Source organism: uncultured Dokdonia sp. (assembly GCF_947492815.1).
Lineage (GTDB): Bacteria > Bacteroidota > Bacteroidia > Flavobacteriales > Flavobacteriaceae > Dokdonia.
In genome coordinates this window covers 1-57,671 of record NZ_CANLOB010000001.1, presented here as the reverse complement: position 1 = coordinate 57,671, position 57,671 = coordinate 1, and the positions used below count along the sequence as shown (strand labels likewise).

Here is a 57,671-nt window from a genome sequence, read left to right as displayed (position 1 = left end):
TAAGAATAACTATTCTATAGCGATAACAATATACGAAGAGGGATTACAAATATGTAAGACTTCATCCATTGAAAACTCTGAAAGTGCTATTTTAATGTTAGCGAATTTAGCTAATGTATATTGGAGGATAGAAAATCGTTACTTAGCTTTAAAGAGTTATGAAAAAGCATTAAAAATTAATAAAAAACTAACTAAAGATAACCCTAGTATATATCTGTCTGATCTTAAATCTTCTATACTAAATAATATAGGGCTTTTATATGCAGAAAAAAATGAATATTCTTTAGGATTAAAAAAATGCTTAAAAGCATTGAAAATACGTAGAGAATTAGTAGAAGAAAATCCAAATAGATATTTACCCTATTTAGCTAGGCAATTGAAGAGATTAGCTGATCTATATTTTAATAATGATAATTATTCTTCAGCATTAATTTTATATTTAGAGATTTTAGAGATATACAGAGGTTTAGCTAAAAAAAACCCTCGCAGATATTTAGGATTTGTCGCATATTCATTAAGCGATTTAGCTACCATATATAAAAATAATGAACAGCAACTTGCAATAGATAAATATGAGAAAGCATTAGATATACTGAGAGGTTTAGTTAATCAAGGATTTAGAATTTATCTACCTAAAATCGCTGATGTTGTGTTTGAACTAGCTGTTTTATATTCAGAGAAAAATGAAAATTATTTGACATTAGAGTATTATAAAGAATCATTAGGTATATATAGAAAGTTATCTATTGAAAACACTCAAAAGTATAGATATAGTATTGCTATGATATTACACAATATGATTTATATATATGATAGTATAGATGAATCTGGATTAGCTATAGAAAAATATGAAGAATCTGTAATAGTATTCAAAAATCTAGCTCAAGAATCTTCAGAGACTTATGATGTTACATACAGTAAAATTTTAATAATTGGCGCATATTTATCTGAAAAAAATAATAAGAATTTAAATATAGCTAAAGAACTCTTACTAAAATATCCTGATGTGCCTCAAGCGCAGCAATTTTTACAATGGATAGATGATCTTGAGAAAGATAAATCCCCCTAACCCCCGAAGAGTGACTTCGATACAATTTCTCATACTTCGAAATCACTCAGTCATCTTGCTGTAGTATTTCTATTCTTAGGTCATTGAGTGATTCGCTGGAAGCGAATTGTATCGAAATGACCGGCTCTATCATTTTCAAATAGAGTAACACTCTAACGTTACAATAGTATTCTATTTCTAGTGCGCAAATTATGTGATTTCTCCCCTCCGTCTGTCTCTCGTGCCTCGATACATCCACCTCCCCTCGCCGAGGGGAGGAGCTTTTTATTTTTTAAAATTAAAGCCTTTCTCCCTCTGGGAGAAACGGGAATGAGGGCTCATAAAACGTATACGATTTTTCAAAAACTGTAACACTTTTCATTAGAGAGACTCTTTAGTGAAAACAAATCAACATGCGTCTATTTTTAATTTTCCTTTTTACAGTTACCACATTTCAAATACAAGCACAGTCTAAACCCGCTTATTTAAAAACACATCGTTATGATGTACGAGATACTTCATTTTCATTCCCAGAGACAGACTTTAAAATTATAGGTTTTGGTGCCTACCATGGAAGTGTAAAAACTGAAGAAGTTTCTTTAAACTTACTGAAAGCTTTAACCAAAGAAGGAAAGATAGAATATTACTTCCCAGAAACAGATTATAGCACGGCACACTATTTCAATACCTATCTTAAAACAGGTGATGAAACCTTGTTGAAAGATCTTGTCTATCATTCAGGTGTGACCGTTCCGCAAGAACGTACCATAGAAGTCTATAAAATGTGGAAGGAATTAAAAGTATTGAATGATGCACTACCTAAAGAAAATCAAATTACGGTTATAGGCATTGATATTATTATGACGTATGGTTATTCTGTAAAACATATCCTATCCTTATTGAAAGAAGAAGGGCATGCATTTCCTGCTGTTAAAGCATTAAAAAAAGTAATGGAAAACCCTGATACTGATTTTGTATCCTATTACGATAGTCCTGGTAAACTAGCAGTAAAAGCATTTGTTACTGACGTAGATGCACAACCAGAAGTCTATCATAAGGTTATTAAAGATCACAAAGTTTTTAATCATATCCTTAGCAATATCCGAACTACATTAGGTGTATTTACAGGAAAACGAGAAGCAACTATTTTTAATAATTACATAGCATTAAATGAGGTATATGATTTTAAAGAAAACCCTCAATATATGCGTATCGGTTTTGCACATCTAGAAAAAGAAAGAGAAGGGAAAAACGCTTCATTTTTTACACAGTTGATAGAGAAAAATATATATAAAAGAGAAGAAGTTATTGCGGTGATAGGCTATTTAACCCAAAGTGAAGTGCTGTGGGATCAGCTATATGATGAAAAAGGAAACTATACAGGATACACTAAAGAAGCTGGATTTGGGATAGGTGATTATGAAGATGAATATTTTAGAGGGATCCAACATTTGAAGGATGCAAAGATTTCTGATATGACCTTATTTCAACTCAACGATATAGGGACACCATATAGTAATAATGAACCTGATTTGATTGAGGTCATTATGAAATCAGAACCATCTAATGGGAACCTGGTTGCTGGAAAATCAACAACAGCTTTTTTAGACTATGCGATTCTGATTTCTGATTCAGAAGCGAGTGTGCCTATAGAAGAAATGGAATAATGATGTATGTGATTTAACGCTTCTTGCTCTCTACGGTTGTGAACCTGCCTACCGGTCTTACAAGTTCGCTTTCGCGAAAGCTATGATAGCCTTTCTCTCTCTGGGAGAAACGGGAATAAGGGAAATGGGTTAGGAGGCTTCCTCTACTCAAAAAACGAAGCCAATTCTTCTTCGCATTGTACAGTAGAAGGTTTTTTAGCGTTGGCATTTACAATATTTCCATCGGGGTCAATAATGATAAATCGTGGGATAGAGGTGATAGCAAAAGCTTCAATAAAGTCAGATTCAAAGGAGTTGTCTGCGTATAACTGTACGCCGCCCAATTCTTTTTTCTTGACAACGTCTTTCCATTTGTTATAGGCATTTTCTCGATCTACAGAAATACTTACAAACGTAATATTCTTGTCTTTAAAAGTTTCTTCCAGTTCTTTAATGGCGGGTATTTGTTGTATACAAGGCGCACACCAAGTCGCCCAAACATCTATAAATACATAATCACCTTTAAAATCGGATAGGGAATATGTTTTACCGTCTATACCTTCATAACTAAAACTCGGAGCGGGTTTTCCTTTTGCCGTTTTATTAATGGCAATGAGTTTTTCTTTGGCAGCATTTATAAATCCTTCACTGGTGGTATTAGATCGAATCATTGCAAAATAATCCTTAGCCTTTTTGGGATAGGTAGACATGCTATAGTAAAAACCCTGTAGCAATTCTATTTTAATAGGGATGGTTTGTACTTCATTAAAAATGGCTTGCATGGCTGCTTGATCCTCTGCTTTTTGAATATCATTCTTCCATTTTGAAGAGACTAAATAGCGATAATAAGGTTGAGTGTTAAACAGGGTTTCATTATCATAATCTACGTTGGCTAAATCAGTGTAATAAGAAGCATCTAGCGTTACTTTTTTGCCAAAGTAAAACTCTTGCATTCTAGGGTAATTATAGACCGCATATAATTGTTCGTAATGTAAAGCAGTGGTTTCATCTTCTAAGAAAAAGGGTTCTAGCGTTTCTTCTTTTTGTAAAGATTTAATTTGGGTTTGTAATGCATTTTGTCTTTTGAAAAACGCTTCTGGGGTACCGTCATAAAAAGCAGCAATGTCTTTACGAGCCGTATCGTCAAGTCTGTTCTTATTGGCGAGGTAATTATTTCTTTTGGCGCCTGTTCCTGTAAATTGTATAGACGTTTGATATTGCTCTCCATCAAAACTCACGGCAAGTTTATCATTGGTATCTAGGTAGATATCTGTTACCTCACTACCATGTCTTAAGAGGTAAAAACCTCTTGTGATTTTAGCTTTGATTTTAAAGGTGCCTTTCTCAATAGTAGCCTTAGAAATGGGGCGATCATCAAGATTATTTAGTGTTACCGTTTCACTAGTTGGATTGACAACATTCCCTGTGATATAGATTGTTTTTGTTTGTGCTTGCAGAGTGATAGAAATCAGTGATATAAAGAGAACTACAAATCGTAACATAGTGTATTTTATTTTAAAAATGAAGATACACATACATACGCTTTCGCGAAAGCGAATTCAGAAAAGAATCATAAAATCAAGGGTTGATATTTAAAATGATAAAAAAAGATATTTTACACGCAACCAAAATAGCATCTCTGTATCTACATAATAAACCCACCTTATGAAATATATCATATATATACCTATATATTTATTTCTCTGTTTGTGTTTTATTGTCCTTCAGATGATGACAACACCTTCTCGATAGATCATCTCTATGAGAATATCCATTATAGTTGTGAAGAACTATATATATACAGAAAGTAAAAATAACTGCATATACAGCGTACATAATTTGATGTTGTATTTAGTGTTATGGTCGCTTTTTACGCAACCAAAACCTGAAAAAGTAGTCTTGAAAATTAACTTTTTATGAAACGGTTCTCTCTTTTTATAATAGTGTCTATATTGTTATTCTCTTGCAATAGTGATGATTCAGAAACAATATGTAATCCTACACTAGTCATAGAAAGCATCTTATTTATAGAATTAGTAAATACAGAAGGTGAAAATCTTATTGAAAATGGTATTTATAATCCAGATGATATTACAATAGGTTTTAATGGAAATATATTTACAGGTGTTGTGTTTACTGGAGTTCAAGGAGTTGAAAACGTAATCGTTTTAAATGTTTTTGGAGAAGAGGGCGATAATACTTTTGACATCAATCTTTCCGATACGGAGACAGATACGTTGATACTAAATATTTCAAAAGAAGAGATTAGTGATCCATGTATTCAATTAGTTATTACAGTAAATGAGGTGATTTATAATGGTGAATCTAAAGAACTTCAGGATTTTGAAGGAGGTTTTTTGATTACAGTTGTAAAAGAATAACAAGACTAGATGAAGTAACAATTGTAGAAATCTGTTATTACAAAACAATGATTATATTTATAGAGTAATCAATCATAGGTCTCGTGAAAAATAGAATTCATATATCCTGTCTGTTATTTATTTTTTCATTTTCAATTACCAGTGCACAAGTTTTTTTTAATGAGCAGAGTCAGACATTGGGTCTTACAGGTAGTTCTTGGGGTGAAGATGGAAATGAGAATTTCGGAGGTGGGATTTCTTTTTTTGATTTTGACGATGATGGTTGGGATGATTTGACAGTATCTTCTAATGAAGGATTACCCATACGCTTTTATAAAAATAATAACGGAACCTTTGAGCTTTTGAATATACCAGGTATTAATGATGACCTTTTTGAAACCAAATCAGTACAATGGGTAGATATTGATAATGATGGGGATTATGATTTTTTTGCAAGTAGTAATCAAGTTACTGGAGATAGTAGACTCTATGAAAATCAAGGGGATCTTACCTTTGTAAATATTACAGTCGCTGCAGGGTTATCTAATCCAGGGCACCAATCTTTTGGAGCATCATGGGGAGATTATAACAAAGATGGTTTTTTAGATCTGTTTTTGGTATCGCGATTTTTTGATACTGATACGCAGTTTAACAAGCTCTATAAAAATAACGGAGATAATACTTTTACAGATGTTTCTGTAGAGGCGCAACTTATCCAAGAAAACAGCCTGTCGTTTTGTAGTGCATGGATAGATTATGATAAAGACGGTTGGCAAGATATTTATATCTCTAACGATAAAATTCAGAATGAAAATATATTGTATCATAACAATCAGGACGGTACGTTTACTAATGTTGCAGAAGCTGCCAACGCCAATGTTGCTATAGATGCGATGTCTACCACAATTGGAGATTATAATAACGATGGCTGGTTAGATATTTATATCGCCAATACACAAACAGGAAATGCCTTTTTGAAAAATAATGGTGACGGAACTTTTACAGATGTTGCTCCTAATAATGGAACTTTATTTGAATCTGTAGCGTGGAGTTCTGTGTTCTTAGATGCAGATCATGATAAAGATCTAGATTTATATGTAAGCGCGAGTGTTACCAATGTAGACTCAGTACAATTAAGCGCTGCGTTCTATCAAAATAATGGAGATGGATTATATACCATACCAAACAATGCTGGTTTTGATGATGATATTGCGATTAGTTATGGAAATGCGATTGGTGATGTAGATAATGATGGGAAGTATGATATTGCTGTGTTGAATTGTTTGCCAGAAGATGTTTTTTTATGGAAAAACGAATCTGAAAATGATCATAATTGGATTAAGGTTAAATTGGAGGGTACAGAAAGTAATCGACAGGGGATAGGAGCTCTTATTGAACTATCTTATAATGATGAAAAGCAATATAATTACGTGCTTTGTGGGGAAGGATATTTAAGTCAAAATTCATCATATGAGTTTTTTGGAATAGGGGATGATACAGCAATAGATTTTATAACAATCTATTGGCCGAGTGGGATTGAAGATGTGGTTACAAATCCGCAAATTAATACGACACTTACTGTCATAGAAGGAGATCCTCAACTTGGACTTGAAGAGATACATCAAGAAAAAGTTGCTGTGTTTCCTAACCCAAGTACTTCAATACTACACATTTCAGGTATGAACAACTACGTAAATGGCGCTTTACAAATCATAGATATGTCGGGTAGGGTTGTGCAAACCATTCTAATTACTGATGCAAATATGATATTAGATATTGCCTCACTTACTAAAGGGATGTATATGCTGCAAATGCGTTATGGAGAAGTAACAACACACAAGAAAATACTTAAGATGTAATCTTTTCTTGTAATCGATCATAAAGCATTTTTTCATCAATATCTAATAGGTGTATATTCTTTTTTACAAACGCACTGTATTTTTTTGATTTCTTATATTCCCCTAGTTTTAAAAATGCAACTTCTAAATACATGGCTGCAGAAAGTGTATGATTATTAGGGTATTTAAAATCTACTTCTTCTATAAGAAACTCTTTTCCTTTTTTAAAATTACCTTTTTCTATAAGTACAGATCCTCTAGTTGCTTTTATATTTTTTTCTTGGTAATTAGATTTATGTGCGATATCTGAATATGTGTCAGCTTCTTCTATTTTACTAAGAAGCAGGTAATTCCAAGCAAGACCATTATAAATATAGCTTTTATAATGACTAGATGCATTCTCATCTATAGGAAGAAATGTTTCCATAAGGGATGTTGACTTTTCAAAATCACCTAACTTGAGATATGCGATACTTAGATTAATATTTATGAGATCTATATCATCTACTTTATGTTTATAATTTTCATAAAGAGTGATCGCTTTTTTATATTCTTTTTCTTCCATGCAGTCATATGCATCTAAAAGTTCATTAATATAAATAAGATTGAGTAAGTCTTCTTTTTTATAAGATGGAATTTTTAGTATTGAAAGACCATCTGAAGTTATTTTTAATCCATTGTATGTAGATCTGTATGGGATAAGTGCTATAACTCCTACAAAAAGATTAGCAATTCCAAATGCAGATATAGGATAGATAGCGCTTGATAGATCAATATGAAAACCAAATAAGAAATAGAGACAACCAGCTATAATAAAATTTACTATGAATCCTCCTGAATAAAAGAGCAGTAATTTTAAACGAATATGCTTAAGGTTGTCAAAAGCAGTATAGGCAAGTCCAGAATTAAAGTCTGAGTGTAACACTATTTTGATTCCTGCGATTGTAGTCTGGACTATTTTATGTTTTTTACCAAGGACCATTCTTCTAGGTGTACCTCCAACGAGTTTGGCGAAAAGTAAATGTCCTATTTCATGTAAAAGAATAGCAAACTTTACACTAATGATTATTAGTAAAACATTTCCTATGATTTTTGCAAGATGAATATATTCTCCTCCTACACTTATTAATATGATAGCAAAAATTAATGCAATCCAATATCTAATGGGAATAAATGCTAAGAGTACCTGTCTAATCATTTTCTTATTTTTAAAACAACAACGGTACGATCCAATAGGCAATCGCAAAAAGTAATCCTACAGAAATTAAATTGAGTACAATTCCTATACGTGCCATTTGACTTACTCGTACATGACCACTAGCAAAAACAATGGCATTAGGAGGTGTTGCCATAGGAAGCATAAAGGCACAACTTGAGGCTAGGGTTACAGGAATGACCATTTGTAAAATAGGGACATCCATACCAAGAGCAATTCCAACAACCAGAGGAATGAGAATGGTAACCAAGGCAACATTACTCATCAATTCTGTCATAAATAACATTAAAAAGATCAGTACAGCAGTAACGACCCACATACTCCAGTCGGTTTGACCAGAAATATAATCACCTATCATCGCAATAAATCCAGCATCTTTTAGACCAGATGCTAGGGCAAGACCACCACCAAATAAAATTAGAATTCCCCAAGGCAAACGAGAAGTGTCCTTCCAATCTAAAGGAAATGTTCCTTTTGTAATATCTAGAGGTACAATAAACATAGCAAGTGCAGCAATCACGCTTATGGTGGTGTCGGTAAGTGTGATATTGGGTAATAAGGTGTTGAGATAACTACGGAGCATCCATGCAATGGCAGTACATAAGAAAATGATTAATACAATCTTTTCTCCACGGCTCATAGGGCCTAATTTTTTGAGTTCGTTTTGAATAATAGCACCTGAACCACCTATATTCCCAAGTCGGTTAGGAAAGAAAATACGCGTGATACAGAAATAGGTAATGGCTAACATCAAAATAGCAAAAGGAACACCCATTTTCATCCATTGAAAAAAGCCTATATCAATATTGTAACTATCATTTAAAAAAGCAAGCATCACCGAGTTGGGAGGTGTCCCAATTAAGGTAGACATTCCTCCAATATTTGCAGCAAAAGCTATTCCTAACATAATAGAAAGTGCAAAATTCTTATCGTTTTTGGTAAAGCCATCAGCATCATTCATCAGTAATTGAATCACAGAAACTGCAATAGGAAGCATGACCACCGTACTGGCAGTATTAGAAATCCACATGCTCATTAGGGCTGTGGCAATCATAAACCCTAAGACAATTCCATTGGCCTTGGTGCCAGTAATCTTAAGAATAGAAAGCGCAATGCGTTTATGTAATTGTACTTTTTCTAAGGCGAGAGCAATCACAAAACCTCCAAAAAATAAATACACAATAGGATTTGCATAGTTGCTCGCAACACTTTTAATATCACCTATTCCTAATAAGGGAAATAAAGCAAGAGGGATTAGCGCCGTTACAGAAATAGAAACAGCCTCAGTGATCCACCATACAATCATCCAAGCGGCAATAGCTATGACCCGATCTATCGCGGGGTCTATAATATCAAAGGGTATTACTAAAATTAGAATACACAATATAGGCCCCGATAAAAACCCTATTTTTTTAGAAATTGGAAATGTGCTCATTGGGATTAAAGCTACGGAAAAAGATTCCGCTTGTCAACTATTCTATACAACAGTTCTTATCCAAAATAGCCTCCAAAAAGTAAATGACATAATAGAAAGGCAATTACAGAAAGAATAATTCCTATTAGGAAGATCGTAAAAGAAGATCGTAAGAGTTTAAATTTTCTATTGATGGTTTTTCCTAAGTAATACGTGTCTTTGGCAATCGTCTTATAGAGCTCGTCACCTTGATTCATTAAATCCGAAATCTGATTGACATATGCTTCTTCTTCCATATCATGGAAGTTACCATAAAACATAAGATTATTTGTGCTTCTACTTCCGTGTTTTTTTTCTGGTCGTGTTGCAATGACAGCATATCCTATCGATATAAGATTGGTCATCAAAATTAAGATAGCTGGATAAATCAAATGTGGATCTTTATCTAATTGGTCTAATACAGTTCCTAAAACAATAGATAAAATAAGCGCATTGATAGAGATCAAAATGTTTGATTTCCGATCAATCATAGCATTCAATGTATATTGATTTTTTGATAGTAATCTAAATAATGTTTCGACCCCTTTTTCAGGTCGAGGTTCAATTTTAGAGAGTTTCTTCTTAAGAGATTTTAGTTCGTCTTTATTGATATTTAGATCTGACATTAAGATTTTGTCTTTTTCTTTTTCAATTTCTTTTTTTGATGCTTTCATGAGACTATAGCTTAAATCGGATACCCGTTTTTAAATAAAAAATATTGTCTTCAGGTAATTCTAAGAGGGTATTTCTACTACGATCTCTAAACTCTAAAGAATTATCAATTACATAACTCACATTCATATAATATTCTAGATTTTTTGTAAACTTATATTCATAACGAAGTCCTCCTAAAACTAATCGTTGTCTTAAAAAATCTACTTTTTGTGGTCCACTTTCTCCCTCTACAAAAACATCTCTTTGTAAATTAGTTCTAAAACCATCAAGTCTCACTACAAATTTTAATCTATTTTTTGTAGATATATGGTATTGAATATTCATTTTTGGAACCCCTACCTTATAAGACCATTTTGGATGAAACTTACGATAGTAACTTATAAATGGTAACACTGGAAAACCTCCAGTACCAGAAACTGAAATTCCTAAAATGAGTTGGTGAGGTATTTTTTCTTTTTTCTTATCATTTAAAAAAAATAGACCTCCAGAGATAAGTCCATTATCTCTCAATGATAGCTCTTTTACGGTTGCATTGGTGCTAAAACCAGGTTGTATCTGAACTGCAATACGCCAATCCTTATTAATTTTGGTTGTATATCCTAAGTTAATGTTTAATAATTGAAACCTATCTAATCTGTCCGAATTAAATCCAACAAGATCTTGATCTACATTAAAATCTATATAACTATAATCAGCTCCAATAACAAAATAGGTATCCTCTTTAAGTTTTATAGGGTAATTTGCAGCTCCTCTAAACCTATTGAAAGAGGTGCCGGTATTTTCTGCTCTTTCAGGTAGCCCTACGTATTCTAAACGTGCTAATTCTGAAATTTGAGCTTGTGAGACACCTGTAATTATAAGGAGTAAGCATGTTATTATTCTTATTTTTTTTAGCATATGCATCTAACTATATAATTTTTTTGCAAGTGTACCAATACTCAATCCTTGACCAATAATAGAGAATAAAACAACTACATAGGTGATGTATACAATTAATTCACTAGATAAAGACTCATGAAGGCTTAATGCAAGTGCAATTGAAATGCCACCTCGTAAACCACCCCATGTTAAAATAGCTATTGTCTTTATCGGTTTTTCTTCTTCGTGTTTTAATAAAGAATACGGGACAAATACAGAAATAAATCTCGATAATAATACGATAATAATTGTAATAATACCAAGGATTAAATAATCTATATTAAATGCTAACAAATGAATAGCTAGTCCTATCAAAACAAACAAAATCCCGTTAAAGACATCATCTAGAATTTCCCAAAACTCATTAAGAGACATCTGTAGTTTGTTTTTATTTTCATTGATGTGTACTTTATTTCCAATAAATAATCCTGCTACCACCATCGCTAATGGTCCTGAGACATGAATCATAGAAGCGATCGTATAACCTCCCATTACCACCGCAAGACTAATCATAACGGCGAGGTTAGAATTATCTTTCAGGCTCTTTATAAGCTGTAAACCTAAAAAGCCGATGAGTAGTCCAAATAAAAGACCGCCTACAGCTTCTTCTAGAAATAAAGTGCCTATCTCTGCTCCAATTTCAGTTTGACTATGCTCGCCTGTTGCTGTAGCAATTAATAAAATTCCAGAAAATACAACCACTCCAATACCATCATTAAATAATGATTCGCCTTCTATTTTGATCCCTAAGCTTTCTGCAATATTTGCCTTTTTTAAGATAGCCATCACTGCAATAGGATCTGTAGGAGATATTAAAGCTCCAAATAATAATGCATGAATAAATGGAAGCTCTAATCCTATTAACATAGCAACTCCAAAAACAAGACCTCCAACAATAAACGTAGAGATAAGGACACCAATAGTTGCAAATAAGAGTACTGATTTTTTTTGCTCAGCAAGTGCGCCAAAATCAACATGTAAAGCCCCAGCAAATAACATAAAACTTAAAATCCCATCTAGCAGTAGTGTTTTGAAATCTGCATTGACAATAATATCACAGAAAAACTTATAAAAAGCAGGCGCAATAGATTCACTTATAGTGATAATAATTACTAAACCTAAACTCAATAGTAATAACCCTATAGTAGAGGGAAGCTTTATCCATTTACTGTTGATATAATTAAATAAAACGGCAATGGTAAAGATGATACTAAATGATTCGAACATGGCGTTGCTGTTTTTGTGCCGTAGTACGCTTTCGCGAAAGCGTACCAAGCATTAATATATTTTTGAAGGTAAATCGAGATCTTGTATATCTTCTGTTTTAATACGCAATTGATACCAATCTTGTATCTTAACTACATTTCCTGTGAGTATAGATGGCTTGCCTATGTAAGGTAATATTTGCTCATTTATAGGATTACCTTCCGTATCTGTGAGTAAGTAATATTCAGCAATATTGTTTTTGTCTGTAGTTGCCAATACAGGTGGAATTCCTCCTGAAATACATAAGGTAGCACAACTTCTATGAATTTTACCTTTACCGGGTTTCATTACGCCAAAGTAGCATTTAGGATCAATAATCTCTCCCTTTAATTCCATTCCTGAAACTAAGGGTTCTGTTTTTGGAAGTCTGCTTGGATTTGCTTCCTCAATCAGTGAGATTTTTTCATCACTTGTAATTTGAATAAGTGTCTTCCCATTGTAGTAGATGAGGTTTCCTTCTATACGTAATACACTCCCTGATAATGGACCTGCTTCATTTCTTATTTTTTGTAAAAATGGATTGGCGCTTGATTTTCCAAAGCCTAATAATAGGATGTTTTTGTATACATTTTTGTCAGTTTGAACACGTAACATGGGATATGGCATCTCATGATAAACCCCTGTTATTTTTGTATTTGTTGTTAGCTCAAATGTGCTGTTTTTGAACGTGTTTTGAGTAAGGGCAAATAGGAGAGCACCACCTACTAATAATAGTATTCCAAAGAGTACAAATGATTTGATTCCTTTTTTTGTTTTGGGAGATACCGTATCTAGATACCCAATGTAAAAATCGTCTTCTTCTTTCATAACTTTTTGATTAAAATGTAACGGGTTCTATTTCGGTTCCTTCTGCCATAGCTTCAGGAAGTATATAGATGCGATTATTTTTATTTTTAATACGGTAGGTAGCTACTTTTTCTGTAAATGGTGGTGGCGATTGTCCATTATGAGGTAAGTATTGGTGTCCATGCCAAGGGCACGTAATACAACCATCTACAATTTTACCTTCACCTAAAGGACCTCCTTGATGTTTACATACATTTGAAATAGCTGAGAGCTTGTTGTCATATTTGAAAATAGCAACACGCTCATTTCCTACTACAAAAATTTTTGCTCTGTCTTCAGAGATTTTATCAATTTCGCATACATATTCCCAGCCTTCTTCTTTTTCTGTAGTTTGGATACTATCTGTTTTAGATTCTTTAAAAGCAGTTGTGATGTGTAAAGTGGTGATCGTTAAGAACCCTACTCCTAAAAAGGCAATCACAACGATAGAAGGTTGTTGTTGAAAGGCTCCTAAGAATACATGAAGAATAACAAGTATATACGCTACATATACGAGCATATGTAGTCGTTTCCATGTTTTTGGAGATAGGTTTTTAAGCCAAAAATCATGACTAGTAGCAGCCATTAGAAATAAAATAACCAATGCAAAAAAGCCTAATACTTGAAAAGGAAAATTAGCCAAAGAGGTATATTCCATATTTGAAGTAAATAAGGCATATATAGGGTTTACATTTCCTAGAGCGTGAAATTGGAATAAGGAGAATCCACCATGAATAAGTGCAGCTATAAACATGCTCACTCCCAAATGCCTTCTATTATAAAGTATGGGTAATAATCTAGGATTTAATCTAGTTAATGGGCCAATACTTAAGATAATATGTAATAAGACAATAGCTAGCGTTCCAAAAGCTCTAATAATAAGTGTTTCTGGACTTGTTTCTTCATTGGTGATAATGGTAATTCCTATAAAACTGATGAGGTATAGAAACATCCCAATTGCAATCCATTTGTCGTATGTTTTCTTATGCTTATTCCAAAGCACAGGTTGATAATTTACTCCCATGATAGATCGATATTACGGATGATACGTTTCTTTATTCCATCGTATAATTGAACTCTTTTTACCGTCTTTTCAATGTCAAACGTATACAGTCCTTTTTTATCTATACTTCCTAAAAGAATACTTCTTTCTTGATTTTTATTGATTACATATACACTTGTAGCAGCGCTTTTTAATGGCTTTTTTACAACAATTTGTAGTTTATTGACAGTTGCCAGTTCTTCGATACTTACAGATAACTGTGCATCATCTTCAATAGAAAATGTTCCTTTTTGTATTTTAGAAATAGCGGAATCACTATCAATACCTAATGGTTCTTTTACACTGTTAATAGATGCAACAATAAGAACAGTTCCTAATAGACCTAACGCCATCCATATCATCTTATGGGCTTTTCGTAATCCAGAAGTCATAGATTCGTTTTTGAGGGTTTTAGTAGTCTTGATAGAAGAAGAGGCCAAAGACCTATCGCGCCAGGAACAAGAAGGAGCCTAACGGTCCATTTACTGTCCTTGATAAGTTCATCTAGCTGAGCAGCACCTCGTATAAAAAAATAAATTCCAAATACGAGGCCTATGGCTAGATAGATCAGAATGATGGTTGGAATAATCTGAACTATGATATCCATATGTTTATATTAAAGTTGCATCTGTTATGATTTCTAATAAAGCGGGTCCATTATGCGCTCTTAGTTTTTCTAAAGCAGGGATGAGTTCTTCTCTTTTGGTGACCCTAATTCCTAGAGCGCCACAGTTTTCTGCAAATTTTGAAAAGTTGGCATTATGCAAAGAAGTTTTCCAAACATCTAATTCTGCTGCTTTTTGTTCTTTAGAAATTTTTCCAATTTCTGAATTATTAAGTAACACATGTTTGATGTTCATGTTATACTTAACAAGGGTCATCATTTCTCCTAGATATTGTCCAAATCCTCCATCTCCAGATACAGACCAAATAGGTCTTTCTTTCCCTTGTGCTGCCCAAGCGCCCATAGCTGCGGGTAAAGAGAATCCAATAGATCCTAAATACCCAGACATCAAGACCGATTGGTTTTTTGGCTCAAAGTAGCGTCCAAAAGAATAGGTGTTATTTCCTACATCTACTGCAATAACTGCATTGTCTGGAACTACTTGATTCATGGCTTCAAATACAGCTATAGAGCTTAATCCGATAGCACTTTCGTCTTCCAGTCTACTTTGTTTTTCTTCTTTCCAAATGGCCCAACGCTCAGCAATTTCAGGGCGTCTGTCTATGGTATTTAATTTTCCTTTAGTTTCTTCTTCAATAATGGTAAGTGTTTCAGATATTTCTCCCCAAAGAGCCGCATCTACTTTATGAAATTTACTCAAGGCTGTTGGATCGTAATCTACCTGAATAATTGGTTTTTTAGGAGTGATTCCTGTGTGATTTGAGAACGAAGCGCCAAATACTATTAATAAATCACTTTCATTCATAAACCAAGAGGCAATAGGAGTACCGCTTCTTCCTAGAACTCCACATCCTAATTCATGTGAGTCGGCAATAAGACCTTTTCCTTTAAATGTAGTAATGACAGGACACTGTAACGCTTTCGCGAAAGCGGTAATAGCTTCCATATGAAAACGTGCTCCATGACCTACAATAATAGCAGGCTTTTCTGAAGCAGCTAGCATATCTACTGCCTTTGCTACCATTTGCCTTGGCGGCGAAATATTCATAGGAGTGATTCTATTCTCAGGAGTTTGAGCTTCTTCACCTTCTGTTTTTGGCATAAATGCCACTTCATCTGGGAAGGTGATATGTGATACATCTCTGTTGAGCAACGCACTTTTTATAGCAAGGCTCATTAACTCACTATGTTTAGAATTTTGCTGTACGCTATGGTTAAAATGTGCTACCGTTTGAAATGCACCTACAAGATCTACTTCCTGAAATGCTCCAGTACCTAATACTTGTGTATTTACTTGTCCAGACAGTGCTAATAGGGGAGCGCGGTCTACTTTTGCATCCCACATTCCTGTAAACATATTGGTAGATCCAGGCCCTGCAATTCCAAAACAAACAGCAGGTTTGCCCATTAATTTTCCATAAGCAGAGGCCGCAAAAGCGGCAGCTCCTTCATGGCGTATACCATAAAATTGGAATCTCCCTTTTTCTTCTTGTCGTCTCATGGCATCGGCGACGGCAAGATTAGAATGGCCTACCATTCCAAAACCAGTATCTACACCCCAATTTACCATGGTTTCTATCATGACATCAGAGATGGTCTCTTTATGTGCATCTTCTTCTTCAACAGCAACAAGAATGGCATCACCTTCTTCTTTAACTTCAAATGTTTTTACCCCATCATCATAGCCTCCAGGAGGTAATCCTGTGCATGGGTGAAAATCCCAACCATGCCAAGGACAGCGTAACATTCCATTTTCAATAGACCCTTCTCCAAGCGGCCCTCCTTGATGTGGACATTTGTTATCCAATGCAGAAAACTTCCCGTCATAATGCGTCAAACAAATACCTTGATGACCAGCTGTTACCGTTTGAACACGCCCTTCTGGTAATACCTTTTTGTTTTCGAGAACTTTATACCATTTTTTAGTTGTTGCCATGCGTTTTATTTTTTGTTGAATTTTATTTTGAATTGATCTTGTCGGATACTTACGGCTCTATATGAGTATTTAATGAGCCAAAAAAGCCCTAGGAGTAGCATTATAATTCCTAGAATAATTACATATAATGCAAGTGCTGTTTCTATATCTAATTTTAAGCTAATACCTCCAATGAGTGCTGCGGTTACAAGACAGGAAATAGCAATGTAAAAGAGCACCATAGCTCTATTCAATAATTTTAATTGAATTAGTTTCTTATTGATAATCACATCATTTTCATCAGTATTATGGATAAGTGTATTGATCTCTGTAGATAATGTGACCATTAAATTTGAGGTAGATAGAATTAATAATCCTATACCTGGAATAATTGTGATAGGGATATACCAGTTGTCCATATGATTTTTGTTTTATTATGCTGTTAAGCAATCTATAAAGCGACACAGTACTACTTTTTAAACTGATGTATAGTTTCTTGAAAGAACTTGACAGTTTCAGATTCTACTAGGTTTGTAGCAGGGAGAATAGCTCCGGTAAAACCTTGATCTACCCATTTTCCTAAACTCAAATCACTAGAAGAAGAAGGAAATATTGCTTTGCCATCTTTATAGCCGCTGATATAAAAATAATGTTCGTCAGAAAGTGTATCAGGAATTGCCATTCCTATTCCAATAGAAATACCAGTGTCATTTAATGGTGCATAGGCTCCCGTGTCAAAATGGTGAGGCCATATACGTATAGGCGAATCCAGATGATGTGCTTCTACAATACTTTCTAGAGTATAGGTTGCAAGAATCCTTAGGTTACATAGATGCTCTAATGCAGCAGCATCAGTTAATTTATATTGATAGGCATCATTAATTGTATATGGTAATTCATAATGAAACTCATATACATATTCCTTTCCAAGATGTTTTTGAGAACATTCTTGTAGCCATTGTAATATCTCATTATGTGTTTTCCCGTCAAGGGAAAGTGAATCGGTATTATTTTGAGATGTCCATTCTAAAGAAAAACGTCTATAGTTTAATGCTAACCTGTCTCCAGAAGGAGACAAATCATAGGTTTCCATTTTCATGGTATCTGCATCAAAGCCTACATTGGTATGACTATCATCTGCTTTCTTTTCTAGAAAGCTCATGTTTGCAGCAGCCAAATATTGAGATGCTAGGTGTAATTGATCTTTCATTGATTTAAATTCCGGCATAGTTAATTCCTGTTAGTTTGTGCATATCTCTGTTAAATGTGGATAGATCATCATGATTAAACTTACTGATATCATCATATCCACATGCTCTTGCTACTACTTTAATCAAGTTGTTTGTAGCATCAAAATAGTTATGTAATTGCTTAGCAGAGCTATCAATAATTAAACGACTACGTAAAGATTCTTTTTGGGTAGCAATTCCTACAGGGCAGTTATTACTACCACAGGCACGCATTCCTAGGCATCCTATGGCTTGCAATGCCGAGTTGGATACGGCAATAGCATCGGCTCCTAACATTAACGCTTTCGCGAAATCTTCTGCAACACGCAATCCTCCTGTAATGATAAGTGTCACATCTGTCGCACCTACTTTATCTAAATATTTTCTAGCTCTTGCCAGAGCAGGAATTGTTGGAACATTGATATGATCTCTTAAGATAGTAGGAGCAGACCCTGTACCGCCACCGCGACCATCAAGTATGATATAGTCTACACCTACATCTAGTGCAAACTGAATGTCTTTTTCTATATGACTAGCAGCGAGTTTAAATCCAATGGGGATTCCGCCAGTACGTTCTCTTACTTGGGCGGCAAAGGCTTTAAAATCTTCTACCCCATGAAAATCTGGAAAGGTTGCTGGAGAAATAGCTGTTTCGCCTTCATTAAGACCACGTACTTCTGCAATTTCTTTACTTACTTTGGCGCCAGGAAGATGACCTCCTGTCCCTGTTTTGGCTCCTTGGCCACCTTTAAAATGAAAGGCTTGAACGTTATCAAGCTTGTCCCACGTAAACCCAAATTTCGCGGAAGCGAGTTCATAAAAATATTTAGAATTATTGGCTTGCTCTTCAGGAAGCATTCCTCCTTCTCCAGAACAGATTCCTGTTCCTGCTAACTCGGCTCCTTTAGATAAAGCAATTTTTGCTTCACGAGATAGCGCTCCAAAACTCATATCACTTACAAACAATGGAATGTCTAAATGAAGTGGTTTTTTTGCTGTTTTACCGATCACTACTTTGGTCGCTACATCATCTTCATCTAGTAAAGGACGTGATGCCAATTGTGCTGGTAAAAACTGAATATCATTCCATTTAGGAAGTGTATTTCTATCTACTCCCATGGATGCAGAAAATCCGTGATGCCCAATATTTTTCAATCCATTTTGAGCAAGTTCTTTAATATAAGTGGTATAAGGTTCTGTCTCTTCAGGATGCGTATCTGCATAGGCTCCTAGGTATTGATCACGATTAAAAGGCTGTGGGTGATTTACTAAGTATGCATCTATTTCAAACTCATCTACAAGTAAATCATCTCCATCAATTTTTGTAGAAAATTTATGTAAAACCTCTTTATTGTTATATTCCGAAACGCCAGAATCTACACGGTAATCCCAGCCATGAACCCCACAAATAAGATTATGTCCATCTACATGACCGTCTGACATTAAGGCGCCTCTATGAAGACAACGACCGTATAATACCGAAATATCATCATCAAATTTTACAATTACTAAATCAAGTCCGTTTACGAGTGCATGCTCAGGCTCTTTGTTTTTTAATTGAGATACTTTTGCAATTGAAATTGGTTTTTTCATGTTCTATATATTGTTGTTATTGTTAGTTTTTTAAAATGCAAATCCGAGTACAAATACAATACGTCCGCCATCATTGCTTCCATAATAGCCTACGTTTGCTGTAAATGTATCAAGACCACTGATCCAGAAAGATCCTCCAGCACTAGTATTTATAGTACTAGATTCATCAATGATAGCAGCAGCTTCATTGCCTTCCCATACTCTTCCGTAATCAAACCCACCCGTAATTCCATAATTTAAAGGGATAAAACTGCTTTTGAATTTCCCTAATTTTAATCGTAAGTCTGTGTTTTGATAAAAAGCATACTTTCCAATAAAGCGTTCATTTCTAAATCCTCTTAAGCTATGATTACCTCCTAAAGTAGCTCCATGGAAGAATTCAAAATTATCGCCAAGAATGGCTTCACCTCCTATTTTTGTAGCAAATACGAGATTACCGCTTTTAGAAATTTTATAGTCAAAGGCAAAATGGGACTCTACATATCCGAATTTATTGTCGCTATTACCTCCGTCAATATTGGTTTTATATCCTGCTGTGACTTCTGTATCTAATCCATAGGTTGGGAAGGCGGCGTTATCCTTGTTTTTAAAACCATAAGATACTTCTGCTCCTGCATAGGTTTGGTTTTCAAAAGTGAGTGCATTTATTCCTGCTAGATCATCTGTAGCAATAAAACGATCTGCGGTATTTGCTACTTCAAAAGATTCTATTTGAGGTTTGATTTCAAAATATCCACCATTATCGCCTCTTCTTATGAGGGATATGGCTCCTCTTAATTGACGTATACGTACACGGTTAAAATCTAGCTCTACTTCATCTCTATCATATGCTGTATCATTACCAAATCCAAAGAAGTTCTGAGCAAAATTGGGACTGTTGTACTTGAATTCAACGCCAAAGTTCCAATTGTGAAATATATTTGCAAATTCTCCACTATAGCTTACATCATATCCTGAATTTCCAGAATAGTAAGATGCGGTTATAATGTGTTTTGAAGTGAATGGATTGCTTTGTAAACCATGTGTGGTAAATGTATTTGTAAATCCTATTCTAAGACCATCATCAGGATTAGCTCCAATGATAGGCAGTAACTGATTTACATTTTCTTTTCTTTTTTTGTAATCATAATTATTGATTTCGTAATCATCTACTAGCCATTTCTTTGATCGTTTATTAACGATAGTATTCTCTTTGTTTTTATAATCGTAAATCTTAACCTTTTTAGTGTTTTTAAAATCATAAGTATCATTTTTCTTACCACCGATTACTTTAATTTTAATAAGATGGTCTCCTTCTCCAGTGACATTAAACGTGTCTTTTCCTTCAAGACCGTATATCCAAATTTCTTTCGTTTCGGATGCATTGAATGTGCGCTCAAATATTCCATTGTCTTTACGCATAATGGCTACGCGTGTTTGTCCATTAGGAAGTCTTTCTATATTAAAAACATCGCTTTTTTGAGTTCCGATTAGTACAGCATGTTTGTTTACATAGTCAAAATACGATTTTGCAATAGTTAAGATATTACCGCGTCTTCCTTTTAATTTTGATTTGATTTCTTCTATAGTTTCCCCTTTCATTTCTTCAGGAAGATTTTCAAAGGCTTTTGCTATGATTTCATCTGTAACGTTATCTTGAATATATTTGGCTTCTTTTTCCCAAGCTGCCCAATCTGATTTATTAATAAATGATTCATCTAAAGGATAGGGTTCAAAGCTAAACCATCTTGGACTTTTGAGCTCATCGTCAAAAGATTGCATCATTCGTAAAGCTGGTACTGCTACACGTAAAAATCCAAAAATACTTCCATCAAATACAGAGAAAGCCTGATCTCTATCTCTTGGAATAGGTTTGTATGTTTTTTTACCATCTTCTTTAAATACAGCCCATCGCCATTGATCTTCGTGACGATCCCAATCGCCGATAAGCATATCAAAAAGACGTGCTCTGATATAAGAAGATTCATCTACAGCAGATTTGCCATTTTTATGAATTTCTTGAAGTACGTCTGCCGTACTTACAATATCTTCAGGATATCCAAAGCTTTTGGCATCTTTATGTCCAGATTCTACACGTTCTTCTAGTAAATATAATTCGTCACCATATTCATCATTGTATTCTCCTAAGGCTTCTTGTTTAGGAATGTAATATAAATTGGGATTGGTATGATATACCTTTGCAGCATCTGCCAAATCTCCTATTGTTGTAGCAGTATAAGGATGTGCTGCGGTATAAAAATCTAATACAAAACGATCTGCAAAACTACCTTCAAGCTCTTCTTCTACATAGGTTTCTTTAAAAGCAGTTGCTTGTAAGAACTTGGTGGCACTTTTACGTAACGCACGCATCACATATTGCTTACCATCCTTGTCTTCTAGTCGTAATGATTTAGATTGGTGTCCACCACCGCGTCTTACAGGAGTAAGCCCTCCTAATAGAGTGTCTATAAATGCAACGGGAGCTTCTACTTCTTTGCTGTAAAATTCGCGATAGCGTTTTCCCCAAAGCCCTTTGTAGAGTTTGCTTTTCTCAGTTTCTTCACTAGCATATACAGCAGCCTTTTTAGTTTCTGGGTAGGTGTCTTTAGGTTCAAAAGAAATGGAAGATGTCTGTTGTGTATTTTCGAAAAGTGTTGTTGTAAATAACACACTATTTTCATTTTTGAAATGAACAGAAAGGCTACCATCTGTATAGATATCAAGACGTGCATATCCTTTTTCGCTTGAAGCGAAATCACCACTATTTTTAATTACCTTTTTAACATTTTGAGTGTCTCCAGAAGCGCCGCTTATAATCTGTGGCACGCCAAAATCATTGATATATTGCAGGTTTTTATCACTTCCAGAAATAAATACAATCTTATCGTTTTCTTGTGCGATAGTGAGTAATCTATTGCGTAAACTCCTGTATTGCGTATGCTGAAAATCTTCTTGAGAAAAACCACCTGTTCTTGCAAAAAATCCGGTTTTAGATAATGAGAGCATTGGATGATGAATGGCAATGATCTTTGTTTTTGCTTGCGCCTTTTTTAAAATGCTTTCAAACTCTAAAAAGAAATCATTTCTGTTTTTGATATCACAATCTTCATTGAGATACGTTTGTTTATCCCAATCTTCTAGATACCATTGCGAATCTATAGTGATAAGAATTGCATTATCAGTAAGATTTGTCTTTTTGATAGGACACCCTTTATCTGGGTAAAACTTGGCATCGCTATTTTTTTGGATATATTTTTCAAAAGCTTTTACACCTTTGTACCCATTATATTCCCATTCATTATGCCCAGATGTAAAGATGACATTCTTTTTTAAGGAAGAGACAATATTGAGTTGATCATCTACTACAGCTATTGCAGTATCGTTAAATCCATTTTCAGGCGTTGTATTTCCCAATAAGAGCAGCTTCGAGTTTTCAGAAGCGTCTTCTACAATAGTGCGTAATGTATTTATTCCTTCTGTTGTATTTGTATTTCCGGTAATGTATACAGAGACTTCTTTTTCTTGTCCATACATATATGATGTCATACAAAGTATAAAAACAAAGAAGGCTTTGTAAATATGGTTTTTAGAATTAATCATTTGCGAGTTTATGTTTGATAGTGGTTAATTTTTAAAATAGTTCTCCTTGCAGAAGCATAGTAGGAATACCTCTGAAAATGAAATTTATAATAATATGTTATTAGTTATTGATGGTTAAGGGGAAACGAATCATCAATAAAATTTATCCTTAATATAAGGTTCTACATTTTGGACATTGTACTCCAATAGTTGTGTTGCCTAGTTTGATCCTATTAAGATACTATAATTTGTTTTGATGCTTCTTTTTTAATTGTTATTTACTAATAATAGCTTTTTTGGTGTATGTACTTTATAGAGAAGATTGTGTCTAATAAAATAAAATGAAAAACTACTGATAGTTAATAAAATAATGCCTTGTAAATAATCTAAAGATGTAAATTCGAAATTGTCATAATTTCCTAAAATATATAATAAGTACTGTGTTAAGTATTCGCTTGATAGTACAAGGATATATCCAGTAAGGCACAAGTATCCCAGTGTTTTTAGTAAATTCATGATTTGATTAGTTGTCGTTATTGCATCTGTCGAAGTGTTCTAAAATTTCTTTCGTAAAAACTTAAAAATATTCCAAAATCATCATGAGGTACTGTGTTGCTTATGTGTTTCTGAATGGTTTATTTTTCAATTTTAGTAATAAACTTTGTGTCATATTGAATATCTCCATCTTTGCGCATTGAACTCAATACATTACTTACAGTCTGTCGTGATGTATTGGTAAGTCCAGCAATATCTTTATGGGTGAGTAGGTTTTTTGCTACTAGATTTCCTTCTTCATTTGGAGTCCCAAACTCACTTACATAGTCTGCTATAAACTCTTTAATTCTTACATGACTATCCTTGTATAAAAGATCGTGTAATTTGCGTTCTAAGCGTTTTATACGTGTGCCATATATCTTCAAAACACCATTTTTAAGTGATTTGTGTTTTTGTATTAGCGCCTCCATTCGTTCTGATTCTATATAACAAATCACACAATCTTCAAGAGCATAGGCAACTTCTTCAGACGCCATTTCTTCATCGTATAAGGAAAGTTCTCCAAATATATTACCGCGTTTTGCCACATATTTTACCGTATGTGTATTCTTATCTACAATTTTTACAACCCCTTTTTTTAGGAAGAAAATACATTTTTTGTCGACGCTTTGGAGGTTAATAACAGAACCTTTATTAATATAATCCATTTCCAGAATTTCACAAATGGACATCATCGTGACAATGCCTAATTTTCTGAAGAGATTAAATTCTTCTAAAAACCAATACTTAGTAAGTGTTTTCAATAATTTAAAATATTATGGTTGCTCAAAAATAAATAAATGCGTCTTTAGGAAATAGTTTAAAAAAAATAGAAGTTACTACAGACGACACTTACGGTATATTTTTTTTGAGATCATCGATTTTTAATGTATGCGTCACTTTTTTTGTAATAGGTATAATCCTAATTTTATTTTCCAATACGGGACTTGTTCTTCAAAATACGTAAAAAATGACTTTAGACTAGAAGTATCTTCAATCTCATCTTGCGCTTTCTCGATTTGTGCTATTTCTTGTGTGGTTATAAATTGATCAAAATCGATATGCATACCATCTTCATGTAACTTCATGACATGATTAAATATGGATCCTATAGTTAAATTTCGTGCTTCTGCAATTTCTTCTAGAGAGAGTCCTTCTTCAATATAAGCGCGTGTTTCTTCATGGGTTTTTCCCACTTTGGTTTTTTTAGGTTTTTTAATATGCGCTTTAATTACATTGAGAAAATCGGCAGCGTATCGTTCTAATTTTGCTTGTCCTACACCGCTTATTTGAAGAAATTCGGTTTCTGTAGTAGGTTCTTGATCTTCCATGTCTTTAAGACTTGCATCACTAAAAATAATATACGCAGGAACATTCTCATCACGTGCTAATTCATTACGTAATTCTCGAAGTTTTTCAAATAAAGTACCTTTTGGCTTTTTAGGTTTTCGTTCTTTAACAATTTCAACAATGGGTTGGACTAGGTTAGCCAATTGTACCTTTTTACCTTTAAACAACACCTTTTCTGCTAGTGATGTAAGTAAGAGTCTTCCGCTTTCGCGAAAGCGTATTTCTAATAACCCCTGATTAATCATTTGAATGATATACTGTTGTAAATCTTTCCAGGCAACATCTTTAGCAGCGCCAAAGGTTTTAATGTGTTGATATCCTTTGTCGTATACGGAAGCATTTTGAGCACCTCTCAGTACATCTATCACCATTCCTAAAGCTTCTTGTTCTTTTAATCGAACGACGCCAGAAAGTACTTTTTGCGCAATGATAGTACCGTCAAAGTATTCAGGATTATTCTTACAGATATCGCAATGACCACAGTCTTCTGCTAGAAACTCACCAAAATAGTTTAGCAGTACTTTACGACGACAACTTAAGGCTTCTGCATATTGTTGCATGCGTTCTAGCTTTGCTGTTTGGTATTCGATATTGGCACTGTTTTCTATAAACTTGCGTAACTGTATCGTATCTGCATAGCTGTAAAAAAGTAATGTGTGAGATGGAAGACCATCTCGACCTGCACGACCAATTTCCTGATAATAGCCTTCTATGTTTTTAGGCATATTGTAATGAATCACCCAGCGAACATTACTTTTGTCAATTCCCATTCCAAAGGCTATCGTAGCAACAATAATGGGTGTTTTGTCATTGATAAAATCTTCTTGGATTTTTGAGCGTTCTTGCGCGTCAAGTCCTGCATGGTATGCTTTTGCTGTATGATTTGCATCTTGTAGTTTTTGAGCAAGCTGTTCAGTGCTTTTTCTACTTAAGCAATAAATAATACCACTTTCAAAAGGGCGACTATCTAAAAAAGTGAGGATTTGTTGTATTCTTTTCTGACCTGGTCGTACGTCTAGAAACAGATTAGGTCTATCAAAAGAGGCTACATAGCGTTTTGCGTTTGGTATGGAGAGCTGTTCTGCGATATCATCTTGTGTAGAGACATCTGCGGTAGCTGTAAGTGCAACTAGTGGAGTATTGGGATATCTATTTTTTAAATATCCTAGCTGTGTATAGGCAGGTCTGAAATCATGCCCCCATGAAGAGATACAATGCGCTTCATCTACAGCAATAAGGCTTATTTGTACTTCCTGTAATAATGTGTCTAATAATGATAAACTTTCTGGTGCTACATAAATAAGATCAAGGTGTCCTTCTCGTAAATCTTGAATTACTTTTTCTATCTCTTCTGGTGCTTGTGTGCTATTGTAATAGGCAGCTTTGATACCATTTGCTTTTAAGGCATCTACCTGATCTTTCATCAATGCAATAAGCGGTGAAATTACAAGAGCAGTACCCGATAATGCAAGCGCAGGAAGTTGAAAACACATAGATTTTCCTCCACCAGTAGGCATAATCACTAAGGAATCTTTTCCTGCAATGATATCTTGAATAATGTCGAGTTGGTTTTCACGAAAGTGATCATACCCAAAATGGGTTTTAAGAAGCGTGTGTAGGTTGTCTTTTTCTGTAGTCATAGTCAAAGTGCAAGCTACTAAATATGTAATGTAATTAGAATAATTCTCTAGATAAATATAGGGTCTTTATAAAACAACAATTTTTTTGACAATAGTCTTTTGTGTATTGTCTATAGATACAAAGTAAACACCACTTGCCATATCTGAAATGTCGATGGTTTGCTCTTGATTGGGACTGTCAAAGTATTGGGTTTTGATTACTTTTCCTTGTATATCCATAATAGAAATAGTGATCTCTTGCTGATTTTCTGGATATGAAAAATGGATATTATCTTTTGTTGGGTTTGGATAGAGTGTAATATCATTAATTGTAAATTCATTAATACTTAGTGGATTAGATCCTTCAACAATAGTTAGGGTTTGATTACTATCGATATCTTCAATACGATCTATCATGCCACTTAACCAAGTAACCTCAATATAATCAACGGTTGTTGCGTCACCCAGACCAAAAAACTCTGTGTCACTATTTTGATTCATGTAGCCTTCCCCACATAATGTATATCCATAGTATACATTTTCTCCAACACCTACTTTTATTTTTGAGCCTATTCCCATCTTATTACTGATAGTACCTTCTAATGTTATTTTAAGCCAATTATTATCTGTAGTTGAAGTATTATTCCATAAAGAAATAGGAGCATCATTTGCATTTATAACAACGATATCTTGTAAACCATCATTCTGAATATCTCCTATAGCATTTGAGTAACTAATAAAGGGGTCTTCTTCAATACCTGTGCCTGTGCTTATGGTATAATTGCCTAATCCATCATTAAGATATAATGCAGCAGAAAGTCTTCCGTCTTCACCATTTACACTACCACTTACATATAGGTCTTTATAGGTATTGTTACTAGCATCTATACATACGGTTCCCCATCCGATGCTGTCAAATCGAGTTCCATTTTCTAAAGCTATATTACTAAAAGTTCCATCACCATTATTTAATAAATAGGCATTACCTACAGTAACATCTTCTTCAAAAGGAGGGTAAAAATTGGTTACATAAATATCTAGCCATCCATCATTATTAAAATCATCGATGGTCGTAGACATAGCACTCATGTATAGATTTGTGCCACTAGCAATACTTACATCTGTAAATGTGCCGTCGCCATTATTTCTATAAAGTGTATTGGGTGTGGTACATTTATCATTGGCAGTATAAATATCTTGATCTCCATCATTATCATAGTCAAAAAAGGAAGAGCAAAAGGTAATATATCCCGCCGGATCTATTCCTGCACTAACTGTTGTGTTTGTAAAGGTGCCGTCTCCGTTTCCTTGGTAAAGAAGATTGCCTTGTATTTGGTCTGCATCTCGTATGCTTATAAAAACATCTAAGATCCCATCATTGTTGTAATCTCCCCAAGAAGATCCCCAGTATGGAATATCAATAGTAGGAAGTCCAGAGGTATTAGTAATATTAGTAAATGTGTTATTACCTTCATTTCTATATAACCATATGTATCCTAAATCACTAGTGGCAAAAAAATCATGATCTCCGTCGTTATCTATATCTACCCATATGGCATGTCTCGCTTGGATATTATTACTTGAAATACCTAAATCTACAGCTTGAAAATTACCATTTACATTTTTAAAGAACTGAAAATCTTGAGTCGCAGAGGCAGGAATCGTGATATCGTCCCAACCGTCTTGATCAAAATCAAAGAAAGAGATACTTGGCCCTAATACACTTGACCCATATACAGTCTCTTGGTCAAAGAGAAGAGACTCGTCATTTCTGAATTCAATCTGTCCGAATACTTGATGGGCAATAAGAATAAAAAAGAATAGTAATCTCTTCATATTAAAGCAATTTTAGTATCTCAAAGTACTAAAACTTTTTTAAAAATAGAAGTGAGCTTTCTTATAATGGTTTATCCTCCTACATTATTTGGATTGTATCCTAGATATGGAACTTGATATTCGTTAAAAGTAATGCCATATTCTTCTAGTTCCTTAAGAATAGGCGTGTATACTTCTTTTTGAATAGGAAGCTGTACGCCTGGTGTTTTGATCTCTCCATTTAAGATGCGTAATGTAGCCATCGCAACTGGAAGGCCAACAGTTCTTGCCATGGCTGTTTCTATTTGGTCATTACCTATATTTACCATCGTAGCATCTATTTGCTTGCGTTCGCCGTTAAGTTCGTATCCAAACTTATGATACATAACAATCATATCCTTGTCCTCAGGCGCGAGTGTCCATTTATCTTCTAGAATACGTTGTAAGCATTTTGCAGGAGTGGCATTTTTAAGTCCTATTTTTTTATCTGGATTGAAAATATCTAATTCTACAAGTTTGTCCCATAATAGATCGTCTTGATCTATTTTTAGATAATGACGCAATTTTAATTCGACAGAGTCAGTAGGAGAATAGGGTAGGAAGAGATTTAAGAAATCTCTATAGCTCATACTTTCTGTCTCTTGAAGGGTATAACTATCATCAGTCATGCCCATCATCACAAAAATGTGCCATGCCTTAGAAAAACCTACGCGACGTATTGTACCTCTGTATAAAGTAGCAATATCATCTAGGCCATATACAGATCTATATTTTAATGAATTTCTATTAGCATATCCTTCAAAACGTCCATATCCTTCTATTTCTAAAAACTCTGTACGTCTGAAAAGACGTTGGTATGGAATATATTTATAAGCTCCTTCTTGTATAAACTCTGCAGCACCTCCTTGTCCTGCAAGTACTACATTGCGAGGATTCCAAGTAAATTTATAGTTCCATAAATTAGTGTCACTCTCTGGTGCGACAAGACCTCCTGTAAAACTTTCAAAAAGAATCATTTTACCTCCATTGTCACGTATACGATCTATAACTTGCATAGCACTCATATGATCAATACCTGGATCGAGACCTATTTCATTCATGAAGATGAGTCCTTTTTCTTTGGCCGCTTCATCTAATGCTTGCATCTCCTTAGAGATATAAGAAGCTGTAACCATAGATTTATTATAGGTAATACAATCGCGTGCTACTTCTATATGGAAACGAGCAGGAAGCATAGATACAACAATAGTAGCTTCTTGAATAGCTTTTTTACGTTGTGATTCATCAAATACATCAAGGGCTATTGCTTTTCCTTTAGGGTGATTGCCTACAAGTTTCTGTGCGTTTTCTATCGAAATATCGCCTACAATAATTTCTAGGTTCTCTGCAGTAGCTTTGTTGAGAAAATAATTTACTAGTTGAGAGGTAGATTTTCCGGCTCCTATAACTAAGATTGTTCTTGTAGACATATTGGTTGTAAATTTGTGGAGTACGAATGTAGGTATTTGATTAATTACATAACAAGTTATTTTATGAACAAACGACTTTTAGTAACTGGAAGTATTTTAGGGTTTTTGGCTGTGGTGATTGGTGCTTTTGGAGCGCATGGACTGGAGAAGTCTTTAGATGCCGATGCCTTGGCTACTTTTGAAACAGGGGTGAAATACCAAATGTATCATGCATTATTAATGCTGTTGACGGCTATTTTCGCTTTAAGCGAAAAAACAAAAAAAATACTTCACATTCTTATTCTTACAGGGGTTGTACTGTTTTCAGGGTCTATATATGGACTCGCTACAAACGTGCTTACAGGTTTTGATTTTACGACGATAGGGATCGTAACTCCTATAGGAGGAACCCTCTTAATTATAGCTTGGGGAGTGCTTATTGTTAAATTCTTCCAAATGAAGAAAGAGAAATAATATAAAAATACTGCTTCAACGATAAGGTTTTTTTTACCTTTGCGCTTTAAAAACAACACAACAAATACCATTTTTATGGCTTCTGACACTTCAGTTACGAAAACGATTTCGTTAAAACCTTATGGAATTGATAACGCAACCGCCCATTATCAGCTAGAACCTCAAGATTTACATGCTATTTCTGTAAAGAATGATATGGGTAAGACAGCTTCTAGTGGAGCACTTGCGGTTAATACAGGAAAGTTTACTGGACGATCACCACTAGATCGTTTTATTGTAAAAGATGCAAAAACCGAAGACTTAGTATGGTGGGGATCTATTAATATACCTTTTGAGGCTGACGCTTTCGCGAAATTAAAAAACAAGATTACAGATTATCTTTCAGGTAAAGAATTATATGTGAGAGATAGTTATGCTTGTGCAGATGATAAGTATCGATTAAATATTCGTGTTATAAATGAATATCCTTGGTCAAATATGTTTGCATACAACATGTTTTTAAGGCCAACTTCTGAAGAACTTGAAAATTTTGATCCAGAATGGACTATTCTAAATGCACCTGGATTTCTTGCAGATCCTGAAGTAGATGGTACTCGCCAGAGTAACTTTGCTATTTTGAGCTTTACAGAAAAGACGATTATTATAGGAGGAACAGGATATACAGGGGAAATTAAAAAAGGAATCTTTTCTGCATTGAACTTTATTCTTCCCGTAGATAAGAATACATTGCCTATGCACTGTTCTGCAAATGTAGGAGACAATGGTGAAACTGCTATATTCTTTGGGCTTTCAGGAACTGGGAAAACAACACTTTCTGCCGATCCAAATCGTAAATTAATAGGAGACGATGAACATGGGTGGACTTCTGAAAATACGATCTTCAATTTTGAAGGTGGGTGTTATGCGAAAGTGATTAACCTATCTGCAGAAAATGAACCTGATATTTATAATGCTATAAAACCAGGAGCTATTTTAGAAAATGTAATTATGGATGCCGATGGGCATGTAGATTTTGAAGATATTTCTATTACTCAAAATACACGTGTAAGTTATCCTATACACCATATCAATAATATTCAAGTACCTTCATTGGCAAAAAATCCTAAGAATATATTTTTCTTAACTGCCGATGCTTTTGGAGTACTGCCTCCTATTTCAAAATTAACACCTGGACAAGCTGCGTATCACTTTATAAGTGGGTATACAGCAAAAGTAGCAGGTACAGAAGCAGGAGTTACAGAACCACAGCCATCTTTTTCGGCGTGTTTTGGAGCACCATTTATGCCTTTGCATCCTACTAAATATGCAGAAATGCTAAGTAAGAAGATGCAAGAAGCTGGCGTAAATGTATGGCTAGTGAATACGGGTTGGACTGGTGGTCCATACGGGGTAGGATCACGTATGAAATTAAAGTATACAAGAGCAATGATTTCTGCCGCAATGAATGGAGAGTTGCCGTCTGAAGTTACACATGATGATTATCATATACATTCTGTGTTTGGAGTAGCGCAACCTAGAACATGTCCAGGAGTGCCTACAGAAGTATTATCTCCTCGTGCCACTTGGAATAATGATGAAGGATATTATGAAACAGCGCATAAACTAGCAAAGTCTTTCAAAGAAAACTTTAAAAAGTTTGAGTCGTATGCTAATGAAGAAATTATGAACGGTCAGCCACCATTAGGCTAGAAATATTATATATAATGTAAGGGGATTATATGAAAATCTCTTTTTCTTAAACTATTAAGATCTCTTGATAGTTTGTTTAGGGATGAAAGGCGATTGTTTTATATAATCGCCTTTTTATTTGCAATATATTTAAATTAATAAAGAGTTAAATGGATGTGATTTCTGCAATACAATTTGTATTCTTAAGTTTATATGTAAAATAACAGCATGCGTAAAAAAATAAAATCACTTGTCCTTTTAATAGCTATTACTTTATTGATAATAGTTGTTTCTAATTATTCCATAGAATCGTATGCGAGTGATAAAACGTTTAGCGCTGTTTCTGATATTAAAAAAAATAAAGTAGGACTGGTGTTAGGAACCTCCAAGCTTTTGCAAAATGGGCGTACTAATTTATATTTTACATATAGGATAGAAGCAACAGTAGCACTATATAAAGAAGATAAAATTGACTTTGTTTTAGTGAGTGGTGATAATAGTACTGAGCTTTATGATGAACCTACTGATTTTAAAGAAGAGCTCATAAAAAGAGGAATTCCAGAACATAAGATATTTCTCGACTATGCAGGGTTTAGAACATTAGATTCTGTGATAAGAGCTAAAGAAATATTTGGGCAAGAAGAAATTACCATTATCTCTCAAGAATTTCATAATGAACGCGCTATTTATCTTGCAGGTAAGAATGATATCAAAGCAGTTGGTTTTAATGCACGAGATGTCTCTAGACGGTATGGTTTGAAAGTACAACTAAGAGAATATCTAGCAAGAACAAAAGTGTTTTTCGATATTCTGTTTGGGGTAAAGCCTAAGTTTTTAGGAGAGAAAATTGAGATTAAATAAAATATTAAGATGGAGTATCGTAAAGTTGTAGAATACTTGAAATCTTATAGTTTAGATGAGTCTCCATATGATGCAAATGGAGCTATACATTTATTAAAAGCTATTATTGAAAACCTTCAAGAGCATCATATAGATCATGATCTTGAACAATATGCTGCTTGTTTTGATGCAAAAAATGAACTTTTTATAAAAAAGCTTTTAACCTATATCCCAATAAGTAGAGAAATTGAGATTCAAGAGAATTTTGATGATTGAGAAGCTTTCGTTTACTTACTAACAAGGTACACACTAATAATAATAATCAGAGAATCAAAAAGCTGCCAAATAGTAAATTTTTCAATAGTATATGTTACGGAAAGTTTGTTAGATTTTTGTGCTTCGCATTTTACAAAAATCAACAAACAACCACCCCAATAGTAATTATGTAGTTTTTGTTTTCTTATTGACAAGATGCACGTCAGTAATAATTGTTAAAGACGCAATAAGCTGTTTTAGGAGTAAACTTTTCAGTAGTATATATTACGGAAAGTTTGTTGAATTTTTGTGCTTTGCATTTTACAAAAATCAACAAACAACCACCCCAATAGTAATTATGTAGTTTTTGTTTTCTTATTGACAAGGTATACACCCGCAATAATAACGATAGAAGCAAAAAGTTGCCAAATAGTAAACTTTTCATGATCTAATAGTCCCCACATGACGGAAATGATGGGCATAAGATAAGTCACTGATGAAGCAAATACAGGGTTGCTGATTTGTACTAATTTATTAAACATCACTTTTGCCATGGCAGTTCCAAATAAGGCTAGAATGACAATATATCCTAATGATATTTGAACTTCTTGAGATTGTAATACTTCTTGATTAAAAAAATCAGAGTATACTAGTAAAATCAATGCTGGTGGGATTAAGAAAATAAAGTTTCCAGTAGCGATGGCAATGGCTGAAATATTTTGCATGTAACGTTTAATAATATTTACATTAAGGGCATACATGACGCCTGCAGCTATGACGAGTAAGGCATACCAATAATTTTGGCTAGGGTTGATGCTAGCGCCAATAAGAATCAATGCGGTTGCTCCACTTAAACCCACTAAGACTCCTGCTAATTGACGTTTAAGGAATTTGGCTCCAAATATAGTTAAGCCTAGTAAGAGGGTCAGTAAAGGGACACTAGAATTCAGTATGGCAGCGATAGCACTATCTATTTCTGTTTCGGCATAGGCAAATAAAAATACAGGAAGCCCTGTTCCCAAAACTCCAGAAATAATAATCCATTTCCATTCTGCTTTTTTAATGGTGCGTAGGCTTTTCCAGCCAATAAGTAATAAGAAAAATGCAGTAAATAAAATACGTAAAGCGCCTAGCTGAATGGGTGTGAGACCTACGAGTCCTTTTTTAATAAGGATAAAAGAACTTCCCCAAATAATGGATAATACTACGAGATATATCCATTTTAATGTGCTGTTTTGCATTGCAAAATTTTAGATATGCAAAGTTCGGAAATTCCTCGGTGAGTTTATTGATTTATGAGTTTAAAATAAATTGCTTCTATAAATTAAACAATAATAGCTTCTGTTTTATAAAGAGAGTAGTAAGGAGGTGCTATGATGATTATAAGTTGTTTTGTTGCTGGGTACGCTTTCACGAAAGTGAAATTTATATGGAGTTTTCAGAAATACGAAAACATACTAGTCTTCACTATTCCAAGTGATAGTTTCCATAAGGTGACGGATATCATTCTTAAGATATACTGCTGCAGGATAGATGCTATCGTAATTTGGCTTTGCATTAAAATAAATAGAGCCTGTAATAAAATGTGCAGTGCTATCTGTTACATAAAATTGAGACTGAGAAGCTGCGTTTCCTCGCACATCGTAAAACATACCATATACATCTTGTAATTCATTGACATACTTTTCTTCAATGATATCGTCTGCTTTTATGACATGTTCATAAGTGAGTTTCTGAGCATCTCTCAACAAGGCATTTATGTTATTGTCTACTTTTCTGTAGGTTAAGAATAAGGTGCCATTAAGTTCTGGGTAGTTGATGGTTACTGAGCAGTTATCTTTAAAAATAGCAGTACTTATATAGTTGTTTTCAAAACTGTAATTACAGTCAGAAGGTGTTGTTACGTATGTTGCATTAGGGTATTCGAGGCTTAAAAATGCTTCAGGTTTTGGCAATAGGTCATCTCCGCAAGAAACAAGTAATGCGCAACAAAGTATACTGTATATGTAAGAGCGTATGGTCAAGATAGTATGGTAAATTTAATTTGTTTAATGCGTTTTTTGTCTATGGCTTCCACAGTAAACGAATATTGGGTATAGTTTATTACTTCATTCTTTCTAGGAAAACCTCCTGAGATCTCTAAGATGAAGCCAGCAATTGTTTCGGCTTCTCCTTTTTGGTTCTCAAAGATGCTATCATCTTCTAGATGTATAATGCGGTAAAAATCTTTTAATGATGTTTTTCCGTCAAATACATAGTTGTGTTCATCTATTTTAGAATAAATAACATCTTCATCATCAAATTCATCACTAATATCGCCTACAATTTCTTCAATAATATCTTCTAGTGTAATAATACCACTAGTGCCTCCATATTCATCTACAACAATGGCAAGGTGGTTTTTCTTTTCTTTAAACTCAGCAAGTAGATCATCTAGTTTTTTGTTTTCAGGAACAAAATTAGGTGCTCGTAATAAAGATGTCCATTCAAATTTTTTATCAGAAAGATGAGGTAATAAATCTTTTACATATAATATACCTACAATACTGTCTATACTATCTTCATATACAGGAATACGGGAATATCCTGTATCTGTTATTTGGGTTAATATATCAGGATAGGAATCTTCTTTATTAAGCGCAAAAACATCCATGCGAGGACGCATTACTTGTTTTGTGTCAGTATTTCCAAAAGCGACAATACCTTGTAGTATTTTTTGTTCTTCTTTGGTAGTGTCTCCTTCACTCGTAAGTTCTAGTGCTTGCGATAATTGGTCTACATTAAAATTTGATTTTTGATCTCCTAATGTATTATGTATTTGTAATGTGATATAACGCATCGGCCCGCTTAATGGTGTAAAGAGAATATCAAAAAAGCGAAGTGGGAACGCCATAAAACTGGCAAATTTAATATTGTTACGACTTGCGTAGATTTTAGGTAAAATCTCACCAAAAAGTAAGATAAGAAAAGTGATGACACCAACTTCTATTATAAAACGTATAGTAGCTGCTGAAATACCAAAGAGATCAGTTGTTATAGATCCAAAAAAGACGTCTCCAAGACTAGCAAAAAGTAGTACAATCGCAATATTAATCGTGTTGTTTGCTACTAATATAGTGGCTAGTAGTTTTTTAGGTTTCTGTAATAGTTTTGCAACTACTTTTAATTTGGGATTTTGCTGATCTGTCGCTTCTGACGTTTCTAAATCTGTAGATGTTAACGAGAAAAAAGCAACTTCGGCACCGCTTATTAGTGCAGAGCATATAAATAATACTAGTAATAGAAGACTACTAATAAGGATGGTACTATCAAAAGCTAATACTATAAACAAGGGTTCAGGGTCAGGATCCAATCGTCTTTAAATTCGTTATACGTAGTTTTAAAATGGAAGGTCATCTACATCCTCTGTAGGATTTATCTGCGATGGTGTTGATTGCGGTTGCTGAGCAGGTTGTTGTGAATGAACTGGTTGCGATGGTTGTGCAGGTCTATTAGCTTGTTGTCCTTCTCCTTTAGGAGTAAGAAACGTAAAATCTACACATTGTATTTCAGTACTGTAACGCTCAAGACCTTTGTCATCTGTCCACTTTCGAGTTTTTAGACGGCCCTCTATATATACTTTATCTCCTTTTTTGAGATATTTTTCACAAATCTCGGCAGCTTTATTTCGAACTACAATATTATGCCATTCGGTGTTGCTTACGCGCTCTCCTGTCGTTCTATTTGTGTACTCTTCATTGGTGGCTAAAGGGAAGCGCCCTATGCTATTACCACCCTCAAAGTAGTGCATTTTTACTTCGTCTCCTGTGTGACCAATTAGAATAACTTTATTGATAGTTCCTGCCATAGTATCAAATATAAGAAAATATTAAGCTGTAATCTATAAACTTATAGATAAACAACTATTACAAGATGTTGATTTTTATAGAGGGAACCTGATCTATAACTTTAATAGAAAACATAAAAAAAGCCTCTCATTAGAATTATCTAAAAGAGGCTTCACTAAGCAAACTTGATTTTAAATGAAAGAAATAAGTATTTAGATAATTTTTATTTCTTTATTGTAAGTAGTTAAACCATTTCTTACTTTGATGCTGTAATTTCCTTTATATGCTTTTTTAAAGTTAAATGACTTGTGAATAGTCTTATTGTCTTTGATTGTTTCAGAAAAAACAATACGTCCAAAACCATCTCTGATGGTAATCTTTATAGGATTTAAATCCAAGTTTAAAAGAATTACAGATACTTTTTCATCTTTTTCTCTAATAACTAAATCATCAGTAATGGTTTCGGGATTTAATTCTTTTGTCTCTATAAATGTTTCCAATGTTGTAGCATTTACATGTGCACTAGTGATTAAAAGCGCGAGAAGCAGTGATAATTTTAATGTGTTTTTCATAATATTCGATTTAAATGATTGATGACTAAATTATTATGATACAAACATACGCCAGAATGCTACTCGCTGCTATTACATTATTTTCATATTAATGTTCTAAATTATCCTTTGTTAAACTTATGATTTATTATTATGTTAATTTAGTACATATTTAAGGTAATTTTCTAACGATTTAACTTCAAAAGCGTTTTTAACTTTAGCCATAAAAGCTCGATATGATTCTACAGAAACCTACTTTAGAAGCTATTACTCCTAATTTTGGAAATTCCTTTCTATATCAAAAATTTGATAAGGAAAATAGAAATGATAATACAGTATGGCATTACCATCCTGAGTTAGAACTTGTATATGTAAATGGAGGTACAGGGAGAAGACTCGTAGGAAGTAACCTTTCTTATTATACATGGGGTACTTTAATTTTAGTTGGTAGTAACTTACCTCATTGTGGGTTTACAGATCATCAAACAGGCAATAAATTTGAAACTGTCATACAAATGAAGGCAGATTTTCTTGGAGATGATTTTTTTAATATTCCTGAAATGTCTCATATTAAAAAACTTTTGCAAGTATCAAAACGCGGGGTTGTATTTTCTGGAGTCACAAAAACAGAAATAGGGGCTCTTATGGAGAGTATGGAACAGCAGAGTGATTTTGAGCGATTGCTATCTTTTTTAAAGATTCTTAATAGACTTGCTACTACAAAAGAATTTAGAATACTAAATGCAGATGGATTTACCTTATTATCTAATGTACATGACAATGATAGAATTAATTTAGTGTTCAATTATGTAAAAACACACTTTAAGGAAGAAATTCCTCTAGAACAGATGTCAGAATTAACCCATATGACAGTTCCTTCTTTTTGTCGTTATTTTAAGAAAATAACAAATAAGACATTTACACAGTTTGTCAATGAATATCGATTAGTACATGCTTCTAAGTTACTTTCAGAACATGCGATGACAATTACTGATGTGTGTTTTGAAAGCGGATTTAATAACTTTTCACACTTTAATAAAAGATTTAAAGCATTTACAGGACAGAGTCCTTCTTCTTATAGAAAACAGATTAAAACTATTTTAGATTAAAATAAGTTGCTATAAATTTTTCAATAAGCACGGGAACAGGATAAGAACTTATAGATTGAATTTCGATAGCAGTGTCTTCTAAATTTTCAACATCAATAATCCAAAATATAGTGTGTAAATGTTGATGTGATAATTTATGGACAATTGGCTTTACGTTGTATGGAACTATGTTTTTTATAGTATACGAAGCTGTTTCTTTTTGAAAGGGTTCGCTTTCGCGAAAGCGGTTAGTATCAAATTCCCCTTCAATCATTGGAAATTGATACAAACCCTGCCAAATCCCTTTTCCTGTGCGTCGTTCAATAATTGTCTTGTGATCTGACGATCTGAATACGAGGTAGTGTAGATGACGTTTTTTAACTTTTGTTTTTTTGAGTTTTACAGGCAGCGTGCTAATTCTGTTTTTTTGTAATGCGACACAAGAATCGTTAAAAATACAGTGCAAACAATATGGGTTTTGAGGCTTACATTGTATGGCGCCAAACTCCATAATCGCTTGATTGAAATTTGCAGGTTGCTCTTTGTCTATAAGTTCTTGAGCTAAAGCTTTAAATTCTTTAATGCCTTCTGTGCTATTAATAGGAGTCTCGATACCATAAAACCGTGATAAAACTCTATACACATTTCCGTCTACGACAGCAGTTGGTTCATTAAAACTAATACTTGCAATGGCACTAGCAGTATAATCACCCACACCTTTTAGTTTTAATAAATCTTTATACGTATTTGGAAAAATACCATCACACTCTTCTACAATATACTTTGCCGCGGCATGTAAATTTCTGCCACGAGAGTAATATCCGAGTCCTTGCCATAATTTTAACACTTCTTCTTCAGAAGCATTTGCTAGATCAAATACTGTTGGAAAAGCTTCTGTAAATTTCAAATAATAGGGCAATCCTTGGGCTACTCTAGTTTGTTGAAGGATGATTTCTGAGAGCCAAATATTATAAGGATCAGTGGTTTGTCTCCAAGGCATTTCCCGCTTGTTTACTAAGTACCACGCTATAAGTTTATTAGAGAATTTCAATGGCAAATAAAGGTTTTTTGCTAATTTATATACTTATCTTCTTATATTTTAAAAGATTATGCTTGAAAGTTTGAGTTTTTAATGCTTATATTTGCGAACTTGAAATTTTAACCCCTAAACAATTTTTAAAATGACAAAAGCTGATATTGTAGCAAAGGTATCTGAAAAATTAGGTATCGAAAAGAATGACGTACAAGCAACTATCGAATCATTCATGAGTGAAGTAAAAACATCTTTAGAAGGTGGAGACAATGTTTACCTAAGAGGATTTGGTAGCTTTATTATTAAAACAAGAGCTGAAAAAACTGGTAGAAATATTTCTAAGAATACGACTATCAAAATTCCAGCGCACAACATACCTGCGTTCAAACCTGCAAAAGTATTTGTAGAAGGTGTTAAGACGAACGTTGCAGTATAATTTATTAAGTAACCTAATAAAAGAATCATTTTATGCCAAGTGGTAAAAAAAGAAAAAGACACAAGGTAGCAACGCACAAACGTAAAAAGAGACGTAGAGCAAACCGTCACAAAAAGAAAAAGTAGTCTAAGACTACTTTTTCTTTTGAATTATACATGTATCATTAATTATTTGATATCTAGAGTTGTAAATATTTGCGTATAAAATGATTCCACTTAAACATTGCACAGGGAGCACTCTGTTGTATTATTAAGTAGTAAAGTGATTCTTTTATTAGGCTATTTTTTCTAGATAACAAATGTATAATTCTTAGTTCTTTGACATCGTAACAAAAAAGCCCTAATACCTTGAGGCTCGTATGTTACACCGTATTTATTACATTTTGTATACATAGTTATACGTTACGATACCTGTGATAAATTATTGTATAATCCATTTGTCACGCACAATGTGCATGATGGATAAAAATTACTAAAGAGTGAATAAAGAATTGATTATAAGATCTAGTTCCTCGGTAGTTGATTTTGCCTTACTAAAAGATGGAAGACTTATAGAACTTCACAAAGAAGAAGATGGAAATAAATTTAATGTTGGTGATATTTATATCGCAAACATTAGAAAAACAGTTTCTGGACTTAATGCTGCATTTGTAAATGTAGGTTATGAAAAAGATGCTTTTTTGCATTATCATGATTTAGGTCCAAAACTTCCAACACTTCTAAGTTACATAAAACGTGTAAGCACAGGTAAATTAAAAGACTATTCTTTAAAAAACTTTCCTTTTGAAAAAGACATAGATAAAAACGGTAAGATTACCGATGTCTTAAAACAAAAACAAAGTGTACTGGTACAAATCGCCAAAGAACCTATTTCTACAAAAGGCCCTAGAATAAGCAGTGAGCTTTCTATAGCTGGTAGGTATATTGTTCTCGTGCCTTTTTCTGATAGAATTTCTATTTCACAAAAGATAGAAAGCAAAGAAGAAAAAGCACGTCTTAAACGATTAGTACAAAGCATCAGACCTAAAGGTTTTGGTGTGATAGTACGTACAGTTGCAAAAGGAGTAAAGGTCGCCGAACTAGATAAAGACCTGCAAAATTTGGTAGACAAATGGGCTACCATGAGTAAAAAAATTCAAGGAGCACATCATCCTAGTAAAGTACTGGGTGAAATGAACCGAGCATCCTCTATATTAAGAGATATCTTTAATGATTCTTTTACGGGGATAACAGTAGATGATGAGACGCTCTATTATCAAATCAAAGAATACTTAAGCGAGATCGCTCCAAAAAAAGAGAGCATTGTAAAGCTATACAAGAATAACACCCCAATTTTTGAAAAATTCGGAATAGAAAGACAAATTAAAACGTCTTTCGGTAAAACCGTATCTATGAGTAAAGGGGCCTATCTTGTTATAGAGCATACAGAAGCATTACATGTAGTTGATGTAAATAGTGGTAACAGATCAAATAAAGCAAAGAGTCAAGAAGACACTGCGCTAGAAGTAAATATGATTGCCGCTTCAGAAATGGCACGTCAGCTTAGCCTCCGTGATATGGGAGGTATTATTGTTGTCGACTTTATAGACATGAATAATGCAGATAACCGTAGAAAACTCTTTAATCATCTTAAAGATGAGATGAAAGAAGATCGCGCAAAACACAAAATATTACCACCTAGTAAGTTTGGATTAATTCAAATTACTAGGCAACGAGTACGACCAGAAATGAATATCAAAACCCGTGAAGAAGATCCTAACGGATCAAAGGGAGAGATAGAAGCACCTATTGTTATGGTGCAAAAGATGGAAGGTAAACTCGACAAAATTCTTAAAAACGGCAACAATAAGGTGACGTTACACGCACACCCTTTTGTTGCAGCTTTTCTAACCAAAGGATTTCCATCTATTCGTTCTAAATGGTTTTTAGAACACAAAAAATGGGTAAAAGTAATGCCCAGAGACGCTTACACGTATCTTGAATACCGTTTTACAGATAAAAACGGTAAGGAAATTAAAATATAGAATTATGAAACCCTGTTCCTTAAAAGGAATGGGGTTTTTTTATGCCCAAAAATAAATGGAAATAGTATTTTTAACCCCGTGATACAACCTATAAAAACATATACTGTAGAAGAGGCTAAGAGGAGTTTAGAGCGATATTGTGTTTATCAAGATCGTTGTCATCAAGAAGTGCGTAAAAAGCTCTTAGAGATGCGTATGATACCTGATGCCATAGATGTAATTATAGGGCATCTTATAGAACATAACTTTTTAAATGAAGAACGTTTTGCAAAAGCTTTTGTGAGAGGGAAATTCAATCATAAATCTTGGGGAAAACAACGCATTGTAAGAGAGTTGAAAATTCGAAAAATCTCTGATTATCTTATTAAAATTGGGCTAAAAGAAATTTCTGAAGAAACTTATTTGGAGGTTTTTGATACGCTTTCGCGAAAGCGTATACAGCAATTGTCATCCGAAAAAGATAGATGTAAAAAAAGAAAGAAACTCTCTGATTATCTATTGTACAGAGGTTGGGAAGGGGATTTGGTGTATCAAAAGGCCAAAGAATTAGTCCCGTAATATTTCTATTTTTAGTCTTATCTAAAATAAGTTTTTTACCGCCCGACATAATTAATTTACTTTTGCCGTATGTATACGAGAGCAGAAGAAAATTATTTGAAGTGTATCTTCCATTTAGAACAGGAGCATAAAGGAGCTGTTGCTACAAATGCCATTGCTCAAATGATGCACACTAAGGCTTCGTCTGCAACAGATATGATTCAGCGTCTTGCGGATAAAGAACTTGTTTCTTACCGTAGGTATAAAGGAACTACGCTTACCAAAGCAGGCATTGCCGTGGCAGTAGCAGTCATACGAAAGCATAGACTTTGGGAAGTGTTTTTAGTTGAAAAACTCAACTTTCAATGGGATGAAGTGCATGAAATAGCAGAGCAATTAGAGCATATTCAATCTGAAGAATTAATCACAAGGCTGGATAAATTCCTAGACCATCCTGATTACGATCCTCATGGAGATCCTATTCCTGATAAACATGGAAATATTAAAAAAACAGAGAAAAAAGTACTGTCTGAAATGAGTAAAAGTCAGCACGGTATCTTAGTTGGAGTCAGGGAAACTAGTGGTGAGTTTTTACAATATTTAGATAAACGAAACATAGCTATAGGAACTAAAATAAAAGTGCTTGGAAAAGAGTTTTTTGATGGTTCTATGATTATTCAAGTAAAGCGAGAACAATTTTTCATCTCAAAAAAAATAGCTGAGAATTTATATATCCAGGTGTAATACACAAATCTTTAAAAATCATTTTTTTTGAAAAAATCAATACTTATAATGTGCCTTTTTGGCTTTAGTATACAGCTAGTAGCTCAAGAAACTGAAACAACACCAGAATTGGTTACAGATCGTCCTGATGCTACAGAAGCGCCTACAGTGGTGCCAGTAGGAAGTTTACAAGTAGAGACGGGAGCATTCACGACATCTTTTGAAGATAACGGTATAAAAGAAGAGGTTTTTACCTATAACACAGCCTTATTACGTTATGGAATTTTAGATAATCTAGAATTGAGAATAGGATGGAATTTTGAGGAAGTAAAAACAACTATTAATGGAATGGAAACAAATGATGTTGCAAGTGGTTTGTCTCCTTTATTGTTTGGAGCTAAAGTTGCTATAAGTGAAGAAAAAGGATGGTTTCCAGAAATAGGATTAATTGGTCATGTATTCTTGCCATTTACAGCTAGTTCTGATTTTAAACCAGAATTTACAGCAGCCGATTTTAGATTTGCTTTTAATCATACGTTAAGTGAGCGTTCAGGTATTGCTTATAATCTAGGAGGACAATTAGGGGGAGAATCTGCTGAGTTTGCATATATATATACATTGGCCTATGGGTATTCAATTACAGATAAATTAGGGGCTTATGTAGAGGTGTATGGAGATCTACCTGAAGATAGTAGCGCTAATCATTTTTGGGATGCTGGACTTACATATGCGATTGCACCACTTATCCAATTAGATGCTACTGTAGGGCAAAGTATTACAGAAGGGCAAGATTTACTACTTAGTGCTGGAGTTAGTTTTAGAATAGATAAAAAATAAATAATGAATAGTAAAAATATACTTGTAATTCTTTTCGCTTTAAGCGTATTGAGTTGTAAAAATGAAACATCAACAACCAATGATCGCTTAAATGTAGTCACCACTACAACCATGATTACAGATCTAGTAAAAAATGTAGGAGGTGATATGATAAATGTTCAGGGACTCATGGGTGCAGGTGTAGATCCACATCTTTACAAAGCTAGCGCAGGAGATGTCACAAAACTTTCTGGAGCAGATATTATATTTTATAATGGACTACATCTAGAAGGAAAATTGGTAGAAGTTTTTGAAAAAATGGGATCAGCTACAAAAACACAAGTAGCATTAGGAGAGCGATTAGATAAATCAACATTGATAGGATCTGATTATTTTGCTTCAAACTATGATCCGCACGTGTGGTTTAATATTCAATACTTTAAACAATTTGTAGAAGCAGTTGTCGAAGTACTCTCTGAAAAAGACCCTAAAAATAAGGAGCGTTATGTCGCAAATGCTAAAACCTATTTAGAGCAATTAGATGCTCTTGAAAAAGAAGTGAAAGGAATTATAGAAACACTTCCTAAGGAAAAACGCATTTTAGTGACAGCGCATGATGCCTTTAACTACTTTGGGAAGAGTTATGATTTTAATGTTGTAGGATTACAAGGGTTATCTACTGCAACAGAAGCAGGTGTAAAAGATGTGCAGCGTTTGTCTCAATTTATTATAGATAATGATGTGAAGGCTATTTTTATTGAAAGTTCGGTGCCAAGACGCACGATAGAGGCGCTAGAAGCTGCTGTAAAGGCAAAGGATCATGAAGTGGTAATAGGAGGGTCATTATACAGTGATGCATTAGGAGATGCAGAGACTATTGAAGGCACCTACATAGGAATGTTTCGATATAACGTACATACGATCGTAAATTCTCTGAAATAGCATATACACGCTTTCGCGAAATCAAACTTGCGAGACCTGCCTGCTGGTAGGTTCATGACCATAGGGAAAGCGAAGCGCTAAAGCAAATAATGAAATAATAGATAAATGAAAAAAATAGCCATTCGTGTAGATGATTTGACGGTAGCTTATAATTATAAACCTGTGCTTTGGGATATTGACTTAACGGTTCCAGAAGGGGTTTTAATGGCTATTGTAGGTCCTAATGGAGCCGGAAAATCTACCTTAATTAAGGCAATATTAGGTATTATAGACCCTATTGCAGGGAGTGTTTCTATTTATGATAAGCCGTATAGTAAGCAACGCAAGTTAGTAGCGTACGTACCTCAAAAAGGGAGTGTTGATTGGGATTTTCCTACCACAGCACTTGATGTGGTTATGATGGGCACCTATGGACAACTAGGATGGATAAAACGCCCAGGTCAAAAAGAAAAGAAAGCTTCACTGGAAGCGCTAGAAAAAGTAGGAATGCTTCCTTTTAAAAACAGGCAGATTAGTCAGTTGAGTGGTGGGCAGCAACAACGTGTTTTCCTTGCAAGAGCCTTAGTGCAAAATGCATCTATCTATTTTATGGATGAACCCTTTCAAGGGGTAGATGCAACAACAGAAATAGCAATTATCAATATTTTGAAAGAATTACGTAAAGCAGGAAAAACCGTAATTGTAGTGCATCATGATTTGCAAACCGTACCAGAATATTTTGATTGGGTAACATTCTTAAATGTAAAAAAGATAGCTACCGGCCCTGTGAAAGATATTTTTAATGATGATAATTTGACAAAAACCTATGGAATTAATTATAAAGTAGCGGTTAATCAGTAAGTAGTCTTTAGTCGGTAGATAGTAGAAAGTGAAATATGGAAAAACCTAAATTTAAGTTTGAAGATTTAAAAGTAAATCAAAAAGCATTAGATTTTGTAGATTATACATATGTAATAACGAAGAAATTTCCTAAAGAAGAAGTCTATGGATTATCTTCTCAATATAAAAGAGCTTCAATTTCTGTTCCATTGAATATTGCAGAAGGTGCTGGTGATACAGACGCTCAGTTTAATCGTTATTTGCAAATGGCATGGGATTCTGCAAAAGAATGCGTTGTATGTTCAAGTATTGCTAGAAGGCAGGATTTTATAACATTAGAAGAAGATGACGAAGCAAGAATAAAGCTTACAGAAATTGCAAAGATGACAACATCCTTAAAGAAGTATTTAAGAAAGGATAATTAATTTATAAAAAGACTAGAGTCTAAAGACCACAAACTATAGACTATTAAACAATGGAAATCAAAGAATATTTTAGTCTCGTGTTTTCAGATTATACCTTGCGTACTATTACACTTGGTACAGCTATTCTTGGCGCTATATGTGGTATGTTGGGAAGCTTTGCAGTACTACGAAAACAAAGTCTTTTAGGAGATGCTATCTCTCATGCAGCATTGCCAGGTATTGCATTGGCATTTATTATTACAGGAACAAAAGACACAAACTTACTACTCATAGGAGCGCTTGTAAGTGGTTTAATAGGTACCTTTTGGATTCGAGGAATGATTACAAAAACACACCTTAAAAGTGATACCGCATTAGGACTTATCTTGTCATTGTTTTTTGGGTTTGGGATGTTGTTATTAACCTATATCCAAAAACAACCCAATGCAAATCAAGCAGGTTTAGATAAGTATTTATTTGGACAAGCAGCCACGCTAATAGAGAAAGATGTAACGCTTATGGCAATAGTAACAGGAATATGTCTTGTAGTGCTTTTGTTATTTTGGAAAGAATTTAAAATATTACTGTTTGATGCAGATTATACAAAAACACTAGGATTTAATACGCGATTTATAGATATACTGATCACTTTTTTTATCGTATTGGCTATTGTGTTGGGGCTTCAAACTGTAGGAGTTGTCTTAATGAGTGCTATGTTATTAGCTCCTGCCGCGGCGGCACGACAATGGACTAATAAACTAAGTGTGATGATTGTGCTTGCAGCTATATTTGGTGCATTTTCAGGGGTGTTTGGAACTGCTATTAGTGCAAGCCAAAATAACTTGTCTACAGGTCCGGTAATTGTGTTAGTAGCAGCTGTGTTTGTGTTGTTTTCATTTATTTTTTCTCCCGGGAGAGGAATTCTTTTTAAACAAATTAGGTTTTGGCAAAATAGAAGAGACTTGAAACTTCAAAAAACATTGCAATTTATGTTTGATATTGCCAAAACGCACGAAGATATATCACATCCTCATGCCATTAAAATATTAAATAACTTTCAAGGATTTACAAGAGGATCGCTTAAGAAAATGGAAGAAAAAAATTGGGTAGAAGTAAAAGGGCAAAAATGGTCTTTAACACAAGATGGTTATAGTGCTGCCAAAAATTTATATACTCAAGAATAATGACAGGAACACAACTAGAAATACAATTAATCGCAGCTATCGTAGCCATCGCATGTGCAATTCCGGGGGTGTTTTTAGTATTGCGTAAAATGGCACTTATTAGTGATGCAATAAGCCATTCTATATTACCAGGTATTGTGATAGGCTTTTTTCTAACAGAAGATTTAAATTCTCCTTGGCTTATTTTATTGGCAGCAGTTACTGGAGTCATCACAGTTGTTTTAGTAGAGGCAATACAAAAAACAGGCTTGGTCAAAGAAGATACAGCTATAGGGCTTGTTTTTCCTGCACTTTTTAGTATAGGTGTTATTCTAATTGCACAAAAAGCAAATGATGTTCACCTTGATACAGATGCAGTATTACTAGGAGACCTTACGTTTGCTTCTTTTGACCGTATTAGCTTAGGAGACATAGATCTTGGCCCTAAATCATTATGGGTTATGGGAATTATTTTAAGTATCACTATTGGATTACTTGTTTCATTTTTTAAAGAACTAAAGGTAAGTACGTTTGATGCAGGCTTGTCTTCAGCATTAGGGTTTTCTCCTGTTGTTTTGCACTATGGGTTAATGTCTGTGTCGTCAGTTACTGTAGTAGGGGCTTTTGACGCTGTAGGTGCAGTACTTGTTGTGGCTCTTATGATTGCACCAGCAGCAACAGCATATTTACTCACATCAGATTTAAAAAAGATGATAGGTTTGTCCATTCTTTTTGGAGTAAGTGCGGCCATTATTGGTTACTGGATGGCACATCTGTTAGATGCATCCATTTCTGGATCAATGACAACTGTATTAGGAGTTATATTTTTAATGGTATACCTATTTGCCCCTGATAAAGGATTGATTGCTGTGATGTATAGGCAAAAACAACAGCGCACAGAGGTTTCTTTACTTACATTCTTATTACACCTTAATAATCATACAGAAGAAAGTGAACGTCATATAAATCACTTGAATGAACATATTAATTGGCAAAGAGTACGGTCGCAAACCGTATTGGATCTTGCTCAGAAAAATAATATGATTACAATCACAGATAGTATTGTTGAATTGACCTCTAAAGGAAAAGAATTTACAGATCTTGCACTAGAATATATCATCACCAATAAAGATGAAAAGATAGAGCATATGAAAGATGATTTCTTCCTTTTTAGAGGATAAATCTGTAATATGGCATCGTTCTTGCCCTAATCATAACGTAAATTAAATATTATGAATACCCTACGCATACTATTCGTTTTTATTTCTTTTTGCGCTTTCGCGAAAGCACAAAATACATCACCTGCAATAGCCGTAAACCCTGTGTCTTATAAACTTGGTATTGGAGAACATCAACAAATCAATGCTGTAGAAATTACTTTTTTAGAAGTAATAGAAGATTCTAGATGTCCAAAAGACGTAAACTGTGTTTGGGCAGGGCAAGCAAAAATTAAAGTTCGTGTCAAAGAAAAGGGAGAGGAATCTATAGAAAAAGAGGTGATTTTTGATGCATCTGGAAAAAGTAACACCTTATATGTATCCGATAAATTTGTTATAAAAGCTGTGCGTTTATCTCCATATCCAGAAACAAGTACAGCTATTAGTAACCGTGTGTATTATTTAGAATTACAAGTATAGTATGCGTCTGTTTATGGAGCCTGTTTCGTTTGAATATAAGCTTTAATAGAAAAAAGTAATACAATCTCTATAGCAAATACAAAGATGCATAAGATAAAATGGAAGCCAAACACAAAATGGAGAATAAGTGCAAGAATAAGATTTCCTATAAAATAAGCTAAACCAACAGCCATTTCTTTAATAAAATTACTCTTGTCTTTTTTGAAATCAAGAATATATCCAATAAGAACAAAGAGTAAACCCATTTAGTGACAGCCACAATTACCATCGCCACATCCGTCTTTAGATTTTTTCTTTAAAAAAGAAGGTGTCCATATAAATTTTGATACCAAATAGCCAACAGCTAATAGAAAAATAGAAAAGACAATGATGTTTTGAAATTGATCCATAAATAATATGCTCTTTTAATAAATTCTCTAGTCTAGTCGTAATAAAGGAATGTTCTTTACTTAAAGACTTGATATGCTATTAAAGCAACAAGATACGCAAAAGCACTCATGACTCCTAATTGAAGCATAGGCCATTTCCAACTGTTTGTTTCTCGTTTTACAATAGCTAATGTGCTCATACACTGCATGGCAAATGCATAAAATAATAATAGAGATAATCCGCTTGCAAAATTAAATAGAGGCTTTCCAGTAATAGCATTCGTTTCATTTGCCATCCGCCTTTTGATAGTTTCATCGTCATCATTACCAACACTATAAATGGTAGCTAGTGTTCCTATGAAGACTTCTCTAGCAGCAAATGAAGTAATCAAGGCAATCCCTATTTTCCAATCATACCCTAGAGGTTTTACTGCCGGTTCTATAAATTTTCCGAGATGGCCGATATAACTCTTCTCTAACCTATAAGAAGCAATTTGTTTTTCTAAATCCGTTTTCGCAAAAGCGCCCTCTTCCATTTGAGCAGTCACGACAGCTTCTGCATTTGAAAATTCCTTTGTCGGGCCATAAGATGCCAGTACCCATAAAACTATAGAAATAGCTAGAATTATTTTACCAGCATCAACTACAAACGATTTTGTTTTTTCTAAAACATTAATAGCTACATTTTTAAACAACGGAAGCTTATAATTAGGCATTTCTATTACAAAAAATGATTTACTCCTAATTTTTAATGTTTTATTTAGTAACCAAGCAGACCCTATAGCAGTACCAAAACCTATAAGGTATAATAACATGAGTGTAAGCCCTTGTAGATTAAAGAATAAGAATGTGTCATTAGGGATGACTAATTCTATGATAATCACATATACGGGTAGTCGTGCAGAACAGGTTGTAAAAGGAGTCACAAGTATCGTAATAAGACGCTCTTTCCAACTCTCTATATTACGTGTTGCCATAATAGCAGGAATTGCACAAGCAGTTCCAGAAACAAGGGGGACAACACTTTTTCCACTAAGGCCAAAACGTCGCATAACTCTATCCATTAGAAATACCACGCGACTCATATAACCGCTTTCTTCTAGTATGGAGATAAATAAAAATAAAAAGGCTATTTGTGGTATGAATATGACGATACCTCCTAATCCGGCGATGATTCCCTCAGATAAAAGATTTGTAAATGCTCCCGGAGGAAGAGTGTCTTTTACCCATTCACTTAAAGAAGCAAAACTAGCATCTATAAAATTCATAGGATACTCAGACCATTTGAATAACACTTGAAATATGAGCATTAATAAGGAGAAGAAAATCACATAGCCCCAGACCTTGTGAGTTAAAACCCTGTCTAAGCGGGATCGTAAGTCTTTTGCGTTTTCAGAATCTATCGTTAATGTTTCTTTTAAAACATCGTTAATAAATTTATACCGTATAATCGTTTCTTTTTGCTGTAAACGTTTAAGGTTACTAACAGATTCTGTCTTGAAAGAAGCTATAGTGCTCATCTCTTTGCGTTCTATCTTTCCAAAATTTACATCTTGTGTAATGACAAGCCATAATTTATATAAGTCTTGATTAGGAAAAGCTTTGCGTAATCTGTCAAAATATTCTGGAGCAATCACAGAAGCATTTACACAAGGTTGTGTAGAAATGTTCTTGTATTCAGAGATAAGTTGTTTTAAATAATCGATTCCTTGGTTTTTTCGACTACTTATTAAAGCAATCTTTGTGTTTAAATGTTCCTCCATTTTTGGAATATCTAAACTGATGGCTTTACGTTTCATACGATCAGCCATATTAATAGCTAAAATAGTAGGAATACCAAGGTCTTTTATTTGAGTAAAAAGAAGTAAGTTTCTTTTTAAATTTTCTACATCAGAAATAACAACAGCAACATCAGGGAAATCTTTGTCTTTTTTATTGAGTAATAATTCAATAACAACATTTTCATCTAAAGAAGATGCATTAAGACTATAAGTCCCTGGGAGATCTAAAATATGTGCTTTTACACCCCTCGCTAGTTTACAAATACCTTCCTTTTTCTCTACAGTAATACCAGGATAATTTCCTACCTGTTGGTTGAGACCTGTAAGATGATTAAACACGGAAGTTTTTCCTGTATTAGGATTTCCTATAAGTGCTACGTTGAGTTGCTTTGCCATAAAGTTACGATGGCGTTTCTATTGAGATATGTAATGCAGTCTCTTTACGTATGGCAAGATGACTTCCATTTACATTAATATACATTGGATCAGAAAAAGGTGCTAATTGTAAAAGTTGTACTTCATTACCAGGAAGACAGCCCATCTCTAATAATTTAAGAGGGACTTTATCTGTAGCGATGTCTTTAATAATCGCTTTTTCTCCTTTTTGCAAATGCGCAATTGTTTTCTTCAATGCTTATTTAGATTAAATTTAAACAAGGCAAAAATACACCATTTCTGTTAAAGGAAAAAGATAAATTTTGTTAAGTAAATCGATGGGATTAATTAAATAGTTTTTCGACCCATCCTTGTTTAGGTGCATATTCCATTTTTAGGATTTCAATCTCTTCAAGAAGTACTTTTATAGCCTCTGGGTCTGTACCGTCATAATACCCTCGAATATATCCTTTTTTATCTATGAGCATAAAATTTTCTGTATGTACCATGTCAAGATCATCTTCTGTTCCGGGGATATCTTGAACAGCCAAATAATGTTTTCGTGCAAGCGTAAATATTTCTTTTTGAGAGCCTGTTACTAAATTCCAACGAGTATCATCAACCCCTTTTTGTAGTGCGTATTTTTTAAGGATATCTGGGGTGTCATACGTAGGTATAACAGAGTGAGATAATAATTTTATTTCAGGATCATTCTTGAGTTCTTGTTGAATTTCAACCATATGTTCTGTCATAATAGGACAGATTGTTTGACAAGTAGTAAAGAAAAAATCCGCTATATAAATTTTTCCTTTATAATCATCTTGGGTAATCGTGTCATTATTTTGATTAATTAAAGAAAAGTCTCCTATGCGTTGCTTTCTTTTACTGTCTTGTAAAGTAGAATCTACTAAAGCGCGGTTTAAATCTTTTGCTTTGATATATGTCAATCTCTTTTGAGGTTTAAGTTGACTATATATTAATGTCATAATAATGATCGATAAAGTGGTCATTGTTATGATAAAAATTTTATATCGCTTAAAAAAGTGTAGCATACAACTCATTTTTTGCAAAATTACAACTGGAATTTGAGTTCACATGCTTTTTTACCTTAAAAAAAAGTGAAAAGAAACGTACAATCGTGTAATTGCTTTCTTATGCGATGTGAAAAGATTACTTTTGTGCGTTTTAAATTTTGACTTACAACAGCCATGGAGCTATTTATACAGATATCACAATTTGTTCTTGCCATTTCTATTTTAGTGATCTTACACGAGTTTGGTCATTTCTTGCCAGCACGCTGGTTTGGAATTAAAGTAGAGAAATTCTTCTTATTTTTTGATGTGAAGTTTGCCCTTTTCAAAAAGAAAATAGGAGAAACAGTGTATGGAGTAGGTTGGTTACCTCTTGGGGGATATGTGAAAATTGCAGGAATGATAGATGAAAGCATGGATAAAGAGCAGATGAAAAAAGATCCAGAACCATGGGAATTTAGATCTAAACCAGCTTGGCAACGTCTTATTGTAATGGTAGGTGGTGTGACGGTAAATGTCATATTAGCTTGGGTTATTTATAGTACTATGCTTGTCGTAAATGGAGATACCTATATACCTGCAAATAATCTAAAGTACGGTATTGATGTAAGTGATGCTGGAGAAAGTTTAGGGTTTAAAAATGGAGATCAAATTCTAGCTATAGATGGTAAACCTGTTAAGCGATTTGATAAATTCCTGCCTATGGATGTATTATTAGGCGATGAAGTGACTGTTTTAAGAGATGATATAGAGATGAGTTTTCCTATAAAGGATACAGGAAAAAAACAAGTATTGAATTCAGATGGAGGACCTTTTATTGGCCCGGGATTTGCTCCTAAAATAGGTTCTGTTAAAGAAAGTAGTATAGCTGAAATGCTTGGATTAAGTGCTGGAGCAGAGATTGTTGCCATGAATAATAAGAAAGTTGATTTCTGGAGTGATGTTGAAGGTGCAATACAAGATAGGAAAGGAGATGTGCTAGAAATTAAATATAGACTTAATGGAAATTTCTATCATAAGTTTGCGCATTTGCCAAAAGAAGGAGCTTTTGGAGTTTATAGAGATGCTAATGGGTATTCTATAACAGATGAGTATAGTATTTTGGCTGCGATACCAGCAGGTTGGAGTGAAACAATAGGTGTTCTTAAAAAACAAGTAAAACAGTTTAAGCTTATCTTTAATAAAGAAGTTCAGGGATATAAAAATGTAAAAGGTCCTATTGGTATCGTTGATATGATGTCACCTACTTGGGATTGGACAGCTTTTTGGTCATTCACAGCTATGTTTTCTGTATGGTTAGCTTTTGTAAATATTTTACCTATTCCTGCTCTAGATGGAGGACACGTAATGTTTTTATTATATGAAATGATTTCTGGAAAAGCTCCTTCAGAGAAAACACTTGAAGTTGGTCAGATTATAGGATTCGTTATTGTAATGGGACTAATGGTTGTTATTTTTGGAAATGATATATGGAATTTGTTTAAATAAATTACACGCTTTCGCGAAAGCATGTAATAGTAAAACATTATATTAATTTGAATTCATATAGCTTTACCTTATGATTATGTTTTTTATTGTCTTTTTTAAGAGGGTTTAAATGCCTTTTTGAGAATTTGTTTAGCTAATGAGTGTCTTTTCTGATTAAGTTTATTAAAATAGCTCTATTTTAAGATTTAGGATTTTTCTGAAAAAAATAGAAGTTTCTTCTTGAATAATTCAAGTATACTATTTTTTACTAGTATTTTTTTAATATTTAATTTTTTACGGTTAAACCTATGATTTTTATGGTTTAGCCGTAAAAAAATGTATATTGTTAATAACTATGTGAATAAAATTATGTATTTTGCCGATGTTTTTAACCCTTTTGTCGACAATCGTTGATTTTTTAGGTCTTAAAAATTAGTTAAAACAGTAATTTTTATTTTAGCTGGATGATTAGAATGTTCATTCTTTTATATGGTTCCCTACTGTATAGAAGATCCCTAAATTTTGAATAAATAATAATCAAACCAAAAAAAAACTATGAATAATAAGGTAGCCCTCGCCTTGTTGTCAGAAGCATTTACAACCCTAAAAAGCATATCAAATTTGATAGTGCTATTATGGTATGTGTTTCTAATTTTTCTTCAACAACACAGTGATTTCTTTGCTGTGACTACACTTGGCTCTCTAATTGTTTTTAGTGAATTGATTAAAATGAATGCGTTAAAAAGGCTATTTAGCTGCTTTTTGCGTAGATACAATATATATACACCAACACACATCAAAATAATATACTTGACCTATTCAAGTATTAAAAGAAGAAGCGTATGAAAATCAATACTCGATTCTCAACCATTTTAAACAAAATTCATACTATACGTACGTATAGTGTGCTTTTTGTTTTAACATTGTTTGCGGTTATACCTGCTCATAGTCAAGAAACACCTATTTTTCCTAATAATCAAATATTAGTATCTGGTACTATAAACCAACCGGGTTCGGTTTATAGGTTCTCTGATGTTTCTTTGACGGTAAATGGAGGAACAATAGATGTAGATGCCCTTGTAACACTTGTTAGTTTCACGGGAACACCTACCGTAAATACTGTTGATGGAACAACAGCTATTATAAATAGATTTGAACCTTCAATAACGTATGATACAGCAAATGAGGCGGTATCTTGGAGTATACAATTTATTGTTGCAGATTCTTCAGAGCCTAATTTGGCAGATGCAATTCCAATACCTCTAGATTCTTTTACGATGGAGGTGATAGATAATGATGCAGGTGAATTTGTTATTGCAACTACGCCAGCAAGTTATGAATTGGAAGCAGGCGGATTTCCAAACTCTATTATAGTTGCAGGAGCACCTACGGGTGGAACGGTACGATTTGATAGTTTTAATGTTACAGATCCAGGTGTTAGTGAATTAAATACAAGGTCTATAATACGTTTGAATTATGTAAACACAAATACGATAGATTTTACATTAGGAAGAACAAATGCTGATCCTCTTACAACAAGACAAATCTCTATCGGATTTTTAGGAGAGGTCGTTTTTGGAACCCCAGCTGTTGTTGTTACTAATGAACCTCCAGTAGTAGTAGATAATTTTGATAATACAGTTGAAGTAAACTCTACAGGCAATACATCTATAAATGTTTTAACAGGCTCTTCAGATCCTGATGGTAATTTAGATGCTTCTACAGTGACTTTAATTGACCCTAATGATCCTACAAACATAGGAACAGTAGGGAGTCCTTTAGTTATAACAGGTGTTGGTACCTATGTAGTAGATGCTACTGGAAATGTAACATTTACACCTACTACCAATTATACAGGTCCAGCAAATATTAATTTTAGAGTTGAAGATGATCTAGGAACAGGTTCAAATACAGCCATATTAGAAATAACGGTAGTAGTAGATCCTTGTGATGCATCAGACTCTGGAAACCCTGATTTTGATGGAGATGATGTGTCTGATTTTTGTGATACAGACGATGATAATGATGGAATTTTAGATACAAACGAAGGGTTGAATTGTGCAACGACGGTTAATGTAGGTACAGCTCCTAGCGGAAATCAAAATAGCGCAGGTTTTATTAATGATATATATGATTTTGATGGTGTAGATGTAGATGTAACTACTGCTATTGTAAATGTAAATACACCAACAACGTTAACACAGTTATTAGTTGAAAATACAACAACCCTAAGGTTACAAGGAAATAATGTTGATGGCGGTGTTGGAGAAAGTGTGACGTATACTTTTACTTTTAGCGAGCCTGTCATAGATCCTCAATTTGTTTTTTCAGGGATAGATGGAGGTGATAGAGTTACTATAAGTGCAGTAGGACCAAATACCCCAATTGTTCAATTAGGTCCGCTTGAAAATAAAACAGCCTTAGATGGAGGTTATGATGGAGGAGCACTTCCATCTCAAAATCCAAGTGGAGCATTGTTGTTTGATTTTGATAATAATAACACAAATTCGGCGACGATTACTTCTTTTACAGCAGGTTCAGGTAATACATCCTTAAATAGCACAGATGTTCAAATCACAGGAGTAGTTACAAGTTTTAGTATTGCGACTCGTAAAGCAAGATCAGACGGAGATAATGCAAATACAGGAAATGTTACTTTTTTATTCTCCGATTTCGGATATTGTACATTTGATGATACAGATAATGATGGAATTGCAAATCATTTAGAGGAAGATGCAGATGGAGATGGATGTGATGATGTGTTAGAATCTGGAGGGACTGATGACGATGGTGATGGCATTTTAGGAGATGATCCTACTGTAGTAAATTCGACTACTGGTCAAGTAACAGGAGGAGGAGATGTTTCAGGAGGTTATAATGGTGTAAATGGTAATGAAAGTCAAGCAACACAGGTAGTTATTACTACTCAAGTTCCAGATCAAGCAGTAGTCTCTGGAGGAACTTCTTTTAGTGTAGCAGCTAGAGGAGATGAGGCAACTAGTTATGCTTCTGGAGCGCCTGTATATGGAACTGCAGGAAATGCAAATGCAGGTCTTCGATATGAATGGTATATAGGAGATCCAAGTGCAGGAATGCTAATCGATGGAACAGATGCCAACTTTACAACTTTTACGACAGCAACTCTTACGATAGGAGATGTTACTGGATTAGGAGGTACAGAATTTTTTGTAGTCGTTTCGCATATTGATAATGTATGTGTTGAATTAGAATCTAGCGGTTTCTTAATTGTTCCTATAACAAATGATGATACTGAAAGTGTTGATGAAGATACGCCAGTAAATATTGACGTATTAGATAATGACGTAGTTACTGGAGGATCTTCAGAAGTAACCGAGGTGACAGATCCAGCCAATGGAACGGTAACGATCGAGACAGATGGTACGGTGACCTATACGCCAGATCCTGATTTTAATGGTACA

General features: G+C 34.1%; 52 protein-coding genes (1 of these 52 running past the window's edge). 22 read left to right on the top strand and 30 right to left on the bottom strand.

The features are described from left to right. Window positions 1–1,069, top strand: partial view of a tetratricopeptide repeat protein gene (locus Q1A01_RS00260; protein WP_299674245.1) — the 3' end only. It extends 1,148 nt beyond the left edge of the window; only the last 1,069 of its 2,217 coding nucleotides appear in the window; its start codon lies beyond the left edge, outside the window; its stop codon occupies window positions 1,067–1,069. Between the two features lie 392 nt (window positions 1,070–1,461). Beyond that, window positions 1,462–2,715: a hypothetical protein gene (locus tag Q1A01_RS00255; RefSeq protein WP_299674242.1), complete on the top strand. Its 1,254-nt coding sequence runs from the start codon at window positions 1,462–1,464 to the stop codon at window positions 2,713–2,715. A gap of 143 nt (window positions 2,716–2,858) precedes the next feature. On the opposite strand, the gene Q1A01_RS00250 is transcribed toward Q1A01_RS00255, so the two are convergent. After that, the gene (locus Q1A01_RS00250; protein ID WP_299674239.1) at window positions 2,859–4,196 is read right to left on the bottom strand and encodes a TlpA disulfide reductase family protein; all 1,338 of its coding nucleotides are present in this window, start codon (window positions 4,194–4,196) and stop codon (window positions 2,859–2,861) included. Window positions 4,197–4,610: 414 nt separating this feature from the next. Here Q1A01_RS00250 and Q1A01_RS00245 point away from each other — a divergent pair, with 414 nt between their 5' ends. Together Q1A01_RS00245 and Q1A01_RS00240 are read left to right on the top strand one after the other, a co-directional pair. Next, window positions 4,611–5,075 (top strand): hypothetical protein, encoded by a 465-nt coding sequence (locus Q1A01_RS00245; protein ID WP_299674236.1) that lies wholly within the window; start codon window positions 4,611–4,613, stop codon window positions 5,073–5,075. An 83-nt stretch (window positions 5,076–5,158) separates the two neighbouring features. Continuing rightward, window positions 5,159–6,913 carry an FG-GAP-like repeat-containing protein gene (locus Q1A01_RS00240; protein WP_299674233.1) on the top strand — a complete coding sequence of 585 codons (1,755 nt, stop codon included), beginning with the start codon at window positions 5,159–5,161 and terminating at the stop codon, window positions 6,911–6,913. Here the strand turns inward: Q1A01_RS00240 and Q1A01_RS00235 are convergent. The 18 genes from Q1A01_RS00235 to Q1A01_RS00150 form a co-directional block, all read right to left on the bottom strand. After that, complete coding sequence (locus Q1A01_RS00235; protein ID WP_299674230.1) at window positions 6,903–8,090, bottom strand: M50 family metallopeptidase; 1,188 nt, start codon at window positions 8,088–8,090, stop codon at window positions 6,903–6,905. The genes Q1A01_RS00240 and Q1A01_RS00235 overlap by 11 nt on opposite strands. Window positions 8,091–8,100: 10 nt before the next feature. Continuing rightward, the gene (locus tag Q1A01_RS00230; protein WP_299674227.1) at window positions 8,101–9,543 is read right to left on the bottom strand and encodes a DASS family sodium-coupled anion symporter; all 1,443 of its coding nucleotides are present in this window, start codon (window positions 9,541–9,543) and stop codon (window positions 8,101–8,103) included. Between the two features lie 56 nt (window positions 9,544–9,599). Further along, entirely contained in the window at window positions 9,600–10,235 is a 636-nt protein-coding gene (locus Q1A01_RS00225) for a Pycsar system effector family protein (protein WP_299674224.1), read from the bottom strand. A 4-nt stretch (window positions 10,236–10,239) separates the two neighbouring features. After that, the gene (locus tag Q1A01_RS00220) at window positions 10,240–11,133 is read right to left on the bottom strand and encodes a DUF6268 family outer membrane beta-barrel protein (RefSeq protein WP_299674221.1); all 894 of its coding nucleotides are present in this window, start codon (window positions 11,131–11,133) and stop codon (window positions 10,240–10,242) included. 6 nt (window positions 11,134–11,139) lie between these two features. Beyond that, a complete protein-coding gene (locus Q1A01_RS00215; RefSeq protein WP_299674218.1) occupies window positions 11,140–12,381 on the bottom strand; it encodes a sodium:proton antiporter in 1,242 nt (413 codons plus the stop codon). A 51-nt stretch (window positions 12,382–12,432) separates the two neighbouring features. Continuing rightward, window positions 12,433–13,227, bottom strand: coding sequence for a hypothetical protein (locus Q1A01_RS00210; RefSeq protein WP_299674215.1), 795 nt, complete (start codon window positions 13,225–13,227; stop codon window positions 12,433–12,435). Between the two features lie 10 nt (window positions 13,228–13,237). Next, window positions 13,238–14,269: a Rieske 2Fe-2S domain-containing protein gene (locus Q1A01_RS00205; RefSeq protein WP_299674212.1), complete on the bottom strand. Its 1,032-nt coding sequence runs from the start codon at window positions 14,267–14,269 to the stop codon at window positions 13,238–13,240. Continuing rightward, window positions 14,260–14,679 (bottom strand): hypothetical protein, encoded by a 420-nt coding sequence (locus Q1A01_RS00200; RefSeq protein ID WP_299674210.1) that lies wholly within the window; start codon window positions 14,677–14,679, stop codon window positions 14,260–14,262. Before Q1A01_RS00200 ends, Q1A01_RS00205 begins: the two co-directional genes overlap by 10 nt. Further along, entirely contained in the window at window positions 14,676–14,894 is a 219-nt protein-coding gene (locus Q1A01_RS00195; RefSeq protein ID WP_299674207.1) for a hypothetical protein, read from the bottom strand. The genes Q1A01_RS00200 and Q1A01_RS00195 overlap by 4 nt, the downstream gene beginning before the upstream one ends. 4 nt (window positions 14,895–14,898) lie before the next feature. Further along, entirely contained in the window at window positions 14,899–16,848 is a 1,950-nt protein-coding gene (locus Q1A01_RS00190) for a thiamine pyrophosphate-dependent enzyme (protein WP_299674204.1), read from the bottom strand. Between the two features lie 5 nt (window positions 16,849–16,853). Then, window positions 16,854–17,246: a hypothetical protein gene (locus tag Q1A01_RS00185; protein WP_089370692.1), complete on the bottom strand. Its 393-nt coding sequence runs from the start codon at window positions 17,244–17,246 to the stop codon at window positions 16,854–16,856. Window positions 17,247–17,296: 50 nt separating this feature from the next. Further along, the gene (locus Q1A01_RS00180; RefSeq protein ID WP_299674199.1) at window positions 17,297–18,037 is read right to left on the bottom strand and encodes a hypothetical protein; all 741 of its coding nucleotides are present in this window, start codon (window positions 18,035–18,037) and stop codon (window positions 17,297–17,299) included. 4 nt (window positions 18,038–18,041) lie between these two features. Continuing rightward, window positions 18,042–19,649, bottom strand: a complete 1,608-nt coding sequence (locus Q1A01_RS00175) for a glutamate synthase-related protein (protein WP_299674196.1) — start codon at window positions 19,647–19,649, stop codon at window positions 18,042–18,044. 30 nt (window positions 19,650–19,679) lie between these two features. Next, window positions 19,680–23,174 carry a metallophosphatase gene (locus tag Q1A01_RS00170; protein WP_299674193.1) on the bottom strand — a complete coding sequence of 1,165 codons (3,495 nt, stop codon included), beginning with the start codon at window positions 23,172–23,174 and terminating at the stop codon, window positions 19,680–19,682. Between the two features lie 668 nt (window positions 23,175–23,842). After that, window positions 23,843–24,505: a Crp/Fnr family transcriptional regulator gene (locus tag Q1A01_RS00165; RefSeq protein ID WP_299674191.1), complete on the bottom strand. Its 663-nt coding sequence runs from the start codon at window positions 24,503–24,505 to the stop codon at window positions 23,843–23,845. A 132-nt stretch (window positions 24,506–24,637) separates the two neighbouring features. Then, the gene (recQ, locus tag Q1A01_RS00160) at window positions 24,638–26,731 is read right to left on the bottom strand and encodes a DNA helicase RecQ (protein ID WP_299674188.1); all 2,094 of its coding nucleotides are present in this window, start codon (window positions 26,729–26,731) and stop codon (window positions 24,638–24,640) included. 66 nt (window positions 26,732–26,797) lie between these two features. Next, window positions 26,798–28,546, bottom strand: a complete 1,749-nt coding sequence (locus tag Q1A01_RS00155) for an FG-GAP-like repeat-containing protein (RefSeq protein ID WP_299674185.1) — start codon at window positions 28,544–28,546, stop codon at window positions 26,798–26,800. 71 nt (window positions 28,547–28,617) lie between these two features. After that, on the bottom strand, window positions 28,618–29,994 hold the full coding sequence (locus tag Q1A01_RS00150; protein ID WP_299674182.1) for a saccharopine dehydrogenase C-terminal domain-containing protein: 1,377 nt from the start codon (window positions 29,992–29,994) through the stop codon (window positions 28,618–28,620). A 63-nt stretch (window positions 29,995–30,057) separates the two neighbouring features. Between Q1A01_RS00150 and Q1A01_RS00145 the strand changes: the two genes are divergently transcribed. The 4 genes from Q1A01_RS00145 to Q1A01_RS00130 all read left to right on the top strand — a co-directional run bounded on the left by Q1A01_RS00145 (window position 30,058) and on the right by Q1A01_RS00130 (window position 33,231). Further along, the gene (locus tag Q1A01_RS00145; RefSeq protein ID WP_299674179.1) at window positions 30,058–30,447 is read left to right on the top strand and encodes a DUF423 domain-containing protein; all 390 of its coding nucleotides are present in this window, start codon (window positions 30,058–30,060) and stop codon (window positions 30,445–30,447) included. Between the two features lie 75 nt (window positions 30,448–30,522). Then, window positions 30,523–32,136, top strand: coding sequence for a phosphoenolpyruvate carboxykinase (ATP) (pckA, locus tag Q1A01_RS00140; RefSeq protein ID WP_299674176.1), 1,614 nt, complete (start codon window positions 30,523–30,525; stop codon window positions 32,134–32,136). Between the two features lie 207 nt (window positions 32,137–32,343). After that, window positions 32,344–32,976, top strand: a complete 633-nt coding sequence (locus Q1A01_RS00135) for an ElyC/SanA/YdcF family protein (RefSeq protein ID WP_299674173.1) — start codon at window positions 32,344–32,346, stop codon at window positions 32,974–32,976. 9 nt (window positions 32,977–32,985) lie between these two features. Beyond that, window positions 32,986–33,231, top strand: coding sequence for a hypothetical protein (locus Q1A01_RS00130; RefSeq protein WP_299674171.1), 246 nt, complete (start codon window positions 32,986–32,988; stop codon window positions 33,229–33,231). Window positions 33,232–33,566: 335 nt separating this feature from the next. On the opposite strand, the gene Q1A01_RS00125 is transcribed toward Q1A01_RS00130, so the two are convergent. From Q1A01_RS00125 to Q1A01_RS00105, 5 genes are all read right to left on the bottom strand, one after another. Beyond that, complete coding sequence (locus Q1A01_RS00125) at window positions 33,567–34,451, bottom strand: DMT family transporter (protein ID WP_299674168.1); 885 nt, start codon at window positions 34,449–34,451, stop codon at window positions 33,567–33,569. Between the two features lie 216 nt (window positions 34,452–34,667). Continuing rightward, window positions 34,668–35,234 (bottom strand): gliding motility lipoprotein GldD, encoded by a 567-nt coding sequence (gene gldD / locus Q1A01_RS00120; RefSeq protein ID WP_299674166.1) that lies wholly within the window; start codon window positions 35,232–35,234, stop codon window positions 34,668–34,670. After that, a complete protein-coding gene (locus Q1A01_RS00115; RefSeq protein ID WP_299674164.1) occupies window positions 35,231–36,562 on the bottom strand; it encodes a gliding motility-associated protein GldE in 1,332 nt (443 codons plus the stop codon). Before Q1A01_RS00115 ends, gldD begins: the two co-directional genes overlap by 4 nt. A gap of 27 nt (window positions 36,563–36,589) precedes the next feature. After that, window positions 36,590–37,057, bottom strand: a complete 468-nt coding sequence (ssb, locus tag Q1A01_RS00110) for a single-stranded DNA-binding protein (protein WP_299674161.1) — start codon at window positions 37,055–37,057, stop codon at window positions 36,590–36,592. A 192-nt stretch (window positions 37,058–37,249) separates the two neighbouring features. Continuing rightward, window positions 37,250–37,609, bottom strand: coding sequence for a hypothetical protein (locus Q1A01_RS00105; protein ID WP_299674158.1), 360 nt, complete (start codon window positions 37,607–37,609; stop codon window positions 37,250–37,252). A gap of 215 nt (window positions 37,610–37,824) precedes the next feature. Between Q1A01_RS00105 and Q1A01_RS00100 the strand changes: the two genes are divergently transcribed. Next, window positions 37,825–38,697, top strand: coding sequence for an AraC family transcriptional regulator (locus Q1A01_RS00100; protein ID WP_299674156.1), 873 nt, complete (start codon window positions 37,825–37,827; stop codon window positions 38,695–38,697). Here Q1A01_RS00100 and mutY read toward each other — a convergent pair. After that, window positions 38,684–39,727: an A/G-specific adenine glycosylase gene (gene mutY, locus Q1A01_RS00095; protein WP_299675580.1), complete on the bottom strand. Its 1,044-nt coding sequence runs from the start codon at window positions 39,725–39,727 to the stop codon at window positions 38,684–38,686. The two genes, Q1A01_RS00100 and mutY, sit on opposite strands and share 14 nt — an antisense overlap. 130 nt (window positions 39,728–39,857) lie before the next feature. On the opposite strand from mutY, the gene Q1A01_RS00090 reads away from it, so the two are divergent. From Q1A01_RS00090 to Q1A01_RS00040, 11 genes are all read left to right on the top strand, one after another. Continuing rightward, window positions 39,858–40,145, top strand: a complete 288-nt coding sequence (locus tag Q1A01_RS00090; RefSeq protein ID WP_089370712.1) for an HU family DNA-binding protein — start codon at window positions 39,858–39,860, stop codon at window positions 40,143–40,145. Window positions 40,146–40,623: 478 nt separating this feature from the next. Then, window positions 40,624–42,168 carry a ribonuclease E/G gene (locus tag Q1A01_RS00085; protein ID WP_299674152.1) on the top strand — a complete coding sequence of 515 codons (1,545 nt, stop codon included), beginning with the start codon at window positions 40,624–40,626 and terminating at the stop codon, window positions 42,166–42,168. An 81-nt stretch (window positions 42,169–42,249) separates the two neighbouring features. Further along, window positions 42,250–42,726 (top strand): regulatory protein RecX, encoded by a 477-nt coding sequence (locus Q1A01_RS00080; RefSeq protein ID WP_299675577.1) that lies wholly within the window; start codon window positions 42,250–42,252, stop codon window positions 42,724–42,726. A 69-nt stretch (window positions 42,727–42,795) separates the two neighbouring features. Continuing rightward, the gene (locus Q1A01_RS00075) at window positions 42,796–43,449 is read left to right on the top strand and encodes a metal-dependent transcriptional regulator (protein ID WP_299674149.1); all 654 of its coding nucleotides are present in this window, start codon (window positions 42,796–42,798) and stop codon (window positions 43,447–43,449) included. A gap of 27 nt (window positions 43,450–43,476) precedes the next feature. Beyond that, a complete protein-coding gene (locus Q1A01_RS00070) occupies window positions 43,477–44,265 on the top strand; it encodes a transporter (RefSeq protein ID WP_299674146.1) in 789 nt (262 codons plus the stop codon). 3 nt (window positions 44,266–44,268) lie between these two features. Further along, window positions 44,269–45,186, top strand: coding sequence for a zinc ABC transporter substrate-binding protein (locus tag Q1A01_RS00065; protein ID WP_299674143.1), 918 nt, complete (start codon window positions 44,269–44,271; stop codon window positions 45,184–45,186). Between the two features lie 105 nt (window positions 45,187–45,291). Continuing rightward, the gene (locus Q1A01_RS00060; protein WP_299674140.1) at window positions 45,292–46,026 is read left to right on the top strand and encodes a metal ABC transporter ATP-binding protein; all 735 of its coding nucleotides are present in this window, start codon (window positions 45,292–45,294) and stop codon (window positions 46,024–46,026) included. Window positions 46,027–46,061: 35 nt separating this feature from the next. Further along, window positions 46,062–46,430 carry a four helix bundle protein gene (locus Q1A01_RS00055; protein ID WP_299674137.1) on the top strand — a complete coding sequence of 123 codons (369 nt, stop codon included), beginning with the start codon at window positions 46,062–46,064 and terminating at the stop codon, window positions 46,428–46,430. 50 nt (window positions 46,431–46,480) lie between these two features. After that, window positions 46,481–47,593, top strand: a complete 1,113-nt coding sequence (locus tag Q1A01_RS00050; protein WP_299674134.1) for a metal ABC transporter permease — start codon at window positions 46,481–46,483, stop codon at window positions 47,591–47,593. Further along, on the top strand, window positions 47,593–48,753 hold the full coding sequence (locus tag Q1A01_RS00045) for a metal ABC transporter permease (RefSeq protein WP_299674131.1): 1,161 nt from the start codon (window positions 47,593–47,595) through the stop codon (window positions 48,751–48,753). Before Q1A01_RS00050 ends, Q1A01_RS00045 begins: the two co-directional genes overlap by 1 nt. Before the next feature lie 51 nt (window positions 48,754–48,804). Then, complete coding sequence (locus Q1A01_RS00040) at window positions 48,805–49,209, top strand: hypothetical protein (protein WP_299674128.1); 405 nt, start codon at window positions 48,805–48,807, stop codon at window positions 49,207–49,209. A gap of 11 nt (window positions 49,210–49,220) precedes the next feature. On the opposite strand, the gene Q1A01_RS00035 is transcribed toward Q1A01_RS00040, so the two are convergent. The 5 genes from Q1A01_RS00035 to Q1A01_RS00015 form a co-directional block, all read right to left on the bottom strand. Next, entirely contained in the window at window positions 49,221–49,454 is a 234-nt protein-coding gene (locus Q1A01_RS00035) for a hypothetical protein (protein WP_299674125.1), read from the bottom strand. Next, the gene (locus Q1A01_RS00030) at window positions 49,455–49,598 is read right to left on the bottom strand and encodes a FeoB-associated Cys-rich membrane protein (RefSeq protein WP_299674122.1); all 144 of its coding nucleotides are present in this window, start codon (window positions 49,596–49,598) and stop codon (window positions 49,455–49,457) included. Between the two features lie 56 nt (window positions 49,599–49,654). Then, the gene (gene feoB, locus Q1A01_RS00025; protein ID WP_299674119.1) at window positions 49,655–51,754 is read right to left on the bottom strand and encodes a ferrous iron transport protein B; all 2,100 of its coding nucleotides are present in this window, start codon (window positions 51,752–51,754) and stop codon (window positions 49,655–49,657) included. 4 nt (window positions 51,755–51,758) lie between these two features. Then, window positions 51,759–51,989 (bottom strand): FeoA family protein, encoded by a 231-nt coding sequence (locus Q1A01_RS00020; protein WP_299674116.1) that lies wholly within the window; start codon window positions 51,987–51,989, stop codon window positions 51,759–51,761. An 88-nt stretch (window positions 51,990–52,077) separates the two neighbouring features. Then, window positions 52,078–52,719, bottom strand: coding sequence for an SCO family protein (locus Q1A01_RS00015; RefSeq protein WP_366520076.1), 642 nt, complete (start codon window positions 52,717–52,719; stop codon window positions 52,078–52,080). A 222-nt stretch (window positions 52,720–52,941) separates the two neighbouring features. Here Q1A01_RS00015 and rseP point away from each other — a divergent pair, with 222 nt between their 5' ends. Both rseP and Q1A01_RS00005 read left to right on the top strand, forming a co-directional pair. Continuing rightward, the gene (gene rseP, locus Q1A01_RS00010; RefSeq protein WP_299674110.1) at window positions 52,942–54,252 is read left to right on the top strand and encodes an RIP metalloprotease RseP; all 1,311 of its coding nucleotides are present in this window, start codon (window positions 52,942–52,944) and stop codon (window positions 54,250–54,252) included. 821 nt (window positions 54,253–55,073) lie between these two features. After that, the coding region (locus tag Q1A01_RS00005; protein WP_299674107.1) for an Ig-like domain-containing protein at window positions 55,074–57,671 on the top strand (2,598 nt) is incomplete at its 3' end.

Excerpts from the sequence above, each read along its gene's own strand:
- Q1A01_RS00255 (WP_299674242.1), top strand. The coding sequence starts at position 1,462 with ATGCGTCTATTTTTAATTTTCCTTTTTACAGTTACCACATTTCAAATA.
- Q1A01_RS00250 (WP_299674239.1), bottom strand. The coding sequence starts at position 4,196 with ATGTTACGATTTGTAGTTCTCTTTATATCACTGATTTCTATCACTCTG.
- Q1A01_RS00245 (WP_299674236.1), top strand. The coding sequence starts at position 4,611 with ATGAAACGGTTCTCTCTTTTTATAATAGTGTCTATATTGTTATTCTCT.
- Q1A01_RS00235 (WP_299674230.1), bottom strand. The coding sequence starts at position 8,090 with ATGATTAGACAGGTACTCTTAGCATTTATTCCCATTAGATATTGGATT.
- Q1A01_RS00230 (WP_299674227.1), bottom strand. The coding sequence starts at position 9,543 with ATGAGCACATTTCCAATTTCTAAAAAAATAGGGTTTTTATCGGGGCCT.
- Q1A01_RS00225 (WP_299674224.1), bottom strand. The coding sequence starts at position 10,235 with ATGAAAGCATCAAAAAAAGAAATTGAAAAAGAAAAAGACAAAATCTTA.
- Q1A01_RS00220 (WP_299674221.1), bottom strand. The coding sequence starts at position 11,133 with ATGCTAAAAAAAATAAGAATAATAACATGCTTACTCCTTATAATTACA.
- Q1A01_RS00215 (WP_299674218.1), bottom strand. The coding sequence starts at position 12,381 with ATGTTCGAATCATTTAGTATCATCTTTACCATTGCCGTTTTATTTAAT.
- Q1A01_RS00210 (WP_299674215.1), bottom strand. The coding sequence starts at position 13,227 with ATGAAAGAAGAAGACGATTTTTACATTGGGTATCTAGATACGGTATCT.
- Q1A01_RS00205 (WP_299674212.1), bottom strand. The coding sequence starts at position 14,269 with ATGGGAGTAAATTATCAACCTGTGCTTTGGAATAAGCATAAGAAAACA.
- Q1A01_RS00200 (WP_299674210.1), bottom strand. The coding sequence starts at position 14,679 with ATGACTTCTGGATTACGAAAAGCCCATAAGATGATATGGATGGCGTTA.
- Q1A01_RS00195 (WP_299674207.1), bottom strand. The coding sequence starts at position 14,894 with ATGGATATCATAGTTCAGATTATTCCAACCATCATTCTGATCTATCTA.
- Q1A01_RS00190 (WP_299674204.1), bottom strand. The coding sequence starts at position 16,848 with ATGGCAACAACTAAAAAATGGTATAAAGTTCTCGAAAACAAAAAGGTA.
- Q1A01_RS00185 (WP_089370692.1), bottom strand. The coding sequence starts at position 17,246 with ATGGACAACTGGTATATCCCTATCACAATTATTCCAGGTATAGGATTA.
- Q1A01_RS00180 (WP_299674199.1), bottom strand. The coding sequence starts at position 18,037 with ATGAAAGATCAATTACACCTAGCATCTCAATATTTGGCTGCTGCAAAC.
- Q1A01_RS00175 (WP_299674196.1), bottom strand. The coding sequence starts at position 19,649 with ATGAAAAAACCAATTTCAATTGCAAAAGTATCTCAATTAAAAAACAAA.
- Q1A01_RS00170 (WP_299674193.1), bottom strand. The coding sequence starts at position 23,174 with ATGACATCATATATGTATGGACAAGAAAAAGAAGTCTCTGTATACATT.
- recQ (WP_299674188.1), bottom strand. The coding sequence starts at position 26,731 with ATGACTACAGAAAAAGACAACCTACACACGCTTCTTAAAACCCATTTT.
- Q1A01_RS00155 (WP_299674185.1), bottom strand. The coding sequence starts at position 28,546 with ATGAAGAGATTACTATTCTTTTTTATTCTTATTGCCCATCAAGTATTC.
- Q1A01_RS00150 (WP_299674182.1), bottom strand. The coding sequence starts at position 29,994 with ATGTCTACAAGAACAATCTTAGTTATAGGAGCCGGAAAATCTACCTCT.
- Q1A01_RS00145 (WP_299674179.1), top strand. The coding sequence starts at position 30,058 with ATGAACAAACGACTTTTAGTAACTGGAAGTATTTTAGGGTTTTTGGCT.
- pckA (WP_299674176.1), top strand. The coding sequence starts at position 30,523 with ATGGCTTCTGACACTTCAGTTACGAAAACGATTTCGTTAAAACCTTAT.
- Q1A01_RS00135 (WP_299674173.1), top strand. The coding sequence starts at position 32,344 with ATGCGTAAAAAAATAAAATCACTTGTCCTTTTAATAGCTATTACTTTA.
- Q1A01_RS00130 (WP_299674171.1), top strand. The coding sequence starts at position 32,986 with ATGGAGTATCGTAAAGTTGTAGAATACTTGAAATCTTATAGTTTAGAT.
- Q1A01_RS00125 (WP_299674168.1), bottom strand. The coding sequence starts at position 34,451 with ATGCAAAACAGCACATTAAAATGGATATATCTCGTAGTATTATCCATT.
- ssb (WP_299674161.1), bottom strand. The coding sequence starts at position 37,057 with ATGGCAGGAACTATCAATAAAGTTATTCTAATTGGTCACACAGGAGAC.
- Q1A01_RS00105 (WP_299674158.1), bottom strand. The coding sequence starts at position 37,609 with ATGAAAAACACATTAAAATTATCACTGCTTCTCGCGCTTTTAATCACT.
- Q1A01_RS00100 (WP_299674156.1), top strand. The coding sequence starts at position 37,825 with ATGATTCTACAGAAACCTACTTTAGAAGCTATTACTCCTAATTTTGGA.
- Q1A01_RS00090 (WP_089370712.1), top strand. The coding sequence starts at position 39,858 with ATGACAAAAGCTGATATTGTAGCAAAGGTATCTGAAAAATTAGGTATC.
- Q1A01_RS00075 (WP_299674149.1), top strand. The coding sequence starts at position 42,796 with ATGTATACGAGAGCAGAAGAAAATTATTTGAAGTGTATCTTCCATTTA.
- Q1A01_RS00065 (WP_299674143.1), top strand. The coding sequence starts at position 44,269 with ATGAATAGTAAAAATATACTTGTAATTCTTTTCGCTTTAAGCGTATTG.
- Q1A01_RS00060 (WP_299674140.1), top strand. The coding sequence starts at position 45,292 with ATGAAAAAAATAGCCATTCGTGTAGATGATTTGACGGTAGCTTATAAT.
- Q1A01_RS00055 (WP_299674137.1), top strand. The coding sequence starts at position 46,062 with ATGGAAAAACCTAAATTTAAGTTTGAAGATTTAAAAGTAAATCAAAAA.
- Q1A01_RS00050 (WP_299674134.1), top strand. The coding sequence starts at position 46,481 with ATGGAAATCAAAGAATATTTTAGTCTCGTGTTTTCAGATTATACCTTG.
- Q1A01_RS00045 (WP_299674131.1), top strand. The coding sequence starts at position 47,593 with ATGACAGGAACACAACTAGAAATACAATTAATCGCAGCTATCGTAGCC.
- Q1A01_RS00040 (WP_299674128.1), top strand. The coding sequence starts at position 48,805 with ATGAATACCCTACGCATACTATTCGTTTTTATTTCTTTTTGCGCTTTC.
- Q1A01_RS00035 (WP_299674125.1), bottom strand. The coding sequence starts at position 49,454 with ATGGGTTTACTCTTTGTTCTTATTGGATATATTCTTGATTTCAAAAAA.
- Q1A01_RS00030 (WP_299674122.1), bottom strand. The coding sequence starts at position 49,598 with ATGGATCAATTTCAAAACATCATTGTCTTTTCTATTTTTCTATTAGCT.
- feoB (WP_299674119.1), bottom strand. The coding sequence starts at position 51,754 with ATGGCAAAGCAACTCAACGTAGCACTTATAGGAAATCCTAATACAGGA.
- Q1A01_RS00015 (WP_366520076.1), bottom strand. The coding sequence starts at position 52,719 with ATGACATTAATATATAGTCAACTTAAACCTCAAAAGAGATTGACATAT.
- rseP (WP_299674110.1), top strand. The coding sequence starts at position 52,942 with ATGGAGCTATTTATACAGATATCACAATTTGTTCTTGCCATTTCTATT.